This window comes from Bariatricus sp. HCP28S3_F11, from assembly GCF_052065395.1.
Taxonomy (GTDB): domain Bacteria; phylum Bacillota; class Clostridia; order Lachnospirales; family Lachnospiraceae; genus Allocoprococcus.
This window is the reverse complement of sequence record NZ_JBQHUC010000004.1, coordinates 1-56,896: the sequence shown is the minus strand read 5'-3', so window position 1 is coordinate 56,896 and position 56,896 is coordinate 1. Positions and strand designations below refer to the sequence as shown.

General features: G+C 43.4%; 58 protein-coding genes and 4 pseudogenes. 54 read left to right on the top strand and 8 right to left on the bottom strand.

Annotated features, from left to right (window positions below):
* The first annotated feature begins 94 nt into the window (after positions 1–94).
* From ACTNBR_RS03085 to ACTNBR_RS03015, 15 genes are all read left to right on the top strand, one after another.
* The gene (locus ACTNBR_RS03085) at positions 95–1,711 is read left to right on the top strand and encodes a recombinase family protein (protein ID WP_441016301.1); all 1,617 of its coding nucleotides are present in this window, start codon (positions 95–97) and stop codon (positions 1,709–1,711) included.
* 21 nt (positions 1,712–1,732) lie between these two features.
* Positions 1,733–1,891 carry a Maff2 family mobile element protein gene (locus ACTNBR_RS03080; RefSeq protein ID WP_441016298.1) on the top strand — a complete coding sequence of 53 codons (159 nt, stop codon included), beginning with the start codon at positions 1,733–1,735 and terminating at the stop codon, positions 1,889–1,891.
* A 58-nt stretch (positions 1,892–1,949) separates the two neighbouring features.
* Entirely contained in the window at positions 1,950–2,816 is an 867-nt protein-coding gene (locus ACTNBR_RS03075; RefSeq protein WP_127067690.1) for a VirB6/TrbL-like conjugal transfer protein, CD1112 family, read from the top strand.
* A gap of 11 nt (positions 2,817–2,827) precedes the next feature.
* Complete coding sequence (locus ACTNBR_RS03070) at positions 2,828–3,304, top strand: PrgI family protein (protein ID WP_441016295.1); 477 nt, start codon at positions 2,828–2,830, stop codon at positions 3,302–3,304.
* Positions 3,234–5,630, top strand: a complete 2,397-nt coding sequence (locus tag ACTNBR_RS03065) for a VirB4-like conjugal transfer ATPase, CD1110 family (protein WP_441016292.1) — start codon at positions 3,234–3,236, stop codon at positions 5,628–5,630. Before ACTNBR_RS03070 ends, ACTNBR_RS03065 begins: the two co-directional genes overlap by 71 nt.
* Positions 5,631–5,661: 31 nt before the next feature.
* Positions 5,662–7,470, top strand: a complete 1,809-nt coding sequence (locus tag ACTNBR_RS03060; protein ID WP_441016289.1) for a CD1108 family mobile element protein — start codon at positions 5,662–5,664, stop codon at positions 7,468–7,470.
* A gap of 49 nt (positions 7,471–7,519) precedes the next feature.
* Complete coding sequence (locus ACTNBR_RS03055; protein ID WP_058351253.1) at positions 7,520–7,852, top strand: DUF4315 family protein; 333 nt, start codon at positions 7,520–7,522, stop codon at positions 7,850–7,852.
* A complete protein-coding gene (locus ACTNBR_RS03050; RefSeq protein ID WP_441016286.1) occupies positions 7,839–8,630 on the top strand; it encodes a DUF4366 domain-containing protein in 792 nt (263 codons plus the stop codon). Before ACTNBR_RS03055 ends, ACTNBR_RS03050 begins: the two co-directional genes overlap by 14 nt.
* On the top strand, positions 8,614–8,784 hold the full coding sequence (locus ACTNBR_RS03045) for a hypothetical protein (RefSeq protein WP_178856496.1): 171 nt from the start codon (positions 8,614–8,616) through the stop codon (positions 8,782–8,784). Before ACTNBR_RS03050 ends, ACTNBR_RS03045 begins: the two co-directional genes overlap by 17 nt.
* The gene (locus ACTNBR_RS03040) at positions 8,774–10,849 is read left to right on the top strand and encodes a JAB domain-containing protein (protein ID WP_441016283.1); all 2,076 of its coding nucleotides are present in this window, start codon (positions 8,774–8,776) and stop codon (positions 10,847–10,849) included. The genes ACTNBR_RS03045 and ACTNBR_RS03040 overlap by 11 nt, the downstream gene beginning before the upstream one ends.
* A complete protein-coding gene (locus ACTNBR_RS03035; protein ID WP_441016280.1) occupies positions 10,846–12,993 on the top strand; it encodes a DNA topoisomerase 3 in 2,148 nt (715 codons plus the stop codon). The genes ACTNBR_RS03040 and ACTNBR_RS03035 overlap by 4 nt, the downstream gene beginning before the upstream one ends.
* Positions 12,965–13,333 carry a DUF4316 domain-containing protein gene (locus tag ACTNBR_RS03030; protein WP_441016277.1) on the top strand — a complete coding sequence of 123 codons (369 nt, stop codon included), beginning with the start codon at positions 12,965–12,967 and terminating at the stop codon, positions 13,331–13,333. Before ACTNBR_RS03035 ends, ACTNBR_RS03030 begins: the two co-directional genes overlap by 29 nt.
* Complete coding sequence (locus tag ACTNBR_RS03025; protein WP_441016274.1) at positions 13,327–13,659, top strand: plasmid mobilization protein; 333 nt, start codon at positions 13,327–13,329, stop codon at positions 13,657–13,659. The genes ACTNBR_RS03030 and ACTNBR_RS03025 overlap by 7 nt, the downstream gene beginning before the upstream one ends.
* Before the next feature lie 13 nt (positions 13,660–13,672).
* On the top strand, positions 13,673–15,097 hold the full coding sequence (locus tag ACTNBR_RS03020; protein WP_441016271.1) for a relaxase/mobilization nuclease domain-containing protein: 1,425 nt from the start codon (positions 13,673–13,675) through the stop codon (positions 15,095–15,097).
* Between the two features lie 136 nt (positions 15,098–15,233).
* Entirely contained in the window at positions 15,234–16,277 is a 1,044-nt protein-coding gene (locus tag ACTNBR_RS03015; protein ID WP_441042666.1) for a nucleotidyltransferase domain-containing protein, read from the top strand.
* Positions 16,278–16,567: 290 nt separating this feature from the next.
* On the opposite strand, the gene ACTNBR_RS03010 is transcribed toward ACTNBR_RS03015, so the two are convergent.
* Positions 16,568–16,669, bottom strand: a complete 102-nt coding sequence (locus ACTNBR_RS03010; RefSeq protein WP_441016468.1) for a hypothetical protein — start codon at positions 16,667–16,669, stop codon at positions 16,568–16,570.
* Positions 16,651–17,211, bottom strand: a complete 561-nt coding sequence (locus ACTNBR_RS03005) for an IS66 family transposase (RefSeq protein WP_441016265.1) — start codon at positions 17,209–17,211, stop codon at positions 16,651–16,653. Before ACTNBR_RS03005 ends, ACTNBR_RS03010 begins: the two co-directional genes overlap by 19 nt.
* A 524-nt stretch (positions 17,212–17,735) precedes the next feature.
* Here ACTNBR_RS03005 and ACTNBR_RS03000 point away from each other — a divergent pair.
* The 12 genes from ACTNBR_RS03000 (at position 17,736) to ACTNBR_RS02945 (ending at position 32,685) form a co-directional block, all read left to right on the top strand.
* Positions 17,736–17,954: a helix-turn-helix domain-containing protein gene (locus tag ACTNBR_RS03000; RefSeq protein ID WP_441016262.1), complete on the top strand. Its 219-nt coding sequence runs from the start codon at positions 17,736–17,738 to the stop codon at positions 17,952–17,954.
* Positions 17,955–17,989: 35 nt separating this feature from the next.
* A complete protein-coding gene (locus ACTNBR_RS02995) occupies positions 17,990–20,389 on the top strand; it encodes a phosphoadenosine phosphosulfate reductase domain-containing protein (RefSeq protein WP_441016259.1) in 2,400 nt (799 codons plus the stop codon).
* A gap of 5 nt (positions 20,390–20,394) precedes the next feature.
* Positions 20,395–20,586, top strand: a complete 192-nt coding sequence (locus ACTNBR_RS02990; RefSeq protein ID WP_441016256.1) for a hypothetical protein — start codon at positions 20,395–20,397, stop codon at positions 20,584–20,586.
* 10 nt (positions 20,587–20,596) lie between these two features.
* The gene (locus ACTNBR_RS02985) at positions 20,597–22,141 is read left to right on the top strand and encodes a DUF6079 family protein (RefSeq protein WP_441016253.1); all 1,545 of its coding nucleotides are present in this window, start codon (positions 20,597–20,599) and stop codon (positions 22,139–22,141) included.
* A 96-nt stretch (positions 22,142–22,237) separates the two neighbouring features.
* Entirely contained in the window at positions 22,238–24,178 is a 1,941-nt protein-coding gene (locus ACTNBR_RS02980) for a hypothetical protein (RefSeq protein WP_441016250.1), read from the top strand.
* Positions 24,179–24,184: 6 nt separating this feature from the next.
* Positions 24,185–26,680 carry a BREX-4 system phosphatase PglZ gene (gene pglZ / locus ACTNBR_RS02975; protein WP_441016247.1) on the top strand — a complete coding sequence of 832 codons (2,496 nt, stop codon included), beginning with the start codon at positions 24,185–24,187 and terminating at the stop codon, positions 26,678–26,680.
* Positions 26,673–28,100, top strand: coding sequence for a BREX system Lon protease-like protein BrxL (gene brxL / locus ACTNBR_RS02970; protein ID WP_441016244.1), 1,428 nt, complete (start codon positions 26,673–26,675; stop codon positions 28,098–28,100). Before pglZ ends, brxL begins: the two co-directional genes overlap by 8 nt.
* The gene (locus ACTNBR_RS02965) at positions 28,100–29,236 is read left to right on the top strand and encodes a cysteine desulfurase family protein (RefSeq protein WP_441016241.1); all 1,137 of its coding nucleotides are present in this window, start codon (positions 28,100–28,102) and stop codon (positions 29,234–29,236) included. The genes brxL and ACTNBR_RS02965 overlap by 1 nt, the downstream gene beginning before the upstream one ends.
* An 11-nt stretch (positions 29,237–29,247) precedes the next feature.
* A complete protein-coding gene (locus tag ACTNBR_RS02960; RefSeq protein ID WP_441016238.1) occupies positions 29,248–30,270 on the top strand; it encodes an HNH endonuclease domain-containing protein in 1,023 nt (340 codons plus the stop codon).
* 25 nt (positions 30,271–30,295) lie between these two features.
* Positions 30,296–30,766 (top strand): hypothetical protein, encoded by a 471-nt coding sequence (locus tag ACTNBR_RS02955; protein WP_441016235.1) that lies wholly within the window; start codon positions 30,296–30,298, stop codon positions 30,764–30,766.
* Positions 30,767–30,867: 101 nt separating this feature from the next.
* Positions 30,868–31,815 carry a DUF2971 domain-containing protein gene (locus ACTNBR_RS02950; protein WP_441016232.1) on the top strand — a complete coding sequence of 316 codons (948 nt, stop codon included), beginning with the start codon at positions 30,868–30,870 and terminating at the stop codon, positions 31,813–31,815.
* A 75-nt stretch (positions 31,816–31,890) separates the two neighbouring features.
* Positions 31,891–32,685: a hypothetical protein gene (locus ACTNBR_RS02945; protein ID WP_441016229.1), complete on the top strand. Its 795-nt coding sequence runs from the start codon at positions 31,891–31,893 to the stop codon at positions 32,683–32,685.
* Between the two features lie 95 nt (positions 32,686–32,780).
* Here ACTNBR_RS02945 and ACTNBR_RS02940 read toward each other — a convergent pair whose 3' ends face one another.
* The 3 genes from ACTNBR_RS02940 to ACTNBR_RS02930 form a co-directional block, all read right to left on the bottom strand.
* Positions 32,781–33,119, bottom strand: a complete 339-nt coding sequence (locus tag ACTNBR_RS02940; protein WP_441016226.1) for a hypothetical protein — start codon at positions 33,117–33,119, stop codon at positions 32,781–32,783.
* On the bottom strand, positions 33,112–33,360 hold the full coding sequence (locus ACTNBR_RS02935) for a helix-turn-helix transcriptional regulator (RefSeq protein WP_441016224.1): 249 nt from the start codon (positions 33,358–33,360) through the stop codon (positions 33,112–33,114). The genes ACTNBR_RS02940 and ACTNBR_RS02935 overlap by 8 nt, the downstream gene beginning before the upstream one ends.
* Before the next feature lie 109 nt (positions 33,361–33,469).
* Positions 33,470–34,165 (bottom strand): XRE family transcriptional regulator, encoded by a 696-nt coding sequence (locus tag ACTNBR_RS02930; RefSeq protein WP_441016221.1) that lies wholly within the window; start codon positions 34,163–34,165, stop codon positions 33,470–33,472.
* A 216-nt stretch (positions 34,166–34,381) separates the two neighbouring features.
* On the opposite strand from ACTNBR_RS02930, the gene dinB reads away from it, so the two are divergent.
* The 12 genes and pseudogenes from dinB to aph(3')-IIIa all read left to right on the top strand — a co-directional run bounded on the left by dinB (position 34,382) and on the right by aph(3')-IIIa (position 42,329).
* The gene (gene dinB / locus ACTNBR_RS02925; RefSeq protein ID WP_441016218.1) at positions 34,382–35,671 is read left to right on the top strand and encodes a DNA polymerase IV; all 1,290 of its coding nucleotides are present in this window, start codon (positions 34,382–34,384) and stop codon (positions 35,669–35,671) included.
* Between the two features lie 12 nt (positions 35,672–35,683).
* Entirely contained in the window at positions 35,684–35,926 is a 243-nt protein-coding gene (locus ACTNBR_RS02920; RefSeq protein ID WP_127067670.1) for a hypothetical protein, read from the top strand.
* 161 nt (positions 35,927–36,087) lie between these two features.
* Entirely contained in the window at positions 36,088–36,357 is a 270-nt protein-coding gene (locus ACTNBR_RS02915; protein ID WP_058351721.1) for a hypothetical protein, read from the top strand.
* Between the two features lie 230 nt (positions 36,358–36,587).
* Positions 36,588–36,902, top strand: coding sequence for a helix-turn-helix domain-containing protein (locus ACTNBR_RS02910; RefSeq protein ID WP_441016215.1), 315 nt, complete (start codon positions 36,588–36,590; stop codon positions 36,900–36,902).
* A 134-nt stretch (positions 36,903–37,036) separates the two neighbouring features.
* A complete protein-coding gene (locus tag ACTNBR_RS02905) occupies positions 37,037–37,603 on the top strand; it encodes a hypothetical protein (protein ID WP_441016212.1) in 567 nt (188 codons plus the stop codon).
* On the top strand, positions 37,603–37,782 hold the full coding sequence (locus tag ACTNBR_RS02900; protein WP_441016209.1) for a helix-turn-helix domain-containing protein: 180 nt from the start codon (positions 37,603–37,605) through the stop codon (positions 37,780–37,782). The genes ACTNBR_RS02905 and ACTNBR_RS02900 overlap by 1 nt, the downstream gene beginning before the upstream one ends.
* Positions 37,783–37,846: 64 nt before the next feature.
* Entirely contained in the window at positions 37,847–38,737 is an 891-nt protein-coding gene (locus ACTNBR_RS02895; protein ID WP_441016206.1) for a helix-turn-helix domain-containing protein, read from the top strand.
* 1 nt (position 38,738) lies between these two features.
* Positions 38,739–40,136 carry a site-specific integrase gene (locus ACTNBR_RS02890; RefSeq protein WP_441016203.1) on the top strand — a complete coding sequence of 466 codons (1,398 nt, stop codon included), beginning with the start codon at positions 38,739–38,741 and terminating at the stop codon, positions 40,134–40,136.
* Between the two features lie 146 nt (positions 40,137–40,282).
* Positions 40,283–40,411, top strand: a pseudogene (locus ACTNBR_RS02885) (AAA family ATPase); the annotation flags it as partial.
* Positions 40,412–40,903, top strand: a pseudogene (locus ACTNBR_RS02880) (aminoglycoside 6-adenylyltransferase); the annotation flags it as partial.
* Entirely contained in the window at positions 40,900–41,442 is a 543-nt protein-coding gene (gene sat4, locus ACTNBR_RS02875) for a streptothricin N-acetyltransferase Sat4 (RefSeq protein WP_000627290.1), read from the top strand. The pseudogene ACTNBR_RS02880 and the gene sat4, both read left to right, overlap by 4 nt.
* Before the next feature lie 92 nt (positions 41,443–41,534).
* Positions 41,535–42,329, top strand: a complete 795-nt coding sequence (gene aph(3')-IIIa / locus ACTNBR_RS02870) for an aminoglycoside O-phosphotransferase APH(3')-IIIa (protein ID WP_001096887.1) — start codon at positions 41,535–41,537, stop codon at positions 42,327–42,329.
* A gap of 659 nt (positions 42,330–42,988) precedes the next feature.
* On the opposite strand, the pseudogene ACTNBR_RS02865 reads toward aph(3')-IIIa, so the two are convergent.
* Positions 42,989–43,102 (bottom strand): annotated as a pseudogene (locus tag ACTNBR_RS02865) (zf-HC2 domain-containing protein); the annotation flags it as partial.
* A complete protein-coding gene (locus ACTNBR_RS02860; RefSeq protein ID WP_007841005.1) occupies positions 43,095–43,547 on the bottom strand; it encodes an RNA polymerase sigma factor in 453 nt (150 codons plus the stop codon). The gene ACTNBR_RS02860 and the pseudogene ACTNBR_RS02865, both read right to left, overlap by 8 nt.
* A gap of 69 nt (positions 43,548–43,616) precedes the next feature.
* Between ACTNBR_RS02860 and ACTNBR_RS02855 the strand changes: the two genes are divergently transcribed.
* The 7 genes from ACTNBR_RS02855 (at position 43,617) to ACTNBR_RS02825 (ending at position 48,343) form a co-directional block, all read left to right on the top strand.
* Positions 43,617–43,910 (top strand): pyroglutamyl-peptidase I family protein, encoded by a 294-nt coding sequence (locus tag ACTNBR_RS02855; protein WP_009145957.1) that lies wholly within the window; start codon positions 43,617–43,619, stop codon positions 43,908–43,910.
* A gap of 156 nt (positions 43,911–44,066) precedes the next feature.
* Positions 44,067–44,612: an AAA family ATPase gene (locus ACTNBR_RS02850; RefSeq protein WP_226313799.1), complete on the top strand. Its 546-nt coding sequence runs from the start codon at positions 44,067–44,069 to the stop codon at positions 44,610–44,612.
* A gap of 1,334 nt (positions 44,613–45,946) precedes the next feature.
* Positions 45,947–46,849, top strand: coding sequence for a DUF6017 domain-containing protein (locus tag ACTNBR_RS02845; protein ID WP_441016194.1), 903 nt, complete (start codon positions 45,947–45,949; stop codon positions 46,847–46,849).
* A 28-nt stretch (positions 46,850–46,877) separates the two neighbouring features.
* Complete coding sequence (locus tag ACTNBR_RS02840; RefSeq protein ID WP_349150163.1) at positions 46,878–47,036, top strand: Maff2 family mobile element protein; 159 nt, start codon at positions 46,878–46,880, stop codon at positions 47,034–47,036.
* A 154-nt stretch (positions 47,037–47,190) separates the two neighbouring features.
* Entirely contained in the window at positions 47,191–47,463 is a 273-nt protein-coding gene (locus tag ACTNBR_RS02835; RefSeq protein ID WP_002584334.1) for a helix-turn-helix domain-containing protein, read from the top strand.
* On the top strand, positions 47,423–47,800 hold the full coding sequence (locus ACTNBR_RS02830) for a TnpV protein (protein ID WP_002584333.1): 378 nt from the start codon (positions 47,423–47,425) through the stop codon (positions 47,798–47,800). Before ACTNBR_RS02835 ends, ACTNBR_RS02830 begins: the two co-directional genes overlap by 41 nt.
* 51 nt (positions 47,801–47,851) lie before the next feature.
* Positions 47,852–48,343, top strand: coding sequence for a nucleotidyltransferase domain-containing protein (locus ACTNBR_RS02825; RefSeq protein ID WP_002584332.1), 492 nt, complete (start codon positions 47,852–47,854; stop codon positions 48,341–48,343).
* A gap of 118 nt (positions 48,344–48,461) precedes the next feature.
* On the opposite strand, the gene ACTNBR_RS02820 is transcribed toward ACTNBR_RS02825, so the two are convergent.
* A complete protein-coding gene (locus tag ACTNBR_RS02820) occupies positions 48,462–49,268 on the bottom strand; it encodes a helix-turn-helix domain-containing protein (protein WP_441016191.1) in 807 nt (268 codons plus the stop codon).
* Between the two features lie 483 nt (positions 49,269–49,751).
* On the opposite strand from ACTNBR_RS02820, the gene ACTNBR_RS02815 reads away from it, so the two are divergent.
* The 8 genes and pseudogenes from ACTNBR_RS02815 to ACTNBR_RS02780 all read left to right on the top strand — a co-directional run.
* Positions 49,752–49,940, top strand: coding sequence for a hypothetical protein (locus tag ACTNBR_RS02815; protein WP_002584330.1), 189 nt, complete (start codon positions 49,752–49,754; stop codon positions 49,938–49,940).
* Positions 49,937–50,278, top strand: coding sequence for a DeoR family transcriptional regulator (locus ACTNBR_RS02810; RefSeq protein WP_002584329.1), 342 nt, complete (start codon positions 49,937–49,939; stop codon positions 50,276–50,278). Before ACTNBR_RS02815 ends, ACTNBR_RS02810 begins: the two co-directional genes overlap by 4 nt.
* Positions 50,271–50,567: a DUF3847 domain-containing protein gene (locus tag ACTNBR_RS02805; RefSeq protein ID WP_002584328.1), complete on the top strand. Its 297-nt coding sequence runs from the start codon at positions 50,271–50,273 to the stop codon at positions 50,565–50,567. The genes ACTNBR_RS02810 and ACTNBR_RS02805 overlap by 8 nt, the downstream gene beginning before the upstream one ends.
* Positions 50,568–51,311: 744 nt before the next feature.
* A complete protein-coding gene (locus ACTNBR_RS02800; protein WP_427787381.1) occupies positions 51,312–52,772 on the top strand; it encodes an Lsa family ABC-F type ribosomal protection protein in 1,461 nt (486 codons plus the stop codon).
* A gap of 214 nt (positions 52,773–52,986) precedes the next feature.
* Positions 52,987–53,532 carry an AAA family ATPase gene (locus tag ACTNBR_RS02795; protein ID WP_002584326.1) on the top strand — a complete coding sequence of 182 codons (546 nt, stop codon included), beginning with the start codon at positions 52,987–52,989 and terminating at the stop codon, positions 53,530–53,532.
* 196 nt (positions 53,533–53,728) lie between these two features.
* Positions 53,729–55,309 (top strand): MobQ family relaxase, encoded by a 1,581-nt coding sequence (gene mobQ, locus ACTNBR_RS02790; RefSeq protein WP_002584325.1) that lies wholly within the window; start codon positions 53,729–53,731, stop codon positions 55,307–55,309.
* A 65-nt stretch (positions 55,310–55,374) separates the two neighbouring features.
* Positions 55,375–56,019, top strand: a complete 645-nt coding sequence (locus ACTNBR_RS02785) for a CHC2 zinc finger domain-containing protein (RefSeq protein WP_002584324.1) — start codon at positions 55,375–55,377, stop codon at positions 56,017–56,019.
* Positions 55,988–56,785, top strand: a pseudogene (locus ACTNBR_RS02780) (VapE domain-containing protein); the annotation flags it as partial. The gene ACTNBR_RS02785 and the pseudogene ACTNBR_RS02780, both read left to right, overlap by 32 nt.
* Between the last annotated feature and the right edge of the window lie 111 nt (positions 56,786–56,896).

The window sequence follows — 56,896 nt, the reverse complement described above, 5'->3', positions numbered from 1 at the left end:
GTTTTGACGCTTTTACCGCTATACAGCCCCCGCTGTTCCGTGGTACAATAAAGCTACGGAATAGTGGGGCTGGCTGTCGGAAACGGAGGATTTTATGTTAAGACAAGCCACCCAAAACCTAATTACCGCCCTTTATCCGAGATTGTCCCATGAGGACGAATTGCAAGGCGAGAGCAATTCCATATCGAACCAGAAAAGGATACTCGAAGCCTACGCAAAACAGAACGGCTTTACCAATCTGCGCTGGTACACCGACGACGGTTATTCCGGGGCAAATTTCCAAAGGCCGGGCTTTCAGTCTATGCTTGCAGACATTGAAGCCGGGAAAGTGGGAACCGTTATCGTCAAGGATATGTCGAGGTTGGGGCGAAATTACCTGCAAGTGGGGTTTTACACGGAAATGCTGTTCCCTCAAAAGGGTGTGCGGTTTATCGCTGTCAACGACAATGTGGACAGCGCAAACGGCGGCATGGACAACGATTTTACCCCGCTGCGAAATCTGTTCAACGAATGGCTGGTGAGAGATACGAGCAAGAAAATCAAGGCAGTTAAAAAATCAAAAGGCATGAGCGGCAAGCCTGTTACCAGCAAGCCGGTTTATGGCTATCTCATGGACGAGGACGAAAACTTCATCATTGACGAGGAAGCCGCCCCGGTGGTACAGCAGATTTACAAGCTTTGCCTTGCCGGGAACGGCCCGACCAAGATTGCCCGTATGCTGACCGAGCAGCAAATCCCCACGCCGGGGACGCTGGAATATCAGCGGACAGGAAGCACCCGCCGTTATCACCCCGGCTATGAGTGCAAATGGGCGACCAACACCGTGGTGCATATCCTTGAAAACCGGGAATACACCGGCTGTCTGGTGAACTTCAAGACGGAAAAGCCCTCTTACAAGACCAAGCACAGCGTAGAGAACCCCATTGAGAAACAGGCGATTTTCGAGAACCACCATGAGCCGATTATTGACCGTGAAACATGGGAACGGGTGCAGGAACTCCGCAAGCAGCGCAAGCGCCCCAACCGCTACGATGAAGTGGGGCTGTTCTCCGGGATTTTGTTCTGCGCAGACTGCGGCCATGTGCTGTATCAGCAGCGGTATCAGAACAAAGACCGCAAGCAGGACTGTTACATTTGCGGCAGCTACAAGAAACGCACCCGGAACTGTACGGCGCACTTTATCCGCACCGACCTGTTGACCGCTGGTGTCCTGGCAAATCTCCGGCAAGTGACCGAATACGCAGCCAAGCATGAGAGCCGGTTTGTGAAGCTGCTTATCCAGCAGAACGAGATCGGCGGCAAGAGAAAGACCGCCGCAGCCACGAAGCAGCTTGAACAGGCGCAGGAGCGCATTGCCGAAGTGAGCCGCATTATCAAGCGGCTGTATGAGGACAATGTGAACGGCAAAATCAGCGACGAGCGTTTCATGGAACTGTCGGCAGACTATGAGCAGGAACAGCGGGAACTGAAAGACCGCGCCGCCGCTTTGCAGGAGGAACTGGACAAATCGCAGGCCGCCACCGTCAACGCGGAAAAGTTTATGGGTATCGTCCGAAAGTACCTTGCCTTTGAGGAACTTACCCCCACCCTCTTGCGAGAGATGATTGAGAAAATCGTCGTGCATGAGTGCAGCTATGACGAGAACGGCACCCGCAGACAGGACATTGAGATTTATTACAGCTTTGTCGGCAAGATTGACTTGCCGGAATAACCGCCCGACCTATCCGACACAATGCGCAAGTGCCGGATAGGAACGGCAAAATTTTTTACACTTCTATTACTTCTTTATCGCACATCAGTAAAGTCCCAGGGAATGAAGCAGCTCATGGCCGGTGGCGGTGTTGCCCTTATCGGTACCACTCTTGTACCTTTGCTTTCCGGTTTGTTCTAAATCAGATTCTGGTTTTGGGGCAGGGAGAAACCCTGTCCCGGAGGAAAGGAGGAAATAATTGAACAGCATAATTCAGCAGATTACTGACTGGCTGAAAGGACTGCTTGTATCAGGTATCATGAATAATCTCACCAACACATTTTCCTCTGTGAATGACCAGGTGGGGCAGATTGCAACAGAGGTAGGACAGACTCCCAGCAGTTTTCTGCCGGCGGTATTCAATATGGTCAGGAACCTGTCAGAAACGGTAATCATGCCGATCGCGGGTATTCTTTTGACCTTCATAGCCTGCTATGAGCTGATACAGCTGATAATCAGTTATAACAATCTGGCAAGCTTTGAGACATGGTTTATCTTTAAGTGGATCTTTAAGACTTTTGTGGCAGTAGAGCTGATCACACACACCTTTGATATCACGATGGCGGTATTTGATGTATCGCAGAGCGTGGTAAGCCGGGCCGGAGGCATTATTCAGGGAAGCACGGCAATTGATGCAAGCACCCTTGCGACAATGCAGACCACACTGGAAGCAATGGATTTGGGACCACTGCTTGGGATATTCTTACAGTCGTTTGTTGTGCAGTTCCTTATGTATATACTGGCAGCAATCATTTTCGTCATCATCAACGGACGAATGGTGGAGATTTATCTTATGGTCAGCCTTGCACCGATTCCGTTTGCGACCTTTGGAAACAGGGAGCAGAGCATGATGGGACAGAATTATGTAAGAAGCCTGTTTGCACTTGGATTCCAGGGATTTCTAATCATGGTATGTGTGGGAATCTACGCAGTCCTGATTCAGTCGGTAGCATTTAACGCAGATATCATTGGCTCGCTATGGAGGGTTATGGGCTTCACCGTTTTGTTAGCCTTTACCCTGTTTAAGACGGGAGCAGTAGCAAAGAGCATACTTCATGCTCATTAAGGAGGAAGATTATGGCAGCATCTTATATCAGTGTCCCGAGGGACCTGACAAAAGTAAAAAGCAAGGTGATGTTCAATCTGACAAAAAGACAGCTGATCTGTTTTGGTCTGGCGGCTCTCATTGGAGTACCGTCCTTCTTTTTGCTCAAAACAGTAGTGAAAGTCAATACGGCAGTTATGGGGATGATGGTGATTATGATGCCATTCTTTTTCCTTGCCATGTATGAGAAGAACGGTCAGCCGCTGGAGGTCATTTTGAGTCACATGATACAGGCAATCTTCAAGAGACCGAAGATACGTCCATATATGACGGACAACTATTATGCCGCACTAATGAGGCAGGCAAAAGCAGAGAAGGAGGTAGAAAACATTGTTCGACATTCGCAAAAAGAAGAATCAGGAAAAAAGAAAGTTCACCATGCCGGAGGGATTAACAAGGGACGAGCAGAGAGCTGTAAGGAAAATCGTAAGAAATGCCCAGAAAAATGATGGTATTCCAAGAACTGCCCAACAGAGTATCCCTTTTGACCGGATGTTTCCGGATGGCATTTGCAGAGTAGGGCTTGATTATTATACAAAGACAATACAGTTCCAGGATATCAACTATCAGCTGGCGCAGCAGGAAGATAAGACAGAGATCTTCGAGGAGTGGTGTTCCTTCCTAAACTTTTTTGACAGCTCCATCAATTTTCAATTATCGTTTATCAATACGACAACGGATGTTTCAGCTTTTGAGAAAAGTGTTGCCATTGAACATAAGAATGACGGCTTTGATGATGTGAGAGATGAGTATTCAGAAGTGCTCCTGCATCAGATGGAGGCAGGAAATAACGGTCTTACCAAGACAAAATATTTAACTTTCGGAATTCATGCAGAATCCATGAAAACAGCAAAGCCGAGGCTCATTCATATTGAGACGGATATTCTCAATAACTTCAAAAGACTGGGAGTAAGGGCAAAGACCTTAAACGGAAGTGAAAGACTGGAACTGATGCACAGACAGTTTCATATGGGAGATGACGCAAAATTCCATTTTGACTGGAAGTATCTGGCGGGATCCGGCCTTTCCGTAAAGGATTTCATTGCACCGAGCAGTTTTGCTTTTCCAACCGGAAGATACTTTCAGATGGGAGACATGTATGGATGCATGAGTTTCTTATCCATTGATGCATCGGATATCAGTGACAGGCTGCTTGCAGATTTCCTTTCCATGGAATCCAGCCAGATTGTGACCATGCATATCAAGTCGGTAGACCAGAATGAGGCAATCAAGACCATCAAGCATACCATCACGGAGCTTGACCGAAGCAAGATTGAGGAGCAGAAAAAGGCAGTCAGGGCCGGTTATGATATGGATATCATTCCATCCGACCTTGCAACTTATGGCAAGGATGCCAAGGCACTGTTAAAGGAGCTGCAGTCACAGAATGAGAGAATGTTTCTTCTAACATTTCTTGTGATGAATACGGGAAGGACAAAGCAGGAGCTTGAAAACAATGTATTTCAGGCAGTATCCATTGCACAGAAGCATAACTGCAATCTGGTCAGACTGGATTACCAGCAGGAGCAGGGGCTTATGAGTACGCTGCCGCTTGCCAATAATCTGATTGAGATCCAGAGGGGGATGACCACATCCAGTACAGCGATATTTGTTCCGTTTACCACCCAGGAGTTATTCCAGAATGGAAAAGAGGCTTTGTATTATGGTCTGAATGCACTTTCCAATAACATGATCATGGTAGACAGAAAGAAGCTTAAAAACCCCAATGCCCTGATTCTTGGTACACCGGGTTCCGGCAAGTCTTTCAGCGCAAAGAGGGAAATCGCCAATGCGTTCCTTGTTACGAATGATGACATCATCATATCCGATCCGGAGTCAGAGTATTCTCCTCTGGTGGCAAGATTTGGAGGACAGGTGATTAAGATCAGTCCGACTTCTGACCAGTATATCAATCCAATGGATATCAACATGAACTATTCGGATGATGATAACCCGATTGCCCTTAAGGCAGACTTCATTCTGTCCCTGTGTGAGCTGATCGTAGGAAATAAGGATGGACTTAAACCTGTTGAGAAAACGGTCATCGACAGATGCATCCGTCAGATTTACCAGAAGTATTTTGAGAATCCGGGACCGGAGAATATGCCGATTCTCGGGGATCTGTATCAGGCGCTCTTAAACCAGGATGAGCCGGAAGCAAAGCATGTGGCAACAGCCCTTGAAATCTATGTATCCGGTTCCTTAAATGTCTTTAACCACAGAACCAATGTGGAGCTTACAAACCGCCTTGTATGTTATGATATCAAGGATTTAGGTAAACAGCTTAAGAAGATTGGCATGCTTGTGGTACAGGATCAGGTATGGGGAAGGGTAACCGAGAACAGAAGCCAGGGCAGATCCACCAGATACTACATGGATGAGATGCACCTTCTGCTCCGTGAGGAACAGACGGCTGCCTATACCGTGGAAATCTGGAAGCGTTTCAGAAAGTGGGGAGGAATACCCACCGGTATTACCCAGAACGTCAAGGATTTGCTGGCATCCAAGGAAGTGGAGAACATTTTCGAGAACTCTGACTTTATCTATATGCTGAACCAGGCAGTAGGTGACAGACAGATTCTTGCCAGACAGCTTAATATCAGCCCTCACCAGCTTTCGTATGTAACACATTCGGGAGAAGGTGAAGGGCTTTTATTCTATGGCAATGTTATTCTGCCATTTGTGGACCGCTTCCCTGCAAATACGGAACTTTACCGTATCATGACAACCAGATTGTCAGAGGTAACAGAAGCAAAGAAGGAGCAGTCAGCGTAAGCGGCTGTTTCTTCGGAAAGGTTAGATATGCATGAATGAAGAAAAATATACCAGGGAGAAGGTGGAGAAGTCCGCCAAAAACAAGCGGGTGGAGCCGGAGAATAAGACGACACAGAAAAAGCATGCAGATAAGCTGAAAAATGAGACCTCAGCGGGTGAGAGCTATCGCAAGAAGCTCCGTTATGGGAAAAAGGATACCAGACTTACTCCGGAAGAGGAAAAGAAACTTCGCAAGATAAGAAAACAGGGGCGGAAGAGAATCTACAAGGAGACGGCTGCGGCAGAATCCATTCGGAAAGCCGGGATCCAAAACGAGGATGAAAACGTAGGAACAGAAGCCATGGATCAGGCAATTGGTCTGGCAATGGCCGGAAGTGCAGAGGCAAGGAGTTATGCCCGGGATATCAGGAAAAGCAATTATGGTAAGAAGCTTCATGCCAGAAATGAACATCTGGATGCGGTACAGGGTGCCAGGGGAGCAAAAGAAGCGGGTGAGGCAGGCGAAAGCACCATGTCTGCTACGGTCAAGGCAGCAAGAAAAAAGCTGATGCAGAGAGAATTTGCGGAAGCTGCCGCAAAGAAACAGGCTGCAGAGGCGGCAAACGGCATCGGAAGTATCGGCAAGAGATTCACAGACAAGGCAGAAGACCTGATGGGAAGGCTGGCAGAATGGATCAGGGAATTCTTTCAGGAACATCCTATGCTTCTTTTGATTGCGGTGGTGGTTCTGATTGTGGTTCTGGTAATCTCCGGAGCATTATCATCCTGTTCCATGATGGCAGGCGGAGTGAACATTACCACAATTGCAACTTCCTTTACGGCGGAGGATGCGGATATTCTGCAGGTGGAAGCAGATTATGTGGGGCTGGAAGCAGATTTGCAGGAAACCATAGACAATATCGAAACAGACCATCCGGGGTATGATGAGTACAATTATTCCCTTGCGGAGATCTCCCACAATCCGTTTGAACTGGCAGCATTGCTTACGGTGCTTTATGAGAATTACACCCCTTCCCAGGTGCAGTCCATGTTGCAGACCATTTTTGATTACCAGTATACGCTGACCATGACGGAAGTGGTGGAGACCAGAACGAGGACGGAAACCAGGTGGCATTATGTGACATACTACCGGGATGAAGAAAGAACCGGGTACCGGGTGGTAAACGGGAGATTAGAGTCTTATACCTATACGGTTTCGGTTCCTTATCAGGTTTATGAATCCTATCAGGTCGAGGTGGAATATGACTATTACATTCTCAATACCGTGCTGACCAATCATGGTATTTCCGCGGCAGTAAATGCCCTAAACCTTACGGAAGACCAGATGCAGCGGTATATGATCCTTCTTGAAACAAGAGGAAATAAGCCGGACATCTTTGGGGATAATGTGTATGCCAATCCGGGAGTATCTGAGGAGTATGAGAATTATGCGGTACCGGGAGAATATCTGACAGACCAGCAGTTTGGCAGGATGCTTAATGAAGCGGAAAAGTATCTCGGTTATCCCTATGTATGGGGAGGCTCTTCCCCAAGCACAAGCTTTGACTGTTCCGGATTTGTAAGCTACGTCATAAACAACTGCGGAAACGGATGGAATTATGGAAGACTTACGGCCAACGGATGGAAGAATGCGACAGCCAGGGTGGCTGCTTCCGATGTGAAGCCGGGTGACCTGGTATTCTTTCAGGGAACCTACAACACATCCGGTGCATCCCATGTGGGAATCGTGGTAGATCCGGTAAATAAGATTATGGTTCATTGTGGAAATCCTATTCAGTATGCATCTTATGACACGGCTTACTGGAGGGCTCACGCCTACTGCTATGGCAGGATTCAGTAACAATAATTACAGCGCTCCTTTGGGGCGCTTTTTGAATGGAGGAAAGGATATGTACGCAAGATTAGACAAGCTTCGCGAAGATCTGCAAAAAGCAATCGCAAAGAGAGATGAAGCGGAGAAAAAGGTGAAGCAACTGCAGGCAAAGCTCAAGGAAGAGGAGAACCAGCAGATTGTGAGTGATGTTGCATCCTACAATTTATCTCCTGAACAGCTGGCGCAGTTCTTACAGCTGGCAGGCAGCGGAAAATTGCAGGAATTGTTAAACGGTCAGGTAAAAATGCCTGAACCTGTAACCATGAATCATGCCGGGGATAAGCCGGCGGAGGATGAGGAAAATCTGTTTGATGAGAATGAGGAGGATGATCAGGATGAAGATAACTAAGATGATGAAGAAATTCGTATCAGGAGTGCTTGTTGGCATGACTGCATTAGTGGGATTTACACCACTTCCTGTATTTGCACAGGGAAAAGAAGCGGAGTGTATCTGTGAGGAAAAATGTACGGAGGACCGCATCAATGAGGACTGTGAAGTCTGTATCTATGATTACCATTACTGTGAAGGGAAGGAAGCAGAAAAGGAACCGGAAGAGGAAAACTATGGCCCGCTTACCCCTGATGGAAACATGAACCTGGTAGATGACTATGGTTCTTTTGAAGCCGGCGGCAAGCAGTTCATTACGGTGACTACGAAATCTGGCAACTTCTTCTACATCATCATTGATCGTGATGATAAGGGAACCGAGACTGTACACTTCTTAAATCTGGTGGATGAATCGGATCTTCTGGCCTTAATGGAAGATGAGGAAGTGGAAGCATATATGGCATCCCAGGGTATGACCGAGACTGAGGAACAGCCATCGGAACCGGAAACAACCGTAGAGGAAGTAAAGGAAGAGCCGAAGGAAGAGGAAACGGAACCGGAAACCCAAAAGAAAAGCCCAAATGTGACAGGAATTATGGGCGTAATCCTTATTCTGGCATTAGGCGGTATTGGAGGATTTATGTACTTTAAGTCCGGAAAGGCAAAGAAAAAGCAGGATATACCGGATCCGGATATGGATTATCTGGATGATGACGATGAGGACTATCTGGATGCTCTGGATGAGGAGCCGGAAGAGGAAGACCTTTCAGAGGAGGAAGACGATGGCGAGGAAGAGTAGATATCTTGGATATGCAAAAGGAGTCCTGAAGATTGGGAATAAGAAAAGAAGGACTTCCACAAAGGAATCCGTGCTGACAAGACTGAAAAAATTAAGGGATAAGGACTTTTCCATGACCATCCCTGTTGCAGAAGGAAACCCGGATGAACATTAGCGGGATCCGTCCAAGGCAGGGCTTTTATGATTCTGTCATAGCACAGGAACCTGAAAAAGAGAAGGTGTACAAACTGAATCAGGTGGCTATCCGTTTGGTGGATATGCCACCTCTTTTAAGTGATACTCCGATGGATGGACCGGAAGCAGCTGTTAAGGTCATGGCAGATATGCTGAAGGACTATGACAGAGAGGTTGTGGCAATCGTAAATCTACAGTCAGACGGGCGGCCAATCAACATGAACGTGGTAAGCATGGGAGCACTGGACCAGTCAGTCGCGCATCCGAGGGAAATCTTTAAGAGCACGATCCTGTCAAATGCAGCTTCCATAATGCTGGTTCATAACCATCCGTCAGGGAGACTGGTGCCGAGTTCTGAGGACATTGTTCTTACGGACAGGGTAAAGCAGTTAAGTGACCTGATCGGGGTCAGGTTTTTAGATCATGTCATTGTCGGACCGGGAAAGGATTACTATTCCTTTCACCAGAAGGAGCAAATGCCGCTGTCCTCGTTAAAACTGACGAAGGAATTGAATGATATTGAATTGGAGGGATTTAGAGTGGCGGAAAATACGGTACAAAAAGAAGCAAAGATGACTGCAACGCTTACTGTTGCGGAATGCAGCGAATTTCATTCCATGGGGGAAGAGCATATCGGAGTTAAGACAGTTAAGGAAGCTATGGAGATATTTGGAAGCATTCCTTCGGAGCGCATGAATGGCATACCGGCGATTGGAGTGCGTGTGGCAAATGAAGAGGCACCGGAGCTGTTTAGCGAGATTGATATTTTTAACGGCAAAAGGTTTGACATGGAGGCTTTATCCTATGTGCCTGAGATCAGAAACAACTGGGATGCACAGAAACTGATTGCGGAGCTGATCCATGCATATCCGGAAGCGGAAATTGTGGGAGAGATCCCAGAGGGAGTACAGAAGAAAATTCAGTTCATTGAGTCCAGGGAGAAACAGGCCGACCAGTTAAAGGCTGTAACTGACCAGCTGGAGAAAGGCGTTGTGGAGGTATTTCAAAGCGATAAATACAAACAGTTTCTGGACACAATGGCGAAATTTCCCCGATATTCCGTAAACAATTCCATTCTGATCATGATGCAGAGACCGGATGCAAGTCTCTGTCAGAGTTTTACCGGATGGAAAGAGATGGGAAGGTATGTAAAAAAGGGAGAGAAGGGTATCAGTATCCTTGCCCCTGCACCATACAAGATTGAGAGGGAACAGACCAGACTGGATGATAAGGGAAAGCCGGTGCTTGATGCAGACGGGGAGCCGGTAATGGAAAAGGTGGAAGTAACCATCCGTGCCTTTAAGGTGGTGAAGACGTTTGACGTATCACAGACAGACGGGAAGGAACTACCCTCCATAGGACCTGATGAACTGGTTGGAAGTATTGAAGGATATCCGAAGCTTTTGCAGGCTTTACAGGAAATCAGTCCGGTACCGGTTACTTTTGAGCAGATCGATGGGGAAGCGAAGGGTTTTTATCATCAGGAAGATAAGAGAATTGCCATTCAGGATGGAATGAGTGAGGTTCAGACAATCAAGACCCTGCTTCATGAAATGGCGCACCAGAAGCTTCATGATAAGGATGCAGTGGCAGCTGCAGATCATGTATCAAGGAATGGAAAAGAGGTAGAGGCCGAGAGTGTGGCATATGTTGTGTGCCAGCATTACGGTATCAACACTTCTGACTATTCCTTTTCTTATGTGGCGGGCTGGTCTGAGGGAAAGGAGACCCCGGAGCTAAAGAGCGCGCTCGACAAAATCCGACAGACCGCGGCAGATTTCATTTACCAGATTGACCAGAAGCTTCAAGTGTTACAGGCAGACAGGGAGCAGGGCTTTATTCCGGTGGTGCCGGATTCTCAGGAGAATGTGCCAAACCCTGATCTTAAGGTTGCGGTAGATAAGGCACTTGAAAACCTGGAAAAGAAGCGCACGCAGGCGAAAAAGAAAACTTCTGTAAAGTCCAAGATCAAGGAAAAAGCTGAAAAGTCAGAAACCACACCGAAGAAAACCAGGGCAACAAAAGCGAAGGAGGAAAGGGCTTGAAATTAGTGATTGCAGAGAAACCTTCCGTGGCACAGTCCATCGCGAAGGTAATCGGAGCAGAGAAAAGAGAGGATGGATATCTGGAGGGAAAGGGGTATCTGGTCAGCTGGTGTGTTGGCCATCTGGTGGAGCTTGCTTCCCCGGAGTCCTACGATGAAAGGTATGAGAAGTGGAGATATGAGGATCTTCCGATTCTGCCGAAGGACTGGAATTACCAGGTTGCGGATGCTACCAGAAAGCAGTTTGGGATTCTGAAAAAGTTAATGGAGCGTGATGATGTCACAGGGCTGGTGGAAGCAACTGATGCCGGCCGTGAGGGAGAATTAATTTTCCGTCTGGTATATCATCAGGCAAAATGCAAAAAGCCATTCGAGCGCCTATGGATTTCTTCTATGGAAGACCAGGCAATCTCGGATGGCTTTTCTAATCTGAAGGACGGGAAGGAATACGACGACCTCTATACTGCAGCGCTTTGCAGAGAGCGGGCAGACTGGATTGTAGGGATGAATGCTACCAGACTGTTTTCCACTTTGTACGGCCAGACCCTGAATGTGGGACGGGTGATGACACCGACCCTTGCCATGATTGTGGAGAGGGAGGCAGAGATTGAGGGATTTAAGCCGGAACCGATTTACAGGCTGTCAATTAAGAGCGCCGGAATTGTGGCAACATCTGACCGGTTTGACAACAGGCAGGATGCGGAGAATGTCCTGAATCGTCTCAAAGAAGAAAAGATGGCATTGGTAACGAAGCTGGAAACCACAGACAAACAGGAAAAGGCACCACAGCTTTACAGTCTGACTGCTTTGCAGAGAGATGCCAACCGGTTCCTGGGATTTACGGCACAGCAGACGCTGGATTACACCCAGAGCCTTTATGAAAAAAAGCTGGTGACATATCCCAGAACAGACAGCCGGTTTTTGACGGAAGACATGGAAGGAATGATTCCTGGTCTGATGGATAAGCTGGTATGGAAATTTGGATATACCAGGCATGTTCCTATCCATGCAAAACAGGTAATCGACAATAAGAAGGTCAGTGACCATCATGCAATCATTCCTACCGTGAATGTGGCGGATGCCGAATTTGGAGAACTTCCATCCGGGGAACAGAAAGTCTTAAGTCTGATTACAGCAAGATTCATTTCTGCCCTGGGAGATGCGGCAGTCCGGAGTGAGACGGAGCTGGAATTTACCTGCGCGGATACGGTGTTTAGGGCAAAGGCAAAAGTCTTAAAAGAGAAAGGCTGGAGAGATATCCAGGACTGGGTCATGGGCAGTAATGCAGAGCGTGCAGATTCCGAAAATGACGAAGAGGAACAAAGTGGGAATGCTGACATACTGGCATATATCAGTGCCCTGACAAAAGGCAGCTCTTATCTATTGCAAGATCCAAAACTGGAAGAGGGCAGGACGACACCAAAGAAGCATTTCACAGAAGACAGCCTGCTTTCAGCAATGGAGAGAGCCGGGGCGGAAGATATGCCGGAGGAAGTGGAGCGTAAGGGAATCGGAACATCTGCAACGAGAGCGGCAACCATTGAGAAGCTTGTGCGTATCGGCTTTGTGGAGAGAAAAGGAAATAAGAAGACCAAATATCTGATTCCGACACATAAGGGAGTAGCACTGATCACGGTGATGCCGGAGCAGATCCAGTCACCATCCATGACCGCGGAGTGGGAGCAGAAGCTGCTTGATGTGGAAAGGGGAATCTATGCAGACTCATCTTTTATGGATGAGATTGAGGAAATGATTACCGACCTTGTGAAGAATTACAAAATCATTGAGGATGCGGAAGTGCTCATGCATCCGGCATTGGAAGAAATCGGGACATGTCCCTGCTGTGGCAGACATGTGATAGAAAAGCAGAAAGGATATTTTTGTGAGGTTCGTGGCTGCAGTTTTGTTCTCTGGAAACAGAACCGTTTCTTTGAGGCTCTTGGAAAGAAAATGACAAAGCAGACAGCATCCAAACTTTTGCATGATGGAAAGGTGGAGCTGAAAGGATGCAAGTCACAGAAGACCGGAAAGACCTATGATACCACGGTTGTGATGTCGGTTGATGAGAACAAAAGAGCTGTGTTCCAGCTTAGTTTTGAGAAGGGAGAAGACAAGAATGGAAAAAGCAAAAACAAGAAAGATTAAGAAATGGGATGAAATCCATGGAGAGTACGAGGTGGAAGTATCAGAGAATTTGAGCGGCGACAGTCCGGAGGAAGCTGCCGGGGCAGGACCTTCTATCAGCAGAAATCCGATGAAGGGCGTTGAGGATATGGTGGAGCAGAATGACAACAACCTTGATGGCGTAATCAACAATGTGAAGGTGGAGCCGGCAGTCGGCACGCTTGAAATTGTCCCGGATGATAAGAAATCTGTTTTGGAAAAATTGAAGGAACAGAACAAACAGGTAACGCCTCCGATACCTGCGCCGGAGAGAAAACCGGTACCGGGATGCTGCTTTGAAAGGGAGATCACCGGATGGTAGAGAGATCCAAGTACATTCATATCCGTGTCACGCCGGAGGAAGTTGACCGGATTAAAGAGCGAATGGAGGAAGCCGGTATCAGGAGCATGACTGCATATCTGTTACGGATGGCCCTCAATGGTTTTGTGATTGTGATGGATCTTTCTGACCTGAAGGAAATTCTCAGACTGTTGCAGATAGCCGGGAACAATCTGAATCAGTACGCAAAGAGAGCGAATGAAACCGGAAGCATCTACCGGGAAGACATCGAGGAACTGAAAAACAACCAGAAAGAAATCTTGCAGGAAATGCGAAAGATGCTTGATAAGCTGACTGCAATTATGTAAGGCAGGTGAGAGGATGGCGGCGACAAAACTGATAGCAATGCACCAGAACAAAGGACGTTCCGTAATGCAGTGTCTGAAAGACAGAACCGATTATGCAAAGAATGGAGAGAAAACAGAAGACGGAAAATATATCTCTTCTTATAAGTGCCAACCGGATTTTGTCGATTGGGAATTTGCACAGTCAAAAATAGATTATCTGAAAAAAACGTGGAGGCAGCCCAAGGGAGATGTCATTGCTTATCAGATCCGCCAGTCCTTTAAGCCCGGAGAGATTACACCGGAGGAAGCAAATGAAGTTGGATATGAAACCGGCATGAGATTCACCAAGGGGAAGCATGCGTTTATTGTGGCAACGCATGTGGACCGGGCTCATATCCACAATCATATCATTTTCAATTCCACTAATCTGGATTGTGACCGGAAGTTTAGGGACTTTTGGTTTTCAGGAATTGCCCTGCAGAGACTCAGCGACATTATCTGCCTGGAGCATGGATTATCCATCATTCCAAAAGTAAAACCAAGTGAGAGGCAGAGACGTACCAAGTATCCGGATCGTGTAAGCCTGAGGGATATTATCCGGGAAGATATTCTGAAATGCCTGGATCAGAAGCCGGCTGATTTTGAAGAACTTCTCAAACTATTACAGGCAGAAGGATATGATATTAAGCGTGGGAAGCACACAGCAATCTGCGGAAAAGAGCAAAAGCGTTTTATCCGGTTCCGCTCTCTGGGAGAAGATTTTTCAGAGGAGCAACTGAAAAAAGTAATCGCCGGTGAAGCGGAGATGCCGGAGAATAAGACGGAAAGCCGGGAACCAGCACAGCCCCCGAAAGAAAAACGAAGGTTTGATCTTGTGGTCGATATTCAGGAGAAGATGGCTCAGGGAAAGAACGGCGGATATGTACGATGGGCGAAGAAATATAATGTGAAACAGTTTGCGGAATCCATTTTGTTTTTACAGCAACACGATATTCACGATAAAGAAACTCTGGATGCGTTGGTAGAAGGAAGTGCTTCCAGATATCATGAACTGATGAAAATCATCAAGGATGCAGAAACCAAAATGGCAGAGAACAAAGTTTTGAAAACGCACATCATCAACTATTCCAAGACCAGGGATATCTATATAGCCTATCGAAAATCCGGATACAGCAAGAAATTCTTTGAGGCACATCGAGAAGAGATTACTCTTCACAAAGCGGCAAAGGAAGCATTTTCTCATCTGCCGGATGGAAAGATTCCGAAAGTAAAGGATTTGAATGAAGAATTTGCCAGACTGCTTTCGGAGAAAAAAGCAGCCTACAGCGAATACAAGAAAATAAAAAAAGAGATGCGGGATTATCAGATTGCAAAGCAAAATGTGGAATCCTTCTATGCGGCTCAGAAGACCTGGGACCAGGAAGAAGATTTGAAAAAGAAAAGGCAGCAGCAGAGATAAGCATACGGGCAATCATCAAAGTGTAAATTGGTGGTTGCCCTCTTTTTTTGCAATTCCGGCGGAGCAGGAATGTATCAGCACTCACAAGGTGAGGGCGCAGCTTGACATCAGGGATGTCATTCTAAGGGGATTGGGGATGTGCCTCCAACAAGCAAACAGCGTTCGTGTGATCACGAAGGCACTGCTTGCTAACTTGCGAAGCAACAACGATTGCGGCCTTAATGCGCCGCCTATGAAAGGAAAAATGAAAGACATGAATAGAGAAAATAACAGTACAGAGAAAGAAATGATGGTAGCCGAGGATGTTACAGACATTCAGCTGACACAGGCAGGATATTACTGGGAAATGGGATTCAATGAATTCGATTTTACATGCAAGATTAAGGGAGAAGACGATGTTCTTCATATGAGAGAGCAGCGGCATGATGAGGGAAGTGGCTTTGTGATCCGCTCAGAAAAGGATGATATCTGGGAGAGAATTACAAGAAAAGAAGCATGTAAACTGGATGATAAGCTTCAGGAAGCTATTCAGTATGGAAATTACCATAAGAGGATTGCTGGGCTTACCACAGTGGAAGATTGCAAGGATCTGGAATTTGAACTGATGGAGAATAACAATGTGTACCTCAATAGGGTAATCAGGAAACTCTGGTCGGATCTTGCAGCCAAGCAGGAGGAAATTGCTGGTACTGAACCCGGAGTTGTTACAGATTTCAGAAGAAAGACTGATGAAATGTTTCACCGAATTGATGGGATGAGCGCTTCTGAGATTGAAGAGATTGTATCAGACTATGTTCAGTCGAAGATAGACGAAAACAATTTGGAGGCAGAGATTGTTGGTGTTGTAGTTTCAGGAAGCCGGTGCCGGGGAATTGAAAAAGCTGGTTCTGATCTGGATGTGGTTTTGGAATATAAAGGAAATGTCAGGGAAGATGCTTTCTATGATATTCTTCATGAAGATGGAATGGAAATTGGCGGGGTGAAGGTAGATATCAATCCGATCACAGAAGGAAAGACCGGAACACTGGAGGAATATCTGCTTGGTGTGGAGAAGTATTTGGAAGAGAAACGACAAAAGACATCGGTAAGGGGAAAACTGAAGGAGAAGAAATCAGACATCTATGCGCAGAGTGAAAGAACTGATAAGAGCAGTAAAAAGAAAACTGAAAATGTGAGATAAGAGCAATTAAGAAATGGATGAAGTTGTGGCGATTGATGGCTGTGGTGTTGCCCATTTTTTATTATCCGGAATGAGGCTTCACAAAGATTTTCTTGAATAGGGCTTCATATTTCGTGATTAGTAGATTTGGTGTTACTGTTCAGTGATTAGCCAAAGCCAATAAAATCAAAGGGTACAGAGAATGTGTTGTTAGATTGTAACAAACTTTTCTGTACCCTTTTATGATTATTTGATAAATGCAGCTTCAACAACATCGTATATTTTTTTATTTTACATTTTTGCAGTTTTAATTATGTAAGTGCATCACAAATATGCTGTCCACCAGAATTGCTTCGTAGTACAACAGCCTGCTTTTGTTTTCGTTTGAATTTTCTTAGTTCTCGTTCACTGATGTTGTTCGTATAGTCAACATCAGGATGTTTGAGAAAGTATAGATGGTGGTCTTGTTATTCTCGCAGCCTTTTTGAAGAGTAAATCCATCCAGGTAATCTTTGGTTGGTGGATTATTTTCGTATTCATTAGCAGCAAGTTCAAGAATTGAAACATATTTATTAGTCAGTTTGTTTACCTGTTCGTTAGGAATACCGGTTTTATTTTTCTTAGCTATATGAATCATCTTTTGAAGAAGGTCATGCATTTGTTTATGCCACTTAAGATTTGGTTCGTTTTCAATTGCACCAACAAGATATCTAAATTTATGAGCAATACATTCCTGATGGGAAGAACCGTAGGAATAATATGATTTGTCGTGGTCATGGACAATGGTTCCTTTAAAGTCTTTGACCGGTGTTGGGGAAAGTCCAACGTGCCCTTTATGATCAAGATGCTGATATAGAACTTGCTCCTTGTCAGTACAAAGGATAACGGCCTTTCGTTTGCCATTAATGTTACTTACTGTGGCATCCGAATGTAAAATATCTGAGTGGGTAAGCAAAAAAAAATCTAGGCACGTTCAGTCGCAGTATTTGCTGAAAATTCAGAAGAAAGGTTGCATATCGTACCAGTAGAAAGATTAACGATACCCTTTGTGATGTCAGATATACATTGCCTTGTTTTGGCTATGGAAACGTTGTAATAATCATTTAGTAAAAAGGCAAGAACCTTAACAGAGGCACCATAATTTACATGATTAATAATGCCGGTCGGAAATGGGGCATGAATTCTTGTGCCGGTCTTGCGGTTACGATATTCATCCGCAATATAATCAGTAACATTTACAGAAACCTGAATATGCTCAATTATTCTGCGCTACACTACAAAAAACAACAAAGAACAAATGTAAACAGATAAAAACACGAAAGATAGGTATTGTACCACGAAAAAAGAGTTAAATCAAGAAAAATCTTGTCAGATGCTGAACCCTATGATAAAATGTAATTCGGTACATTGTGGGCATCTACAGATCGCACAATTTTTGTTGTGTACTCTTTGAGATGATTCTGAAGAGAGGTTTTTAAAATGCAGGAGAACAAGTGGCTTTCAATGAAAGAGGTATGTGCGTACCTTCATATTAGTAGAGATACAGTTATGAACTGGATTAAGAAGGAAGGCATGCCGGCTCATCAAAAAGGGCGCTTGTGGCGTTTCGATATAAACGAAGTCGATGAGTGGATGAAGAATAATGAGACCGAAAAAATATCTGATGCCGATGACTGTTTAGAACCACAAGGCGAATAAGCAGATAGCAATGGCTATTAGAAACGGAGTGCATTATGTATAAAGTTAAATGGGACGCTCAGAACAACGGAATTATATTGAGCGATAATATATCAGACGAGGAAGCAATTCCGGCACCACGTCCGGTTTACCTGCAGGAGCTGCAGATTCTTGAAGTAGACAAGAATTATCGCCTCCCGAAAACCGATAAACCAATCTGCTGGAATATAGATGCAAGATATTATTACAAGGGCCAGCCTTTCTTTGAAAGAAGAGGTGCGGGAATATATTCAAAGCCTACAGTTGTTTACAACTCTGGCTTTACTTTTGCTACCCTTGAGGCTGTAGATGTAGATAAGCTCATTGAAATCAATAAAGAAGCTATTGAGACAATTGAGAATGAGGCCATGGACTTTATCCTTGGCTGTTATGATGCATACAAAGGAAAAGTTGACGATTTTGTGGTGGCTTTTTCGGGAGGTAAGGACTCGCAGGTTATTCTTGATCTGGTGACAAGAGTGCTTCCAGTGGAATCATTTAAGGCAGTATTTCAGGATACAGATATGGAATTGCCGTGCACATATGATATTGTGGCTTACACTGAAGAAGATTATAAGTACAGATTCCCGAACTTTAAGCTTTATCATGCGAAGAGTGATCGTCGAGCGCTGGATCTTTGGAAACAGTACGGTCCGCCGAGCCGTGTGAACAGATGGTGCTGTTCGGTAATGAAAACGACAGTATTCCGACGGACTATGAAGGAGATTCATAACACGGATGTACAGCCAAAGGTTGCTGTGTTTGAAGGTGTCAGAGCAGATGAAAGTGCAAGAAGAGAGGCCTACGACAGAATTGGTGTTAATGTAAAGCATCCTAATCTGATTAACTGCAGAGCCATATTCAGATGGAATAATTCAGAAATTTTCTTGTATCTGTTTTCGAGAGGAATCGAACTGAATCCAGCATACAGAATGGGTCTGACAAGAGTAGGCTGTGGTGTTTGCCCGTTTGCATCTGACTGGTCAGAGTATTTGATCAGAAGAGTATACCCTGATATTTCAAAAAAGTATGTGGCAGTTATTGAGGAGATGGCAAAGAACCTGGGCCTTAACTCAAAGGAAAAAATAAATAATTATATCAGCTCAAATAACTGGCAGAAAAATGCTGGTGGTAGAGGTTTGATACCGGATGGATCAAGAGTGGATCTAATCAGCAAGGAGCCGAACTTCGAATGTGTTGTAACTAAGCCGAAGTCTGATTGGAGAATATGGCTGTTTGCACTTTGCCAGTATGTTTCTGAGGAAGCAAACGGCGTTACCAAAGGCCAGATGAATTACAATGGCGAGATCTTCCGTTTCACTGTTGAAGAAAAAGGTGAAACGGTCCGATTTATAGCGGAAGGAACTGTAAACAAACCTGCGTTGCACGGAATGCTTTCCAGAGTTTTGACGAAGACCGCGGGCTGTGAACTTTGCGGGGTTTGTGAAGCAGAGTGTCCGACAGGAGCACTTACGGTTAGAAATAAGGTCGAGATTAATAAAAATATGTGCGTCCACTGCCATAAATGCCTGGAAGTCAGCTCACGTGGATGCATCATTGCTCATAGAAAGCAGATTAATGAAGGCGGCATGCTTGTTAAGTCGGTAAATATGAGAACTAGTGGTATTGATAGATATTCAACATTTGGTCTCAGAGATGAGTGGGTTGATGTCTTCTTTGATAGGGGGAATGAATGGTTTGGCACTTATCCAAATCTCGGAACAAAGATGATTCCTGCCGCAATCAACTGGTTGCGTGAAGCGGAACTCATTGATGATAAGGAAAAGAAGATCTCTGACAAGTTTGACGTTGTCAAAGGATTATACGATCGCAATAAGCTTGCAGCTTGGCAGATTATCTGGGTAGGACTTGCGTATAACTCAGCAATCGTAAATAGCTTTGTAAAGTCGATAAAACTTGAGGTTCAGTACAGCAGAGATGACATCGTGGCAATCATGAAAGAGGACTTCCCGACTCTGAATGATAACACGATTAAGAATCCAACAAATGCATTGATTACAATGCTTAGATATTCGCCTCTTGGATGCCTTTCAAATGAACAGGCTGAGGCTCAGAATATATATGTTGCAGAATTACAGATGTCCGGAAACTCTACGAGGGGTATCAGAAGAATCTCTCCGGGATATATTTCGATGCCGGCATTAGCATATCTGCTCTATAAAGAAGCAAAGGAAACTAATTGTTATGACATTACGGTAACGGATCTGCTCTTGCCAGAGGGTGTTAATCCGTATACGGTATTTGGTATGACGGCAGAGAATCTTATCCCAGCACTGAAAGCTTTGACGCAGATGGGAATTCTCACTGCAGATTTAACAGGCGGACTTGAGAATGTGCATCTGAATAACGATATTACTCCGGATGACGCACTCGCTGCTGTAATTAAGAGGGTGTGATAAAGATGGAAGAATGTTATTACTGTAAAACAGCCTTGTCGAAAGATGACAAGGCTCTGTGCAAAAAGCTATTAGGCAAGAAAATAAAACAGTTTTTCTGTAGAGAACATTTGGCAGAGGTCCTGGATACCGATGTCGAGACCTTGAATGAGAAGGTTGAGCAGTTCAAAGAAGAAGGCTGCACACTATTTTTGTAGGAGGATGAACATGCAATATTCAGAGATTATAGGAATTGAACCGTTTTTCGATTCTACCTTCAATATGACTGAGGAAAGGGAGAATTATTGGAAACAGTTCATTACAAATGAAAAATTTGAATCTAATCTCAAAGAGATCGTTAATGCATTCACCTCTTTGACAAGTGATCAGCATAAGTCTATTTGGGTTCAGGGAACATACGGAACCGGTAAGAGCCACTCAACTTCTGTAATCAAGCATCTGCTCAGTGATGACCTGGATGATATTAAGGATTATATTGATAAACTGGCCAATCCTCAGTTGAAGGCAATGCTTCTGAATTTCCGTAAAAAGGAAAGAGTATTTCCGGTCGTGTTGAAAGGTACATATTCGATTGTAGATACAGAGGAGCTTAAATATACCATTCAGAGAGCGGTTGTGTCTCAGCTTGCTGATGCGGGAATTCCTGTCACAGTTAAGTCGGATTTCCAGGCAGCAATTGAGATGCTGGAAGATAAGAAATTCGAGTCCTTCTGGCAGATTATGCTTAACAATGAGCTTGATCGTTATGCATCGACTGTTGAGGAGCTGAAAGAGCTGCTTGAGAGCGGTGATGTTGAAGTCCTTAAAGAGATCAACATTGCCCTTAAGAAGTCGAATATGATCAAAGCTACTCCAGATATCAAGCAGTGGCTTACTGAGGTGATGAACGAGCTGCGTAAGCAGAATGTGGCTGATTATCTGGTGATATTCTGGGATGAGTTTACATCTCTGCTTGAAATTTCAGAGAGGCGTAGCATCCTTAACTGCATGCAGGATCTTGCAGAGCTGAGCAAGGCTCCGAGAAAGGATGATCCGTCAAAGTATATCGGAGTTTATGTATTCCTTGTAACTCACAAGAGCATGGAGGCTACAGATAGCTATAAGGAACTAAAAGAAGATGAGAAGACTATGGCGAAGGCACGTTTTCTCGGTCTTCAGTATGATATGCAGGACATCACGACCTACCATATCCTCTCTAATGCATTAAAGGTTAAAGATACTGCAAAGTATGATGCGTTGATTGAGGAAAGAGTAACACTTCAATCTGAAGTTGCGGAGGCTTTAAAGGAAATCGTTGCACCAATGGATAAGTCTGCTCAGACGCAGGCCGTTATAAAGAGACTTTATCCGTTCCATCCATACACGGCTTATCTGGCAACATTTGTGTCCCGTGCAATTGGATCCGCAGAAAGAAGTATCTTTGAGTTTTTAAATGATGAAAATAGAGGCTTCAAGGATTTTATCAAGAATGACATAGACGAAGTTAAATACCTGACTGCCGAAAAGGTTTGGGATTTCTTTGTTGAAGCATTTTCAGAAGACCGTACCAATAACTTTGATGCTATTATCAACAAGTTTTCGATGTATTCAACAAAGCTTGAAGATACAGATATTCCTGAATTGTCCGTGTTTAAGGTAATTCTTCTTTTGAATCTGCTTAATAGAGTTACGCAGATGGATGGCGGAGACCAGGAGAAGAGTCTTGTTAATCCGAGCAAGAGGAATATTCTTTATGTGCTTAGCGGCGCATAGAGTAATGAGGCGATAAATAAGGCGCTTGTTGCAATTGACGAAAAGCAGATTGTATTAAAGGGACCGGATGATGTATATGAGGTTTCTTCATCAGCTATGCCGCTGGAAAAAATACAGGCTGCGAAGGATAAGCTTTATCTGAAATATGAAGATGTAAGTGCTCTGCTCGATGAATATGTTGGCTATAAGAACGATATTACAAAGAATATATCCAATACTGACAGTTTCAATCGTGCCACAGAGTTTGCATTAGTTTGGGGAAATCTGCAGGGGATTTCTTTGGAATCAAAGCTGCTGAAAGCTTTTACAAAGAGCTATGCTGCCAAGATTGCGATTGTGGTATTCAGAGGTGAGACACCGACCTACGATAAAAAGTCCAACCGTCCGGAAAGCGCCCTGGAAACACAGAAGAATGTGATACAGAAGCTTTCTGAAAAGGAAACAATGAAAGATGTTGTGTTTGTGATCACAGACGTGACATTTGGGCAACAGCGGTTTGAGGGTGTTATCGATGCAAAAGCTCGTGAATCCGTTGCAAGAGATACAAAGGTTGAAGATCCTACGCCATACGAAAAGAAAGCCAGCAAGTGGATGGAAAAATGGCGTAATGAAATTATTGACGGAGCAGCCACGGTTATCTTTAGAGGTGAGCGCGTGAATACTCCGACTTTCAAATCCGTATGCAATTCCGGTCTGGTGGCTGATGTGGCAAGAGTATTCCCTAATGGTGCGGAGAAATTGGCCCAGGTTGCAAGTGCAAGTACAGGCTGGAAGCAGATATACGCTAAGAAGACGGTTGAGAAAATTTGCTATGCAATAAATCGCAGTGAAGTGGAGGCTTTCAGTGGGGCTGAATCAGCGGTTTCACATTTGCTGAAGGATAAGCATGGTAACTGGTTGTTTGATGAGAAATTAAATTATATTGGTCAGTATGATGCGGCATGTCCGATGACAGTATTGATTAAGGCCATAGATGATAAGATTGCTGAGTTGAGAAATAAGACGGTTGTTGATATCGGGCAGGAGTTCAAGTTTCTTACGGAGCCTCCTTATGGTTATTACAACAATTATATATGTATGGCTTCAGTTGCGTTGGCGTTCAGACGTTATACCGAGAAGATGTACTTGTCTGATCAGGGCAGCCTGGTTTCGCCAACAATTATGCGTGATATTGTCAATGCAGCATTCTATAACTGGCTTGACGGTAAGCAGGATGCGAAACTTCGAGTAAGATTTTCAACAGCGGAAGAAAAGGATCTGATTGATCTTATTCAGAATATCTTTGGCGTCAAGGGAGATGGTATCTCTGAGACTAAGTGGGCTATGAGAGCCAGCTTTGAAAATAAATACAAATCCCCACTGTGGTCTCTAAAATATGTCGTTGATAAAGGTGCAGAGTTTAACTCTGTTATTGATTCCTTATTTACATTGGCAAACGCGACCGGAGACAGCATCACACAGGAGGATGTAAGTGATTTATTAGAAGGACTTAAAAAGCAGAAGACATCCATAGCTCTTACATTGGAGAAGGTTAAAGATTCGACATGTATTAATTCCTTTATACGGAAGTGCCTTGAGAAGGTACAGTTCCAGTTGGATGACTATACAAACCTTATGTCTTATCTGAAGCAGAACCTCTCAGATGCTATTGTTTTTTGGCGTGAAGACGATGTTGAAAAACAGATTCTTCAGTGGTGCATTTTACAGAGCAAACAGACTCCTGCGCCAGACGACAATCCGGATGATCAACCAGATACGGACGATGGATATGATGATACAGAGGCAGACAATGATAATCCGGTAGATGATGGCCAGGGCGATGACTATGATGATGGACTCTTTGATAGTCCGGATTTCGAACCGATAGAGATTACACCAATATCTATCGGAAAGACACATGCAACTATTGAAGCAGCAACTGCTTTGATTAATGAGAAGACTTTTGATGATGGAGAAGCTAAGCAGATACTTGTAAAACTTTGTAAAGAGTACCCGGTAGTTTGTTCAGCGGTTATGAAGTTACTGAGTGAGGAATAATGATATATGGATGTTGGGGCAATTAAGCAAAAGATAGCTGAAGATAAAGCCAAAAGCACCAGCTCTTATAGAAGATACCCTGTTCGATTCCTCTTTATGGAGATGAACAATAATACTCAGAATGAGATAGAGGATCTTGTAAAGAGCGCGGACGGGGAGCTTCTGGAATTAAGTGACTACATTATGAAGAAAGATGATGGATGGATGACAAAGAGTCGTTTTATCCAGATCATCAAGAAACATACGTCACAGACTAAAGACACTTATGTCGTTGGCTTTTCAGAGTTGATTCGCTTCTTTTCAAAAAAGGAAATCGAGTCAACGGTTCTGTCGTTATTTGATATCGAGAACAATAATATCATGGACCCTAAGTGTGCCCAGAGAAGAATTTACTTAATTTGTTTTTCGATGATCGATAATGTATGTAAAGTGCTTCAGAATAGCTTTGCCCGAAAGGATTTGCTTAATCCATTTATCAATGATGATTTCGAACTTAGCGGTGAATATAGAGAGGTGTGCTTTGTATCGAACGAGTATGCCTCAAATATCAAGAAAAATAAGATTACTACAAGCGTAGAGTGGATCGGTTTGTGGAGGCACGCTGAAATATTGGATTTCACTGTGCCGATTTGGTGTTGCTCAGAAAGCTTATACGAATGGCATCAGAAAGCTTCACCAGACAACGCGTTTCAAATTGATGTTGTCAAAAATACGAAGGATTACCTTCAGAAGGCGTATGACTTCACGGTAGACTTTCCATATTCAGAATCTGATGCTCCTTACTGGGATCAACTAAACCTAGAATATTCTGAACATGGCAGTGGTATGTCCATGCCAGAAATGGTGTCTTACACATTGAAAGTTGATGCCAAATCCACCAGTGCAATTGCCGGAAAACTATTTACGACAGATAGCCCATACGAGAAGTGGCTTATTAAGGGCTTTGTTAATGCTTACTATCAGGATTCTTTCTTAGGCAAGGTGCTGAAAGTCCTAAAGACCAATTCAAAAAAGGAATTTTTGATTTCCGTATGGCAGCAGGGATACTGGACCAGCAATTCCAGATATTTAGAAGAACGTATTGAGATCATAAAGGAACTGAACAAATACGCAGGATCAATTCCTCCTGAGAAGGAACTTCGCGACGTGATTTATGATGGTGTTTCTAAGGCTGTCAGCGTGGAAATATCGTTAGACGGTGGGCAGAATGATATTTGCGTCGTGGAATTGAGCGAGAAGGCGGGATGCGATAAATCTGAAATGATAAACCGTCTGCTGTCGTATTATTTGCAAATATTCAAACCAGCATTTACCGGCCTGAGCAGTACCGAGAAAGAGTTTGTTATCAATCTTTATTCGAATGGTGTTCTTGATAAGGCAGAGATAAAAGTAGTTTATCCAGCTCTGTACATGTATTTGTTTGGAAATGCTGAAAAGCGCATCGAAGGCTGCGATGAATGGAAGTTTTATCTTCAGGCATATAGGGAGAGCAAGGTTATCAACAAGGATAATGGTTACCTGGCACAGTATTATGCTAACGGCTGCGCAAATTCAACGACACTATATGGCATGTATTATGCCTTGCCACGCCAGGAAACGCTTGTGCAGCAATATGCTGACGATGCAGAAATCTATGTACTTGATGGCGTGGGTGCTGAGTATTTGCCATTACTTGTTGAGTTGTTTAAAAAGAATGGATATGATGTGGAGTTCTGCGATTATGCAGCTTGTCATCTGCCGTCTATAACAGATATAAACAAAGATTATTTGTCCGCAGTGTCTTATAAAGAATGGTTCCGTGATTTTGACAGTGATGTGATTCATGGTGAGTTCTACCGGACAACCACAAATCTTCGCAAGGCTTTTGATATTTTGGAAAGTAAAGTGAAGGATATGGTTCAAGAATCTTGCGGAAAGAAAATAGTAATTACGGCAGATCACGGAGCAACAGCCAGAGCTCGATGGACGGATACAAAGAAAAAATATGATTTTTCAGGAGCGGATCATGAGGGCCGATGCTGCAAGATAGCTGCAAAGACAGATTATGAGGATACTGAGGATTATATAGTGTACGAGGATGAAATAAAGCCAGGTACACCATATGTAATTTCCCTGAATGATCAATCGCTGTTTAACAAGCCAAGATATGAAGATCATGGCGGCGCAACAGTTGAAGAAATGCTGGTACCAGTAATTGTTGCTGTACCTCATGGCACAAAGAGCAGTATTCAGTATAAGGTAATCGATGACAAGCTTGAGGTTAGCGGATTGGATAAAATGATATCATTTGCAATCATTCCTGATCCGGAAGAAGAGGCGCATTTAATAGAAGCCGATGGAACACAGCATGTCCTGAAGAAGACCGGTGCGGTATATTCTGCAAAATTAAAATTAGGTAAAGAGCAGGATATTACAGTAGTAGTCGCAGAAAAGGAATACAAGTTCCACACCAAGAGCAGAGCTAAGAAGAATATGGAAGGAGACGACGGTTTCGATGACTGATTTAGATTATAAGATTAAAGATATATTTCCGGAAGAATCTATGCACAAAACTCCGGATCGTTATAGCTTCTTTTCAGGCGTTAATGTCCCTTCATTTATAAAGGACTGGCTTATAAAAAAGTTTTCCAATGATGATGAGGTAGATACGGAAGGCCTGTATGACTTTATTCAGAAGCATATTCCAACAAAGGACAGCAACATTAGAAGCAAGTTACTGAATGGAGACGTTATTCAGATTCTTGCCAGGATTATCTTTGAGTCAGATCTTAAGAGCGGAGAATATCGCTTTCAGATTCCAGATATTGGAATTAAGAGTGGAGAAGGTAAGGTATCCCCATATCTTGCACGACAGGAGGGTCTTCTTAAAGAAGGCGAGAACTGGGGCGTTGTAACGATGCAGTATGTTGAGCCGGACGGCAAAGAAAAAGGATATGCTGAGATGGTTAAATTCAAGCCGTTCCGTCCATATAAGCCGGATTTTGAATACTATTGTCAGGCAAGAGAGCAGTTTACTTTGGAAGAGTGGGTTGATTTCTTGATCTGTAGCATGGAGTACAATCCGAATTCTGCATCATTTGAATCCCTTGATCAGAAACTGCTGTTTTTAACGAGACTTCTTGTCTTTGTAGAACCAAACCTGAATATGATTGAGCTGGCACCGAAAGGAACCGGTAAATCATATATTTTCAATAACCTGTCGAAGTATGGATGGCAGATCAGTGGTGGAAAAATTACGAGAGCAAAGCTCTTTTATGATATGAGCAAAAATACTCCCGGAATCATTCCATCCTATGAGTTTGTATCTCTCGATGAAGTAAAGACCATCTCATTTGATAATCCGGAAGAGATTCAGGGCGCTCTTAAAAATTATATGGAGCAAGGATCATTTACTGTCGGCAAGTCTAAGTTGACTTCTCTGGCTGGCATAATTCTGCTTGGAAATATTGATCTGGATGCTAATAAACGTCCGCTGAATAACCATTATTTTGAAGAACTGCCGGAGGCATTTCAGGATCATGCACTGATTGACCGTTTCCATGGCTTTATTGAGGGATGGTATCTTCCAAGAATCAGTGAAGATCTGAAACTGAATGGTTATTCGCTTAATGTGGAATATTTTTCCGAGATTCTGTCATACACAAGAACTCAGTCCTTCTATAGCGCAATTGTAAAAGAACTGTTGGATATTCCGAAGAACGCTGATACAAGAGATACGAATGCAGTTATAAAGATGTGTTCCGGATATCTTAAACTTCTGTATCCGCATGTCAGAAGCGCATCAGATATTTCACCGCAGGAATTCAAGATGGTTTGCTTTGATCCTGCATTTGAAAAAAGAAAAATTATCAGACAACAGCTTGCTGCAATCGACCGTGAATTCACGGATCGCATGCCTGATATCAGAGTAAGAGGCTTATAATGATATATTTTGATAATGCCGCTACGACTGCAATGAGTAAGGCTGCTCTGGATGCATTGATGGATATTTCAGCAAATCAGTATGGAAATCCATCGGCTGTATATGGATTCGGACGCAAAGCCAAAAAGGTTCTTGATGAAGCTAGGGAGATTATTGCAGCCAGCATAGGTGCCGATCCAGAAGAAATCTTTTTTACTTCCTGTGGTACGGAAAGCGATAACTGGGTTGTAAATCAGATTGGCACAAAATTCAATAGAATAATCACATCTGCGATTGAGCATCATGCTGTGCTTTTCCCGGCAGAGAACTGTCATGAGAGCGGCATTGCGCTTGATATTCTGCCTGTGGATGACAATTGCCTGGTGTCCGAATCATCATTGCAAACAGTCCTGGGAGACAGACCGGCACTGGTGTCAGTTATGATGCAGAACAACGAGACTGGTGCGATTCAGAATATAAAGCAAATGGCAGATTTGGTTCATTCGTGCAATAAGGAATCTGTTTTTCATACGGATGCAGTCCAGGCAGTAGGCCATATTAATATCGATGTTCATGAAATGGGGATTGATATGCTCTCTGCGAGTGCTCATAAGTTTAACGGCCCTAAGGGTGTGGGATTCCTCTATATTAGTAAAAGCTGCAATATAGATCCGTTTGTTTTAGGTGGCGGCCAGGAAAAGGGAATGAGATCCGGCACGGAGAATGTAGCTGGAATTTACGCAATGGCAAAAGCTCTTGAGGATAATATCAAAAGCATGTCAGGGACACATGAACATATTTTGAGGCTGGAGTCATTGTTATTAAGTGAGCTGCGTAATGAGAATATAGGTTTTGAAATTAACGGAGACACTGAGCACAGAGCGACAGGAATACTGAACCTCGCGATTAAGGGCATGGATGGTGAAGGCCTCCTTAATATGCTGGACATGCACGGAATTTGTATTTCTATTGGATCAGCGTGCAACTCAAAATCGCAGGATAGATCCCATGTGCTTAAGGCAATGGGGTTAAGTGATGATAGGATTGATTCTTCAGTGAGGATATCCATCGGTCGTTATAACACGGAGGACGATGTTACTGAACTGGTAAAGTGTATTAAGAGATGTTGCAATGTGGCAGCGGTTGCAGAAGCTTAGGTGGTGATTCTATGCCGGGATGGAATTTGAAGGCGGGCATACTTGCGGAAGAAAAAGTTAGCGAGGATGAATACTGGTCCTTATTTAACTTTGTATTTTCTGATGCCTGCAGAAAGACTAATACATATAAGTTTGGCTTGATCAAATCCATCTGTGATCAGGTATATGATTTTTTTGAACAAGGAACTGGTTATTTTTTGTCATATAGAAAGCTATTTTCAAAGTTTGCTGAGAATTACTGGAACCTGGTTAATAAGTATCATCTGAAGCAAATGTCCTATAATGGCAAATCTGAGTATTCAAAAATCGAAAGAATACTGATGGAAGCTGTTGAAACATATGAGATCCCGGAGAACGTTATCTTTCAGTCCATAGAAGAGCGTGAGCGTAGTAAGATTACGAGTGTTGTAACAACGGAATGCAAGAAATGCGTGATTGGCGCTCTTTACAACGATTTTGATGGAAAACTATATGCGTTCGATTTAAAGGGTGATGGCATATATTTAAGCTATGAAGCCTATCATTTCATTTCCAAATATAAGATGGAGATCGAGAAGTTAAATTATTATTCCTGGGCAAGATTTCTTGAGAAAGTAAATGATGACGATGCGTTAGTGCGTGTGTTGGAAAAACTGGATCTTGCTACACCGAAGAGGAAAGATTTGTCCATGTATAGAGATATTCTTTATAAGGAGTTTCAGGAGGACAGATGTTTCTATTGTGGGAAGCGGCTTGATAAGAATATTCATGTTGATCACTTCATACCATGGACATTTGTAAAAAATGATAATCTGTGGAATTTTGTACTGGCATGCCCCAGATGCAATATCCGGAAGAGCAATAGGCTGCCGGCAACGGATTACCTGATTAAAATTGAGAGTAGAAACGATAAGATCGTGCAGTTATCATCGGTGCGTGCTGTAGATAATTTTGAAATCCTGGAGCGGGAATTCAGTGGCTATGATGACGGGCTCTTAAGACGAATGTGGGGCTACGCGAAGATGAGCGGAATAAAAGAAACTATCAGAATCTGATATATTTGCAGGAGAAAGGTTGACTATGAATAAGAAGGAAATATATGCGGGAAATAGCTCCGCTGAAGAAAAATTCATACAACTTTTCTGTGATACCTTTGGCCCTGAAAAGGGCCAGTATGTTTACCTGCAGTACCCATTTGTAGATATTTATGGAAAGCATAGGAGCATAGATTTTGCACTGAAAAGCCAGCTGGGGAAGGTGGCTTTTGAGATAGACGGGAACACCTGGCATAATCCTGCGAAGGTGTCGGAAGTTAAGTACACCGACGATCTTTTAAAACAAAACAGTATGGTGCATGAAGGCTGGAAAGTATTCCGCTGGACAGATCATCAGCTGGAGGAATCACCAGATTGCGTAAAGGATGAACTGGTCACATTTCTTGGACTATCACCAGCTCTGTTTTACATAGACGATAATATGCCTGATCAGAGTGGGCAGGTGTTTGTTTTGAGAGAACATCAAGAAGAAGCATTACAGAACCTAAAAAAATGAGATGAGCATGAGTGAAAGTGCCTGGCACCATAAACTAAGGCATAGGAAAATCAAATGGGTAGCAGTAATCCGGACTATTTATGTATGGGAAGGTGATTTCGATGGGTAATATATACCACTATTGTTCATTAGATACTTTTGCACAGATTATAAAAAATAAAACAATACGTTTGAGTGATTTGAATAAAACCAATGATTATATGGAAAAGAAATGGGGAATGAAATTGCTCTATCGCACATTATGTGATGAATTACAGGATAGAGGAATTGTTATGGATTTGAAAGAAGATTATTGGTACAGTGATAATGCACATAATCATCTTGAACAATTGGAAAATGATATAAAATCATATTTGAATCATCAGACGCTTATTACATGCTTTTCAACTAAAAAAGATATGTTGAGTCAGTGGCGTGCTTATGGAAACGATGGTGTAGGTATTGCAATTGGATTTGATTACAATTTATTTAAGAAAATATTGAAATCTGAAAAGAAGTTTTTTATAGATAATGTTATTTATAAAAAGGAAAAGCAGGAGAAAAAAATTAAAGAGGAATTATTTGCACCCGCATTTATGCATTTAGAGAATATGTTTGCACAAGATGCAGTACGATGCTCAGATGATTACAATGAATATTTCGTAGAAGAATTTGATTGTTTTTGTGAGTATATGGATGATGCTGAAAGGCTATTTCCTTTTTTGAAGAATCCAGCATTTGAAGAGGAAAAGGAAGTTAGGATTGTTTATAATACGGGAATATATGAAGAAATAGAGGATAAAGAATTTCTTTCATATACAAGCGAGGCAATTCCAATAGGAAGAAATGAAGAATTTTTACTTCAACCAATGCAATATGTTGTAAAAAAAGACAAGTTGGTTGCGTATGCAGATTTGAAATTTGAAAGCTGTATTAATGATGGCATTATTAAGGAAATAGTGATTGGTCCTAAAGCAAAGGTTTCAATTGATGATGTTTATAGATTTTTACTGTTGAATGGAATTTGCTCTGGTGTAAAGATAAGTATATCGGAATCATCCTATCAATAAAAAGATTTATTTGAAAAAGCAGAACATACATTGGTTCTCTTCGGTAAAAGGATAGATATAATATGAGGATGTATAATGGCACAAATAAAAATATTTCAGTCTGAAACGTATCCGACTGATATACATAAAGTTAGGAGTGAAATTTTAGACTTTTCATATGGCACGAAAAAGGAAATAATTGAAGAAAAATACATAAATGATTATGCATCATCTAAATTGTGGGATCCAAAATCAGAATTTGGAAGGATTCATGGTAAATTAATGAATTACTTGGAAGGAAATGATATAGTTGCATATCATAATACAAGATTGTTAAACCCTTTAAAAATTAAAAATAATGGATTGATTTTTTCTGATGAAAGATATATAGATTCACTAAGAGAGGACATGCAACATCAAGATATTCCCGAAGAATTAGTGGATGACATAATTTCTAAGGTAATTAAAGAACGTGATCGATGGGAAAATAATGGTGTAAATCGCAGAAAAAATGAAATATGTTTTATTTATGACTGGGATTATTATGAGGATTACGATAAATTTTTGGCAACATATGGTGGCGAATTTTTAGAATTTGCATTGGAAAGCATAAAGCATAATGGTAATTTGGAGAAATATAAGAAAATAATAAAGATGGGGAAACCCTATGTTATCGAGTTTGCAATTCCATTTTCAAAGATGAATCGATTTCAAAAGCAGGATGTTGCACGCTATATGTTAGAAGAATGGATTCATTTGGATATTAGGAGAGATAGAACTGCACATCAATATGATGGTCGGATTGAATTCGAGATTCCCGCACAAAAAATTATATGCATACATGAGGTGGAAGATAACTTCCCGGATATTGATAGGTGGTTATTTGATTAGTGGTTCAGTATTATTGTGCGAATGGCAATATATACAGAGGTTGTTGGAGGAGATTACTGAGCAAAAATACAAGGCATAGAGCCAACTATTAGGTCCTATGCCTTAACTGCTTCCGGAAGTAACATCCGGTCATCAATATAGTAGTCGCAGGTAATCTTGCGGCTATTGTTTCCGTAGAGTTCAATAATTTCCGGGAGATTGTCATTGACGGCATCGAACTCAAGGTTCTGTTCCCGACACCAGTCAACTGCTTTTGTGAGTGCCTCTCCGGCGCGGCAGGTCCAGAGTATCAGCTTATTGCCATTTCGTCTCCATTCCTGAAGGTAAGTGATAAGCGCCTGATTGGGCTGACCGCAGTCCGGCCATTTGCTGTAACAGAGAGTTCCGTCGAAATCCACGGCAATGGTTTGGAAATTGATTGCTGTATTATTCATGGTCAAGGTCTCCTTTGCTTATCGACGGACTGGTTTTCTTATATTCAAACAGCTGATCTACCGTAAGAGAGAAGTAATTTGCGATTCTCATGGCAGACAGTAATGATGGAAGCTGGCGTCCCTTTTCAATGCTAATGATGGTTCTAACACTGATACCGGTAGCATCAGCCAGCTGCTGTTGCGTAATTCCATAGTCAGCTCTTGCTTCACACACCTTACAGGTCAAAGTCTCTGTATCCATATCTTCAATCCCCCTTGCTATTATTTCTTATAATGTAAACAGAGGATAAAGCGGCTGCTTCCCCTCCCACTATGTACATGCTACCAGAGCAGGAGTACAATAAAACGGACTAAGACAGTACGCGGCCAAAAATCTTGAAGGAACTGTTTTCTGTGATGGGAATCGGATCGTATTTCTTATTGAGAGAAATAAGATAGGTTCCTTTTCTGTTATTCTGGAATTTTTTAATATAGGCATTGCCGTCCAGGTAGAAGATGCCAATTTCTCCATCGTTAAGTTGTTCGGTCTGTTCGATCCAGACAAGATCATCATTGTGGTAGCGGGGTTCCATACTGTCACCACTAATATGCACTCCAAAGGTTGCTTCCTCTGGGATGTCGGGAGAGGAGTACATTTCATAATCTTCTCCATCCAGGAAGGAACCGGTACCGGCGGAAACTGTCGTGTAGAATACTTTGCGTTCCCGGACAACATGAATCGGGATAATCTCTGCCAGTTTATAATCGCCGGATTTTTCCAACAGGCGGATATAGTCCATGACTTTGTTGATTCCTTCTTCATTCAGGTTGCGGAAGGGATTGATAGGATTTTGTCCTATAAATTCCGTATAAACATCATAAATATCAAGTAGCTCACAGATGGCCAGTAGCTGTCTGGCACTTGGCTGTGTAATGCCGGATTCCCATGCACTGATTGTGTTCTGCTTTACAAAAATATCATAGCTTTCCAGTTTCTTTGCAAGTTCGCCCTGCTTCATTTTGTTTTCTTTTCTGTTCTTTGCGATGATCTTTCCTAACTCTTTCATAATAAATAGCCTTTCTAATTGCTGTGGTAAGTATCCTGTCATCGTATGAATGTATATCCACTATACCATTAAAAAAGTGAAAAATCAATAGAAATATCATTCAGACAGATAACATGAAGAAAACTTCACTTGATTATCATTGAGAATGGTATTATATTAGCCCTTGTAGACAAAAGACATACAGAAAGAAATGAGTGGATGAAAGAGGGTGAATGAATGAGCAGGACAATTTTACATAGTGACTGTAACTGCTTTTATGCATCAGTAGAACTTCTGCATCATCCGGAGCTTCGGGGTAAGCCGGTTGCGGTGGGCGGCGACCCGGAAGCACGGCATGGAATTGTACTGACTGCCGATTATATAGCAAAGCGTCATGGCGTAAAAACCGGGATGGCGCTGTGGCAAGCGAGACAGGTTTGTCCGGATATCACTTTTCTTCCTCCAAGGATGGATCTGTACCTGAGATTTTCCAAGATGACACATGAGATTTATGGAGAGTACACTGACAGGCAGGAACCATATGGAATTGATGAGTGCTGGCTGGATGTGACAGACAGCGCGGGAATCAAAGGAGATGGATATAAGGTCGCCCAGGAAATCAGCAGCCGGATCAAGTCAGAGCTTGGCATTACCGTGAGTATCGGTGTTTCGTTTAACAAAATCTTTGCAAAGCTCGGATCGGATTACAAAAAGCCGGATGCCATTACTACCATGAATAAGGATGAGTACCAAACAAAAGCGTGGCCGCTGCCGGTGTCAGATTTATTATATGTAGGAAGTGCTACGACGAAAAAACTTTATAGCATGGGAATTACCACTATCGGCGGATTGGCACAGACGGATGAAAAAATCCTGATCGGGAGACTTGGCAAAATGGGAAGCATCCTCTGGTCATTTGCCAATGGCTATGATGATTCATCGGTAAAGATTGAGAATACAAGCGCTCCGGTCAAGTCCGTAGGTAACAGTACAACGACTCCAAAGGATATGGAGACAGATGAGGATGTGAAGATTGTTCTTTATATCCTGGCGGAAAGCGTTGCGGCGAGACTGAGGGAGAATGGATTCCGGTGCCGGACAGTAGAAATCAGTATAAGGGACAAAGACCTTTATCATTTTTCCAAGCAGGTAAAGCTTAAGAATGCCAGCAACATAACAAAAGAAATCGCAGAAGCAGGGTACCGGCTTTATAAGGAAAGCTACAGGCTGCCTGCAGATGAGTATGAGAAACAACAGCTTTCGCCGGAGCTTTTTCAGAAGCCACTCAGAAGTATCGGAATCCGGGGAACCGATCTTGTGACAGATTCTTTCTGGGAGCAGCTGGATCTTTTCACGGATCCGGGTTTCCGGGAGAAGCAGATGAAGATGGATGATGCAGTAGATGTCATCCGAAGAAGATTTGGATTTTATAGTATTCAGAGAGGACTCATGTACCGTGACAGAATTTTGTCAGCCTGTGATGCGAAAGCAGATCATACGGTGCATCCTCATGGGTACTTCGGATAGGAGGTGTCAGGAATGGAAAGCAGTAAGGTATATGTGAATGTCATGGCTGAGTTTACCAAGGATGGTCGGCTCCTTCCAAGGAGCTTTATCTGGAAAGACGGCCAGGTATACGAAATACAGAGAGTAACAGATGTGCGCAGAGCGGCCAGTCTAAAAGCCGGAGGTGTGGGAATACGCTATACATGTATTGTGAATGGAAGAGAGAGCCATCTTTTCTATGAAGATAACAATATGTGGTTTGTTGAGGAGCGGTAAATTCAAAGAATGGAGTCAGTTACAAAGAAAGATCAGCGAGAAGTACAAAGGACGGATGGTGCGGACTTCGGCACATCGGAATTCATCCGTTATTTCACAATCATCAATGGTTTTCCTTTCCCTTATCCGTTGAATGGTAACAATCAACCAGGAGGATTTTGATGATGATAGATAGAAAAGACAAGAGATACGTCAGCTGCCCGGTATGTGGCAGAATTCTGATGAAGTGCCAGGGACAATGTAATATAGACATTACCTGTGGGAAGTGTAACAGGGAAATTGTGGTTCTTGTGGACGAAGAGAGGGTCATGGTTCTGGAGAACAGAAGAGGTTCTGAGAAGGATGGAAGAGCCGGGCAGGTCCGTGTGAGTGTTCAGAAAAGCAAGGAACCGGGGAAAATGAAACCCATGAAAAGAGCTGCAAATTATTAAAATCAAATAAGTGAGATAGCAGTTGAACCGTCAGATTTGGCAGGAACCATCAGAGCCGGCACTGCGTATCAAGAGTTTGTAACGAGCTGGAATTAGCATAGAACTATTAGGAGCCGACAAAACGGAAATAGAGCCAGGTGGCATATTAGCTACCGGTCTTATTGGTATTCGTTTTGTCGACTCCTTTATTGCGTCTGTTTCCGTTTTTTGCTCTAGAAATGGAGAGAAAGATGGAAATGACATTAGGAAAGAGAATTAAGGAATGCAGATTAAAGAAAGGCATGACACAGGAGGCTTTGGCAGAGATTTTGTTTACCAAGAAGTCTACTATCTCAGAATATGAGAATGACAAGATTGATCTGAAATACAGCGTTTTGAAGGAGATTGCAAAAGCACTTGATACTTCTGTCAGATATCTGTCAGGGGAACAGGATGAGGATATTGATGATGAAGTGATGCAGATGGCTATTGCTTTGCAGCAGATTAAAAGCAAGGAATTAAGGAGAGCTGCCATTGCGCAAGTGAAGGTTCTTGCAGGATTGTAAATGTTCGCTCCCGCCGAACTTTGTTCAGTGTTTGGGGAACGATTTCTGTTCCGTGTTAATCTACAATCTTTCTTGTAAGGAAGAGTAAAGATAAGAAAATCCTTACCAAATCTAGTTAGGAAAAGGAGACTGACATGGCAGAGATGAACCTGATCAAGATATATGTGGATGCCAGCTCGGCAAAGAGAGTGGATATCATCATCAAGCACTATACAGATTTTTTGGGAATTGTAGACGGATACACAGAAGGACTCCGATACATGATCGAATGTGAGAAAGAAAGTAACAGTCACAGGGCGTTGGGAGATCTTGGAGTAAGGGTACAGACAGGTGGGACCACCAGCGATCCTACTGCAAAAAAGGCTATCAGAAATGTAATGACAAGGGAGGCACTAATCAACTGCGATTTCTCCGGGGACGTGATGGAAGGAGTGGATCGGGCAGAGGAATTTATCAGAGATGCCTATTTACTCCGGGACATGAGAAAGGACTATGAGCTGTTCAATCGTCAGCTGTCCATCTTAGGAACGGAAAAGGAGACATTTGAAAAATATCTCCGCAGGGAGAAGACTTTGATTGATATTGCGGAAGAGCAGGGAATTACCTATGAATCGGCACAGCAGAAGATCCACAGAATCAGACGGAAAGTAAAAAAACAGGTAGTCGGCTTCATGGATGGGAAGATGGGAGGTATTGCGTAATGGAAGAAAAGCGATGCTATACCGTCAAGGAACTGCAGGAGATTCTGGGAATCAGCAGACCGACTGTGTATGAATTACTGAAAAGAAATGAATTCCGGTGGATACAGATTGGAACGAAGTATCGTATTTCCAAGAAGAGCTTCGATGAATGGCTGGATAGGAAAATGGAAAATCCGTAGATTTACCTTCTAAAGTGTTTGAGTGTCTGCGTGGTATATTGAGCAAAAGGAGGTATCTATCAGAATGGAAATAATCAGTGACGCACAGGAAATCAGGACAAGACTGGAGCAGTTTCAGGCAAATAAAGATCCCAAATTAAAAAACACAATGTCAGTGCCGGAGATGCGCCGGCTCCTTGGATTAAAAAAGACAGAGAGCTACTGGCTTGTCCACAGAAATTTTTTTGAGACAAGAATCATTGACGGCAGGATGCGGGTGGATCTGGAGAGCTTTGAGAAATGGTATGCAAACCAGGTGAAGCATAAAAAGGTCAATGGAGAGGAACCGGGGGCAGAACTGCTGAAAACATCATACTCTTTTATGGATGCCGCAAATCTTCTTGGTATTCATAATTCAAATCTGTATGAAATATGGCGCAGGGAGAATCTGGAAACCATTACGGTTGATTCAGTCAAGCGTATTCCGGTAGATGTTTTTGAGCGGTGGTATGAGAATCAGATCATGTACCAGAAGGCGGACAGGATGCCGACCCTTACGGATCTGGAAGCAGATTATATTCCTTTACAGGAAGCGGCAGGCCTTCTGGGAATTACCAAAGAAAAACTGTCGGTCATTACGAGAGCAAGCCGGTATAAAGATATTTTTGAGATCCGGGTATATGATAACAAGAAGTGGATTTCAAAGAAAAGCTTTCAGCAATTTCTGAATGCACAGAATGTATATCAGGTGATAAAGGAACCGGAGAAGGAGATGCCTACAAGTGAGGAATCTATGGAAACAAAGGAATTTATATCGAGACAGGAGGCGGCGGCTCTTGCCGGGGTAACATCTGCAACCATCACGAAATGGGTACAGCTGGAGCGATTCCCATGTGTGGGAGCGGGCAGAGTGCTTCGGATTTATCGTAAGGAATTTTTGAAGTGGCTTAAGAAATATCGGGAAGGAGGAGTATGATATGGCTTTCATAAGAAAGCGCGGAAATAAGTTTTGCGTGGTATACAAAGTGAAGGACGAAGATGGGGTGGAACATCAGAAGTCTGAAACATATGGCAGCCAGAAAGAAGCAGACAGGCGGAAGAAAGAAATTGAGTACAAAATGTCTCTCGGAAAATTTGAGGCTCCAACGTGTGTCAGACTCCACGAACTTATTGAGGAATATGTGAAGATTTATGGTCATGATAAGTGGGCTGTATCTACTTATGACGGGAACATGAGGGTAATCAATAATTACATCCTTCCTACAATCGGGGATACAAAGCTTTCCAGCATCAATAACCACTTTCTGGAGAAGTATTATAAAGAACTGCTGGAAATGCCGGCAGTAAAAAGCACTCATAATAAAGAAGGAGAAGAAAAAATATCAGCTGCAACAGTCAATGAGATTCATAAGATTCTCAGAAGCTGCTTCCGGCAGGCAGTAAAATGGGGACTGATGGAGAAAAATCCGGCAACGGACGCAACGGTTCCGAGGTATAAAAAGCAGGAGAGAGAAATCTGGACAGCAGAGATGCTGATGCAGGCTCTGGATGCCTGTGATAACAAACTTTTGAAGGTGGCATTTCATCTCAGCTTTACAGCAACACTTCGTCTGGGGGAATTGCTTGGACTGACCTGGGACTGCATGGATATATCCGAGGAAGCGATTGCAGAGAACCGTGCTTACATTATTATCAATAAGGAAGTGGAGCGGGTATCGAAAAAGGCAGTTGATGATTTGAATTCAAAGGATATCATTTTAACCTTCCCTTCCATGAGAAATAATAATAAAACAGTCCGGGTGCTGAAAACACCAAAGACAGAGAGCAGTATACGCAGGGTCTATATCCCAAAATCTGTCGCCTTATGCCTGGTTGATCTGAAGAAAGAGCAGGATGAACTCATAGAGGCGCTTGGCAGTGAGTATCAGAATTATAATCTGGTTATGTCCACAACCTTCGGTCTTCCAATCGGGGAAAGTTACCTGAGAGATAAAATGCAGAAGATTATTGATAAGCTTGGGTTGCCGGATGTGGTTTTTCACAGCATCAGACATACCAGTGTTACCTACAAGTTAAAACTCAGCGGCGGAGACATCAAGGCGGTGCAGGGAGATTCCGGTCATGCGCAGGCAGATATGGTAACGGAAGTGTATGGGCATATCATTGACGAGGACCGGAGAAAAAATGCAGAACTGATGGAAAATGCCTTTTATAATAAGGAAAATCTCAATCCCCAGATGCGCAGTCAGGCAAATAACAGTAATACAGCAGTGGCTGTGCCGGAGGGAGTAGATGCGGAATTGTTAATGAAGGTGCTGGCGAACCCGGAAATGGCGGCATTGCTTACATCATTGGCAAAGACAATGAAAGTATAGAGACCACTGAGGAAATGGCGATATTGTATAGATGAAAGTATCTATATGATATCGCTTTTTTGTGTTAAAATAAGGTAAACTGTGAGTTTTGCAAATCGTAAATTTGTAAGGAACAGAAACTTTGAAGTTGTGGAGGTAAAATATAGATGAATCAAGGTAGAATTATTGTAATCACAGGTGCGCCGGGGACAGGAAAAACTACAACGGCATCTGCTGTTGCAAAAGAATCAGATTTGGAAAAGTCTGTGCATATGCACACAGATGACTTTTATCATTATCATGTAAGAAAGCCAAGCGCAAGGGAGTATGATGATTGCTGCAATGAATTTTGGAATGTAACACCTTATGTTATTAAAGGATTGTGCCGTAAGGAAATTTTATTTGCTATTGATCATTTTAATCAGATTGTTCGCCATGAGCTGCTGAGAATGATATCATGGAAGGTCGGCATCGAAACAGGCTTTAAATTAAGTGTAGGCAAGAACTATAAGTTTATTGAAAGGTATATATCCGAGGATTTGTGGGAGAAACTTTTGTCCACCTACCGGATGGATTCCTATGAAAACATATGGGAAGCATTATTTCTATGCCATCAATTGTTCAGGGCGGTATCCGGTGAGGTGGCGGAAAGGCTTCATTATGCCTATCCGGAGTATGATAGGAATATAACAAAATATACCAGGGACATGTATAAAAAATACACTGGTAAAACCGGCTGCCTGGATAGCACATATGCCGCTGATATAGAAGAGAGGCGGGAACAGTGATTACAGAAATGAAAGCAGGGCACCTGAAAGATATCGATAAACCCAGCGAACCATTTGAGGTGATAGGTAAGATTATACCGAGGTATGAAAACGAGAATTGGACCTTTACAGAATTACTCTATGAAGCGCCATATTTAAAAAGCTACCAAGACGAAGAGGATGAAGAGGATGAGGAGGCAGATTGCCTTGAATATATTGACAATACTGATAAGATAATATATCTTTACTACCAAGACGATAAATGCGTCGGAAAAGTTAAACTGCGAAAAAATTGGAACCGGTACGCTTATATAGAAGATATCGCCGTATGTAAGGATTTCAGGGGGCAAGGCATAGGCAGCGCGCTTATCAATATATCTATAGAATGGGCAAAGCATAAAAACTTGCATGGACTAATGCTTGAAACCCAGGACAATAACCTTATAGCTTGTAAATTCTATCATAATTGTGGTTTCAAAATCGGCTCCGTCGATACTATGTTATACGCCAACTTTGAAAACAACTTTGAAAAAGCTGTTTTCTGGTATTTAAGGTTTTAGAATGCAAGGAACAGTGAATTGGAGTTCGTCTTGTTATAATTAGCTTCTTGGGGTATCTTTAAATACTGTAGAAAAGAGGAAGGAAATAATAAATGGCTAAAATGAGAATATCACCGGAATTGAAAAAACTGATCGAAAAATACCGCTGCGTAAAAGATACGGAAGGAATGTCTCCTGCTAAGGTATATAAGCTGGTGGGAGAAAATGAAAACCTATATTTAAAAATGACGGACAGCCGGTATAAAGGGACCACCTATGATGTGGAACGGGAAAAGGACATGATGCTATGGCTGGAAGGAAAGCTGCCTGTTCCAAAGGTCCTGCACTTTGAACGGCATGATGGCTGGAGCAATCTGCTCATGAGTGAGGCCGATGGCGTCCTTTGCTCGGAAGAGTATGAAGATGAACAAAGCCCTGAAAAGATTATCGAGCTGTATGCGGAGTGCATCAGGCTCTTTCACTCCATCGACATATCGGATTGTCCCTATACGAATAGCTTAGACAGCCGCTTAGCCGAATTGGATTACTTACTGAATAACGATCTGGCCGATGTGGATTGCGAAAACTGGGAAGAAGACACTCCATTTAAAGATCCGCGCGAGCTGTATGATTTTTTAAAGACGGAAAAGCCCGAAGAGGAACTTGTCTTTTCCCACGGCGACCTGGGAGACAGCAACATCTTTGTGAAAGATGGCAAAGTAAGTGGCTTTATTGATCTTGGGAGAAGCGGCAGGGCGGACAAGTGGTATGACATTGCCTTCTGCGTCCGGTCGATCAGGGAGGATATCGGGGAAGAACAGTATGTCGAGCTATTTTTTGACTTACTGGGGATCAAGCCTGATTGGGAGAAAATAAAATATTATATTTTACTGGATGAATTGTTTTAGTACCTAGATTTAGATGTCTAAAAAGCTTTAACTACAAGCTTTTTAGACATCTAATCTTTTCTGAAGTACATCCGCAACTGTCCATACTCTGATGTTTTATATCTTTTCTAAAAGTTCGCTAGATAGAGTTCTATATTAGAGATGTAAAGAGTTTTGGTGAAGAGGTTTGTGAGTATGGCTTTTATAACCAGGGTGCAATGAGAAGCACTAACAGCAGCTAGCTTAAGAACGCATAGGATATACTTTTTATGGAAGTCACAGAGGAGGAATAAAATTTGAACAGGATTAACAGAGTAAAGATGCATAACACCATGAACATTTTCCTCGTTATCAGCTGCGAAAAAGATCAGCAGGTGATTGTCTATTGTTTGCCACGAGACTGCACGAACCGGAGTTCCTGCTTCCACACCGGAAATAGTGTTGCCTTCCGGTGAAGGAATATAGTCACATACCGCTTCCAGCCTACCGGCTTCTGTATTGGCATAATGAAACTCCAAATCATAGAGCCACCCTATACAAAACAGGGCAACAAGTGCGGAAAGAATTGCCGCTATTAAGCGAGTGCGTTTAACACGCTTTAAAAATCTAAGTGCACGCTGTGGCGCTTTTTCAATAGGAACCTGCCTGCGCATATCCTCTTCAAGCTGGCGGCAGGCCGCACAATGCTCAATGTGTTCTCTGACCATAGCAGAGGTCTCTGTCTCGGTCAATTCTTCAAGATAGGATGGGAGTAAATCCCTGACTACGCAGCAGTCAAGATTGGTTTCACGCATTGTTATCACCTCCGATAATCTTTACAAGTTTTTCCTTACCACGATAAAAGCGCACTCGAGCCCATACTTCGCTGTGCCCAAGAATGTCACCGATGTCACGGAAAGAGAAATCACCGGCTAATCGCAGATGGATTACTTCACGAGTTTCGGCATCTAACTGTTGCATTGCTCGATATAGTGCAAAACGCTCTTGCCGGTTCTCAAACTCTTTCGTGGGATTATCAGGAGCCGCAACATGAGTAAGTTCGCTTTCTTCCACAAGAGTGGTGCGCTTACTTGCGATTTTTTCTTGTACTGCGGAAACAGTATCTTTGATTGAATGCGTAGTTGTATCTATAACATTTAATTCATAGATTCCCAAATTGGAAAATTGCTTCCACATTGTTTCAACTAATTCAATATTTGTTTCTCTGTCTAACTTTGAGCGTTCGATAGCTCGCTTCATAGTTTCTTCTTTACTTGCCCTTAAAACGATATACAAGGCGCGGAAATTTTAAAGCTCGAAGTGCCGACGGTGTTTGGAAAGGCAGGAGAGGTTCTTAAAAAAGCGGTGGAGCAATACAGACCCGACGCGGTGGTGTGCGTAGGTCAAGCCGGAGGGAGAGCCGCCATTACTCCCGAGATGATAGCCGTGAACATAATGGACGCGCGCATTCCCGACAACGCCGGAAACAAGCCGTGCCACGAGCTTATAATAAAAGAGGGAAGAGAAGCGTATTTTTCCTCACTTCCGGTGAAGGATATCGAGAAAAATCTAAATGATAACGGAATTCCGTCGTCGGTATCGTATGGAGCGGACAACGAGTAAAAGAGTGACCGCCGAGATAACCCATTGCTCGGCGGTGTTCCTTTCCAAGTTAATTGCGTGATATAGATTGAAAAGTGGATAGATTTATGATACAGTGAATAGATTTATGATATAATGAGTTATCAACAAATCGGAATTTGTGGAGGTAAAATATAGATAAATCAAGGTAGAATTATTGTAATCACAGGTGCGCCGGGGACAGGAAAAACTACAACGGCATCTGCTGTTGCAAAAGAATCAGATTTGGAAAAGTCTGTGCATATGCACACAGATGACTTTTATCATTATTTGAGTAAAGGGGCAATACCACCGCATTTACCAGAATCAAATGAGCAAAATTTGATTGTCATTGAAGCGTTTTTAGAAGCTGCGAAGCGATATGCTCGTGGTGGATATGATGTAATTGTTGACGGTATTATCGGACCGTGGTTTTTAAAGCCGTGGCAAAGTCTTGTTCGGGAACATTATGAGGTGCATTATATTATTTTAAGGGCAAGTAAGGAAGAAACCTTGAAGCGAGCTGTTGAACGCTCAAAGTTAGACCGAAAGACAAATATCGAATTGGTAGAAACCATGTGGGAGCAATTTTCCAATTTGGGAATCTATGAATTAAATGTTATAGATACAACTACGCATTCAATCAAAGATACTGTTTCAGCAGTAAAAGAAAAAATAGTAAGCGGTACGGCTTTACTATTTTAGACAACTTCCAGTTTGCAGAATAGATGGAGTGAAGGAATGTAAAGATGGGAACAGATGCTTCCATCTTTTTAAGAACAAGAAAGTTTGAGTAAATTAGTGCAAATAATGGTCAAAAAACCATCGACATCCGACCTCACACACGCTATAATATAGGTAATCTAATAAGAAAATGATGTTATCATTGCTGCAGGCTATGTGGGAATGGTAGCCATAGTTATGAACTCCATGGAACGCAATGGTTGAACCCTCAGGGTGGCAATGCCACCGGTTTGCCACCGAAAGGCGTTTTACTCGGATGATTTTACGTTTTCTTATTTTGACACAGAATTACAGGAAAGTTAGAAAAATCAATGCTTTCCTTAACTTAGAATATCATTCCTTGACTGGAATTTACACTACGGACTAGAACTCCTAAGCGTGGGGTCGGGGGTTCAAGTCCCTTTTGCGACGCCAGCTAACAACGCCGAAAGCCTTTGTTTTCAAGGGTTTTCGGCTTTTCTTGTTCCAAAAAGTTTTTCCTATCGGAAGCACCCTTAGTTTTTTATGGTTCTGAATTCTACTCCAAATTCGTTTTTTTGACAAGCCCTAAAAAATTGAACTGCTGTCATAAGACAAAAATTTCTGCTAATCATTAGCAGAAAACGGGCTGTTTTTGCTAATGAAAATGCCCCTCCTGCTAATCAGGCCGAAAATCGTGCAAAAAAACCTGCTAATAAAAAAAGGCGGTTGTTTTGAGTGCTATGCCGTTACAGGCAATAAAACTGAATATTACCGTGTTTACATAGAGCGTTTATTCGCCCCTTTCAAGGGATGGGTAAACGCTCTTTTTTCATTTCCGGGCATCCCGGAAAAATATCGAGGATTGGAGGTTAGGATGTGCAAGAGGAAATGTATGCCCCAGATAAGCCAAGCGAATGCAGCAAGTGCTATTTCTGGAAAGGAACACGGTCGGGCTGTAGTCTGGGCAAAGGTAATTGCTATTACCTGATTCGTGAAGCACCAAAGGTTCAGTCAGAATGCGATGGCTGTCCCTACGGACGGGATCACCCTTGTATTGGGTGGTGTACGAAGAAAATTCTGCGAGAGCTTGGCATCCGATAATATGAGTGAGGACAAAAAATTTCTGTCCATGGAAAGGACAATGAAAAAAGCTCCTGGCTCTCGGATCTCCAAGCGAACGACTCCACGAAGCTGCAAAGAATGTGAGTTCCATCAGCCAAAGTGGAAATATCGAAGCTGTTACTATGTGCGTTGTCCTTATGCAATCAAGGGCTGCACACTGAGGGAATCTCCTCTGGTCAGCGACCCCTTCCATCCGAGGGAGGTGAGCAAAAATGGAATTTGATTATTTCTATGGTCAGCAGGCAGAACAGTTCTCCTTTTACAGAATACCGAAGATGCTGTTCACTGATGATCGTTTCTGGAATGTGTCTACCGACGCAAAGTTGCTCTATGGTATATTGCTTGACCGCATGAATCTATCAGCCCGGAACGGCTGGATGGATGCTGCCGGTCGTGTCTATATCATATTCACATTGGAAGAAACGATGGCGGCACTGAACTGTGGTGATAACAAGGCCACGAAGCTCTATAACGAATTGGAAAAGAAATGCGGTCTGATTGAACGCAAAAGACAGGGACTTGGAAAACCCAACCTGATCTATGTGAAGAACTTTGTCAGTGGTGTGGATAGTATTGTGGAATCACGATTCAAGAGTCGGGAAAATCACGATTCTGGAGTCGGACAAACCCCGATTGTGGAGTCGGGAAAACCACGAGGAAATAATACTGATACTAATTATACTGATTATAGTGATACTGATCCTTTCCTATCTTCCGGTTTTTGTGGAAAAGGAACCGAAGGGAATGGAGAATGGAAACAATATTACGATTATTTCAGAGAACAGCTTGAATTTGATATTCTGCTGTCCAGGTATCCATACGACCACAATCTGCTTAATTCCATTTTGGACTTGATCGTTGAAACAGTATGTACCAGACGCAAGCTGATTCGTATCGCCAGTGATGATAAGCCAGCTGAAATTGTAAAAAGCAGATTTATGAAGTTGGAATCAGACCATATCTGTTTCGTTATTGACTGCTTCAAAGAAAACAAAACTGATGTTCGCAACGTCAAGCAGTATCTGCTTGCTGCGATATATAATGCCCCTCTTACTATCGACCCTTTCTACACAGCAAAGGTAAGTCACGATATGTCAGAGGGCTTTTTTCGTTGAAAGGAGTGATACAAGGAGGAAATTTATTATGGCATTTTTCAATAGCGCAGTAGGCGTTCTTCAGACTCTGGTGGTGGCTCTGGGCGCAGGTCTCGGTATCTGGGGAGCAATCAATCTTCTGGAAGGTTACGGTAACGACAACCCTGGTGCCAAGTCCCAGGGCATGAAGCAGTTCATGGCTAATTAAAGGGAACAAAAAGAAAGGAAAAGCCAATCCAGACGGTATCAGCGGCAGGCTACAAGAATAAATTGTGATTTCACAAGATTGGTGCTATAATAAGAGAAAAGTTCCTGCCGGGGCAGCCGCTCCGGTGGTATGGATAGAAAGGCAGGAAAACAATATGCACATCAGCTATAAACCACTCTGGCACACACTGTTAGAGCGTGATATGAGAAAAGAGGATTTAAGGCTTGCCGCTGGTATGACAACAAATATGATTGCCAACATGAGCAAAGAGGGAAAGCACATCAGCATGGATACATTAGCCCGTATCTGCGAAACGCTGAATTGTGAGATTACCGATGTGATTGAGTTAGTACCAGACGAGCCTGCTTCCACAGGAGGTAAGGAACATGAGCGAATTGAAACCAAGAATAAAAGAAAACGGAATTGATTATATCCTTGTTGGAGATTACTACATCCCGGACTTGAAGTTGCCGGAGGAACACCGCCCCATCGGAAAGTACGGACGGATGCACCGGGAATATTTAAGAGAAGTCTGCCCAGCCAGATTACACACATTGACCCTGACCGGGGAATTGTGGACATATCTTGCAGACCTGAACGAACAGGCACAGAAACGGTTAGACACCATCATGGAGCAGATGAAAGCTGCCGAGGGCGTGACCGAGGAATTGAAGCGTACCCGTCAAATGGAATGGGTGCAGCGTTGCAATAACATTCACAACCGGGCAGAAGAAATTGTTTTACATGAGATGATTTATTCATAACGGTATGGTAGAATGATTATTACAAATTAGAAGTTGTAAAGGAGACTTTGTATGGGTAGAAAAGAAATAACAACAAAAGAAGATTTAATGAAAGTAATAGAATTATTCGAAAATACTGGAATTACATACTGGTTGGATGGCGGATGGGGTGTAGATATTTTAGCTGGTAAACAAACAAGAATTCATAGAGATATAGATATAAATTTTGATGCTCAACATACGGAAAAATTGTTAAATGTGCTTTTGAATCTGGGCTATAAAATTGATACAGACTGGAAACCGGTTAGAATAGAGTTATATAGTGATGAACTTGGTTACTTAGACATTCACCCGTTCGTTTTAAGTGAGGACGGAACTTCAAAACAAGCTGATTTAGAGGGTGGCTGGTATGAGTTTGAAAAAGATTACTTTGGTAGTGCTTTTTTTGAAGGAAAAACAATTCCTTGTATATCCTTAAAAGGCCAAAGAGTTTTCCATTCAGGTTATGAATTAAGAGATAAAGATAAGCATGATATTTCAATTCTTGAAAGTTTATCAAAATAACATTGCTGTAATTTCTAAGATAAATTCCACTTTATCGCTTTGAAATTTTAACTGAATAAGTATAGCACCAACCGCTGCTACATGGAAGCAAACACAACCATGCAACAGCGGTTTTTCTTTACCGTTTTTTCCTTTGACTGATAGGAGTTCCTGTTTTCTTTGATTTTTGTAGAATCCGAATGAGCCAGCGAAATTCTTCGTCTGACAGATTTTTATAGTTGATGCCGAGCTGCTTGCAGTAAAGGACAACCAGCTTTTCATCCCGATTGCCCTTGAAATTTTCAACCGCTTCCAAATTTTCTTTCAATTCATCGGCAACGGTGGTCTGGGGCGCACTCTCGCTGTCCTTTTTGTGGGCTTCCCGAATATCCCGGATAATGAGATTGAGGTCATCAAGAACCATGTGGCTGAAATATTCATCATCGCTGATATGGGCGGCTTGCAGCACTTTCAAATGCGGGTCGTCTTCGCCGGGGCGATACCGTTCAATGATTTCATGCCGGACAGTATCGACAAGGGCGTTGAGGTTTTGAATCTGCATGGTGGCAATCCCATCTACATAAATCTCAATGTCCGCAAGAAACTTGATAAAGTCCTTATGAGTGGCAAGCTCACAGAGCAGACGGTTGTTAATCCGACCGCCTTTCAGAAGTGCCACCATCTCATCATTCAAATGCAGCTCTGTTAGTGGCGTGTTGATCTGCTCCCGGTTCTCTGTCCGGCACAGCAGATAATCAACGGAAACCCCATAGAAGTCTGCCAGCGTGATAAGGTTGCCATGATTGATTTCCTTATAATCCTCTTTTTCATAACTGCCAAGAGCTGATTTGGAAATGCCCGTCAGCTCTGATAATTCTTCCAGATTTAAGCCTTTGTCCTTGCGGAGTTCCCAAAGGCGTTCCTGTATGCTTGTCGCTCCTTTCATGGGCGCACGCTCCTTTCCGGCGGTTTCATTACTGCCGCTTAACTGGATTATATCATACTTTCCGCAATCGTGGAAATTTCTGATTTTTACCCTTAATTCCTACTTTGTGGACATACGGCACAGGGCACAAAAATGTTCTATGATACAGGTAGTTCATCGATGGATTATTCCAATCGAATGACCAGCCTGTGTGGGATATGCTTCCCCGGCGATGTAGCGCCATGACTTTTGGCAGGGATATGGAGGAACCCTGACCGAAACGAGCGTACCAAAGGGAGCAATACGCCGCTGTGAGATTCAGGGGAGGAACGACACCGGGGAGAACTGGCGAACTGATACCGAAATGATACCGAAACACGACAATCTGATAGGGGGATAGTCTACCCTATTGCTGATACTTCTGGAGATTTTAGACGGCTCTATGACCGTAATTTTGCCGAAAATCGCCCCGAAACTATACACTAAAACGGGAGGAAACGCAATATGCCGAGAATGAGCAAAAAGAGGAAGCATGAGCTTTCTTTTTACCTCAATGACCGGGGGCGTGTCACTTACAACGAATTATGCCGGAAATGCAAGCATGGGTGCAAGCAGAGCTTCCGGGCGGTTGTGGTTGACTGCCCCCGTTATTTATCCAAAAGAGCAAAGAAAAAGGAGGAACACACCGAATGAATTTTGAATTTATGACGATAGGCACACCGTTGCCGCCCTGTATGCCCTTTCCCAGAGCGTTGACAGGATTTCCAGTCAGCAGCACCGCAAAGGTCATGTACTGCCGGATGTTGGACGCTATGCTATCCAACGGACAGGAGGACGAGAACGGAATCCTGTTTATCTGCTTCCCTGTCACAGCCATTGCCGCAGTCCTGTCCCGCAGCCCCATGACGGTCAAGCGTTCTCTGAATGAACTGGAAACCGCCGGACTGATCATGCGAGTGCGTCAGGGCGTTGGAGAACCAAACAGGATTTATGTGCTGATACCGGGAAAGGAGGACGCTGCCCTTGCCTGATACCTCAAAGCTGGAAAAGCTCAACCGAGAGTTGGAAAAGAGTGAAAAGAAACTGCGGAAAGCCATCAATGATGAAAAGGCATTGCAGCACCAGCTAAAGCAGCTTACCCGAAAAGAACGGACACACCGGCTCTGTACTCGTGGCGGTATGCTGGAAAGTTTTCTGCAAGAGCCGGAACGCCTGACAGATGATGATGTCATGCTGTTGTTGACACTCATTTTTCACAGGCAGGACACGCAGGAACTATTGAAGAAACTGCTGGAACGTGAGAAGCCGGAAACCCCTTAGTTTACTAAGGGCGCAATTATACACCACCCAAAGGTTGGTGCATTGCGTTCTCCGAAGGCTCCTTGCCGGAGGGCTGTGATTTTTCGCAGTCATGGTCTGCTCCAAATCATACAGGGGACGCTACGCTTCCCCTGCGCTGGCTACCGCCAGCTACCCTTTTGTGGACTTGTCATCTGGGGACACCTTGCGTTGCAAGCTGTTCCCAGCCGACAAGTTTCATAAAATATGCTATCTTTTCGATAGGCAATAAAGTATAATAAAGTCAGCAATAAATCGGAATTTTACGGTCAGTAAGGAATGCGTAAAGTTATATGATTGTATTATAAGCGATTTGTTAAATTTTTATAACCACTTGTATTTGCCTGCGATTTATGGTATAATATTTTGAAATTTAGAAAGAGGTGGGAAGATGATTAACTTTTCTTGCAAATAAAATCAAAATATGCGGTAGTGCTATACTTTGGCATTATTGTGTCTATTGCAAGAAAGTTATATGTCTATCTTACTCAATATAGTGCTGTTGCCACTTTTGCTTAGTGGTGTTATTATGCTATGACGAGCTGCAAGGATAAACTTTCTTGCGGCTCTTATTTTGTTTTGGAGGTGCTTTATGAATAGTGCAGATCAGATAGTTACACATGATTCACTCCGTATAGTGTCGGTTCCTTTTGGTGAAATCTATACGGAGTAAACATTCACCGAACCGACTTTATATCGTATGACAGGCAAAGGAGGATAATATTTATGTCAATGATTAAAATTGAAAACCTTACGTTTTCATATCCGACAAGTTATGATAATGTTTTTGAAAATGTCAGTTTCCAGGTTGATACCGATTGGAAGCTTGGTTTTGTGGGCAGAAACGGACGAGGTAAAACAACCTTTCTGAATCTTCTGCTTGGGAAATATGAGTATAGCGGAAAAATCCTATCATCCGTACAGTTTGATTATTTTCCTTATCCCGTTTCAGATAAGAATCGTATTACAGAGGATATATTGCAGGAGGTTTGCCCACTTGCGGAAGAATGGGAACTTATGCGAGAACTTTCTTATCTTGATGTTGATGTCGATGTGCTTTGGCGACCTTTTGAAACACTTTCCAACGGAGAGCAGACAAAGGTTTTGCTTGCCGCTCTTTTTCTTAATGAAGGGCATTTCCTACTGATTGATGAACCTACCAACCATTTGGATGCCAAAGCGAGAAAAAGTGTGGCGACATATCTGAAAAAGAAAAAGGGATTCATCTTAGTTTCTCACGATCGTCGCTTTCTTGACGATTGTGTTGACCATATTCTATCGATTAACCGAGCGAATATCGAAGTGCAAAGAGGAAACTTTTCATCATGGATGTCAAATTTTGAGCGACAGCAAGAATTTGAACTGGCTCAGAACGAACGTTTGCAAAAGGACATCAGACGATTACAGCAGTCGGCAAAACGCTCTGCAGTATGGTCTGAACGTGTAGAAGCTTCCAAAATTGGGGCAGGAGATAAAGGTTATGTCGGTCATAAAGCCGCCAAAATGATGAAGCGTTCAAAATCTATAGAAGCGAGACAACAACAGACAATCGAACAAAAATCAGCATTGCTGAAAAATGTGGAAACCGCAGAAGCACTCAAGATACAACCGCTTAATTACCATACAGATTTGATTGCATCATTATCGAATGTAGTAGTTTGTTATGATGGCATTTCAGTTTGTGAACCTGTTTCGTTTGAAATAAGACAGGGAGAACGCATTGTGCTTGACGGGAAGAACGGCAGTGGCAAAAGTAGCCTGTTAAAGTTGGTAGTCGGGCAGTCCATAGATTATACGGGTACAGTAACACTTGGCTCTGGGCTTGTAATTTCTTATGTGCCACAGGATACATCGTATTTATGTGGAACCCTTTCCGAGTTTGCAGAAGAAAACAACCTTGATGAAAGTTTGTTCAAGGCAATTCTTAGGAAAATGGACTTTGAGCGTGTACAGTTTGAAAAGGATATTAAAGACTTTTCTGGCGGGCAAAAGAAGAAAGTCCTAATTGCGAAAAGCCTTTGTGAAAAGGCACACTTGTATGTATGGGATGAACCGCTCAACTTTATTGATGTGTACTCACGTATGCAGATTGAACAACTCATAACGGAGTTTGCCCCGACCATGCTCCTGGTAGAACATGACAGTGTTTTTCGAGATACTGTGGCAAGTAAAATTGTGAATATCTAAATTGGTTCTTCCGCAATTTTACGTTTTTCGCTTTAATAAAAATGGAGAATGCTGATTTACACTGGCATTCCAGTATTGAAAAATTACAAAATACGGATAATTGCGTAAGAACCTCTAAATTAAAATAATTGTATGGGTTAATTCCAGCTTTACAGAGACTCAAATTCCAGTTTGTAGAATTAAGAAAATCGTAATTTGTGGAGGTAAAATATAGATGAATCAAGGTAGAATTATTGTAATCACAGGTGCGCCGGGGACAGGAAAAACTACAACGGCATCTGCTGTTGCAAAAGAATCAGATTTGGAAAAGTCTGTGCATATGCACACAGATGACTTTTATCATTATTTGAGTAAAGGGGCAATACCACCGCATTTGCCAGAATCAAATGAGCAAAATTTGATTGTCATTGAAGCGTTTTTAGAAGCTGCGAAGCGATATGCTCGTGGTGGATATGATGTAATTGTTGACGGTATTATCGGACCGTGGTTTTTAAAGCCGTGGCAAAGTCTTGTTCGGGAACATTATGAGGTGCATTATATTATTTTAAGGGCAAGTAAGGAAGAAACCTTGAAGCGAGCTGTTGAACGCTCAAAGTTAGACCGAAAGACAAATATCGAATTGGTAGAAACCATGTGGGAGCAATTTTGCAATCTGGGAATATATGAATCGAATGTTATAGATACGACCACTTATTCCATTCAAGAAACTGTTTCCGCAGTACAAGAAAAAATCGCAAGTAGGGCAGCGTTGTTGTCTTAGATTGTTTTGGTGCAATTCCAGTTTGTTAGCTTTACATCGGGTCAACTTGTCCCGAACTTTTACAACTAAATACCCGCCGCTCACACAGTGGCACACCGAGCAGGAAATCTGAAAAAGGTCTCCTGCTTTTTTTCTGCCCAAAATGAGGTGGTAAAACGCCACCCCATCCACCAATTAGCGAAAGGAGGGACACGAAATGCCTTGTCCACACAACGAAATCACGATTGTTCAGCGCAGCCAGCGGCAGTCTGCGGTTGCCGCCGCTGCTTACCAAAGCGGCGAAAAGCTGTTCTGTGAATACGACCAGCAAGTAAAGCACTACCCGGAAAAGCGTGGTATCGTCCACAATGAAATCCTGCTCCCGGCAAATGCTCCACAGGAATATGCAGACCGCAATACTTTATGGAATGCCGCCGAAGCGGTGGAAAAGCAATGGAACTCCCAGCTTGCAAGGCGGTGGGTGCTTACCATTCCCAGAGAGATACCGCCCGACCAGTACGCTGTCCTTGTACGGGAGTTTTGTGAACAGCAGTTTGTTTCCAAAGGCATGATTGCTGATTTTGCCATCCATGACCCCCATCCGCCGGGACACAATCCCCACGCCCATGTCCTGCTGACCATGCGGGCAATGGATGAACATGGAAAATGGCTTCCCAAGAGCCGCAAGGTTTATGACCTTGACGAGAATGGGGAACGGATAAAGCTGCCGTCCGGCAGGTGGAAAAGCCACAAGGAGGATACGGTGGACTGGAACGACCAGAAGTATTGTGAAATCTGGCGGCATGAATGGGAGGTTATCCAGAACCGCTATCTGGACGCCAATGACCGCCCGGAGCGTGTGGACTTGCGTTCCTATGCCAGACAGGGGCTTGATATAGTCCCCACTGTCCATGAGGGGACTGCTGTCCGGCAGATGGAAAAGCGAGGTATCCAGACGAATATCGGCAACCTGAACCGGGAAATCAGAGCCGCCAACCGCCTGATGAAGTCCATCCGGCAGCTTATCCAAAACCTCAAAGGCTGGATTACCGAGCTGGGAGAAAAACGGAAGGAGCTGCTTGCACAAAAGGCGGCGGAGGAAGCGACACTTCTTCCCAATCTGCTGATGAAGTATATGGAGATACGAAAGGAAGAACGGAAGGACTGGACAAGGGCTGGACAGAACCGGGGAACTTCACAGGACTTAAAGGCAGTCAGCGAAGCCCTGTCCTATCTCCGGCAAAAGGGGCTTTCCACTGTGGAGGACTTAGAAGCGTTTCTGGAATCTTCCGGGAAATCAGCCGCAGATTACCGCAATCAGATGAAGCCAAAGGAAGCCCGGAGCAAAGTGATTGACGGGATTCTTGCCAGCCGGACAGACTGCAAGGAATGTAAGGCTGTCTATGAGAAGTACCAGAAGATATTTTTTAAGAAAATAAAGGGGAAATTCAAACAGGAACACCCGGAGGTTGCCCGGTATGAGAAAGCCGCTGACTACCTTGCCAAGCACCCGGACGATAAGGATAAAACGAAAAATGAGTTGCAACAGGAGCAGGAAACGCTTCTCAGCGAAATCGCAGAGCTGAAAGTACCACTGACCGAGGTACAGGAGGATTTGAAGAAGCTGCGGGACATCCGCTACTGGGTACGGAAAGCCACACCCGGCACAGAGGAAAGCAAAGAGCCGCCCAAGAAGCAGCCCATCAAAGAAGTCTTGCAGGATAAGACTGACGAGAAAAAAGCACAAAGAACCGCCCCGGCACAGGAGAAACACAGACAACAGGATATGGAACTTTAACAGGCACTTGCCATTTTCAATTAGAGAATGTCAGGTGCTTTTCTTATTTTCAAGGAGGGATAGATTTGAATGTATTCGAAGCTGTGAAGCAGTCCGTCACAACAAGACAGGCTGCGGAGTATTATGGAATCCATGTAGGTCGGAACGGGATGGCTTGCTGCCCGTTCCATAACGATAAAACCCCAAGCATGAAGCTGGATCGGCGTTACCATTGCTTCGGCTGCGGTGCGGATGGGGATGTGATTGATTTTGCCGCCGCCCTGTATGGGCTGGGAAAGAAAGAAGCCGCCGTACAGCTGGCACAGGACTTCGGGCTTTCCTATGAGGACTGGAAACCGCCGGGAAAGGTAAAAAAGCCCAAGACCCGGCAGAAATCCCCGGAGGAACAGTTTCAGGAAGCAAAGAATCGCTGCTTCCGTATTCTTGCCGATTATCTCCATCTGCTGATGGCATGGAGAACGGACTACGCCCCGCACTCCCCGGAGGAAGCCTTTCATCCCCGGTTTGTGGAAGCCTTACAGAAGCAAGCCCAAGTGGAATATCTGCTGGATGTGCTGCTGTTCGGGGAAACAGAGGAAAAAGCGGATTTGATTACGGACTACGGAAAGGATGTGATACAGCTTGAACAGCGAATGGCAGAACTTGCAGCCGCAGACGCAGCAAGAACTAAAAAACACTATGAACGCCATGCAGCCGCCCCAGAGCGTTGAGGAAATCAAGGCGGGGCTGGAAACCACCGAGAAAGGCGGTGTCCGTCAGAGCATACGGAACTGCCTGACCGTATTCCAACGTGACCCTCTGCTTTCAGGGGCTATCGCATACAACATCCTGACTGACCGCAAGGACATCATAAAGCCCATCGGTTTTCACAGAGAAAGCACCGCCCTGAACGATACGGACATGAAGTATCTGCTTCTTTATCTGGAAGAAACCTACGGGCTTACCAATGAGAAAAAGATTGATAACGCCATCGGGATTGTGGCGAATGAAAACAAGTACCATCCCATCCGGGACTATCTCAATACCCTTGTGTGGGACGGGACAGAGCGAATCCGCTTCTGCCTGCGGCACTTTCTGGGGGCTGACGCAGACGATTACACCTATGAAGCGTTGAAGCTGTTCCTGCTGGGTGCAATCTCACGAGCCTTTCAGCCGGGGTGCAAGTTTGAAATCATGCTCTGTCTGGTAGGCGGTCAGGGGGCTGGAAAGTCCACCTTCTTCCGGCTGCTGGCAGTCCGGGACGAGTGGTTCTCCGATGATTTGCGGAAGCTGGACGATGACAATGTGTACCGCAAGCTGCAAGGTCACTGGATTATTGAAATGTCGGAAATGATGGCAACCGCCAACGCCAAGAGCATTGAGGAAATCAAGTCATTTTTAAGCCGGCAGAAAGAGGTCTACAAGATACCTTATGAAACCCACCCGGCAGACCGCCCCCGTCAGTGCGTGTTTGGCGGCACTTCCAATGCCCTTGACTGTTGGACAGCGAATTGAGGGAGACGCAAACGACAAATTATTTTTCCGTCCTTTAAAGAATCGACCGCGCAGTCTGGGAGCTAATGGCAGATTGACAGCGATAATACGGCA

What these genes read in the sequence shown, in the direction of transcription:
- ACTNBR_RS02915 (WP_058351721.1), top strand. Translation starts at nt 36,088, where the DNA reads ATGATGATAGATAGAAAAGACAAGAGATACGTCAGCTGCCCGGTATGT.
- ACTNBR_RS03020 (WP_441016271.1), top strand. Translation starts at nt 13,673, where the DNA reads ATGGCGGCGACAAAACTGATAGCAATGCACCAGAACAAAGGACGTTCC.
- ACTNBR_RS02860 (WP_007841005.1), bottom strand. Translation starts at nt 43,547, where the DNA reads ATGAAGCGAGCTATCGAACGCTCAAAGTTAGACAGAGAAACAAATATT.
- ACTNBR_RS02995 (WP_441016259.1), top strand. Translation starts at nt 17,990, where the DNA reads ATGTATAAAGTTAAATGGGACGCTCAGAACAACGGAATTATATTGAGC.
- ACTNBR_RS02895 (WP_441016206.1), top strand. Translation starts at nt 37,847, where the DNA reads ATGGAAATAATCAGTGACGCACAGGAAATCAGGACAAGACTGGAGCAG.
- ACTNBR_RS02890 (WP_441016203.1), top strand. Translation starts at nt 38,739, where the DNA reads ATGGCTTTCATAAGAAAGCGCGGAAATAAGTTTTGCGTGGTATACAAA.
- ACTNBR_RS02980 (WP_441016250.1), top strand. Translation starts at nt 22,238, where the DNA reads ATGCCGCTGGAAAAAATACAGGCTGCGAAGGATAAGCTTTATCTGAAA.
- ACTNBR_RS03025 (WP_441016274.1), top strand. Translation starts at nt 13,327, where the DNA reads ATGGTAGAGAGATCCAAGTACATTCATATCCGTGTCACGCCGGAGGAA.
- ACTNBR_RS02920 (WP_127067670.1), top strand. Translation starts at nt 35,684, where the DNA reads ATGGAAAGCAGTAAGGTATATGTGAATGTCATGGCTGAGTTTACCAAG.
- ACTNBR_RS02940 (WP_441016226.1), bottom strand. Translation starts at nt 33,119, where the DNA reads ATGAATAATACAGCAATCAATTTCCAAACCATTGCCGTGGATTTCGAC.
- ACTNBR_RS03085 (WP_441016301.1), top strand. Translation starts at nt 95, where the DNA reads ATGTTAAGACAAGCCACCCAAAACCTAATTACCGCCCTTTATCCGAGA.
- ACTNBR_RS03030 (WP_441016277.1), top strand. Translation starts at nt 12,965, where the DNA reads ATGGAAAAAGCAAAAACAAGAAAGATTAAGAAATGGGATGAAATCCAT.
- ACTNBR_RS03060 (WP_441016289.1), top strand. Translation starts at nt 5,662, where the DNA reads ATGAATGAAGAAAAATATACCAGGGAGAAGGTGGAGAAGTCCGCCAAA.
- ACTNBR_RS02950 (WP_441016232.1), top strand. Translation starts at nt 30,868, where the DNA reads ATGGGTAATATATACCACTATTGTTCATTAGATACTTTTGCACAGATT.
- ACTNBR_RS02935 (WP_441016224.1), bottom strand. Translation starts at nt 33,360, where the DNA reads ATGGATACAGAGACTTTGACCTGTAAGGTGTGTGAAGCAAGAGCTGAC.
- ACTNBR_RS03080 (WP_441016298.1), top strand. Translation starts at nt 1,733, where the DNA reads ATGCGCAAGTGCCGGATAGGAACGGCAAAATTTTTTACACTTCTATTA.
- ACTNBR_RS03070 (WP_441016295.1), top strand. Translation starts at nt 2,828, where the DNA reads ATGGCAGCATCTTATATCAGTGTCCCGAGGGACCTGACAAAAGTAAAA.
- ACTNBR_RS02845 (WP_441016194.1), top strand. Translation starts at nt 45,947, where the DNA reads ATGGAATTTGATTATTTCTATGGTCAGCAGGCAGAACAGTTCTCCTTT.
- ACTNBR_RS02930 (WP_441016221.1), bottom strand. Translation starts at nt 34,165, where the DNA reads ATGAAAGAGTTAGGAAAGATCATCGCAAAGAACAGAAAAGAAAACAAA.
- ACTNBR_RS02910 (WP_441016215.1), top strand. Translation starts at nt 36,588, where the DNA reads ATGGAAATGACATTAGGAAAGAGAATTAAGGAATGCAGATTAAAGAAA.
- ACTNBR_RS02905 (WP_441016212.1), top strand. Translation starts at nt 37,037, where the DNA reads ATGGCAGAGATGAACCTGATCAAGATATATGTGGATGCCAGCTCGGCA.
- mobQ (WP_002584325.1), top strand. Translation starts at nt 53,729, where the DNA reads ATGCCTTGTCCACACAACGAAATCACGATTGTTCAGCGCAGCCAGCGG.
- ACTNBR_RS02825 (WP_002584332.1), top strand. Translation starts at nt 47,852, where the DNA reads ATGGGTAGAAAAGAAATAACAACAAAAGAAGATTTAATGAAAGTAATA.
- ACTNBR_RS03055 (WP_058351253.1), top strand. Translation starts at nt 7,520, where the DNA reads ATGTACGCAAGATTAGACAAGCTTCGCGAAGATCTGCAAAAAGCAATC.
- ACTNBR_RS02820 (WP_441016191.1), bottom strand. Translation starts at nt 49,268, where the DNA reads ATGAAAGGAGCGACAAGCATACAGGAACGCCTTTGGGAACTCCGCAAG.
- ACTNBR_RS03065 (WP_441016292.1), top strand. Translation starts at nt 3,234, where the DNA reads ATGCCGGAGGGATTAACAAGGGACGAGCAGAGAGCTGTAAGGAAAATC.
- ACTNBR_RS03000 (WP_441016262.1), top strand. Translation starts at nt 17,736, where the DNA reads ATGCAGGAGAACAAGTGGCTTTCAATGAAAGAGGTATGTGCGTACCTT.
- ACTNBR_RS02800 (WP_427787381.1), top strand. Translation starts at nt 51,312, where the DNA reads ATGTCAATGATTAAAATTGAAAACCTTACGTTTTCATATCCGACAAGT.
- ACTNBR_RS02830 (WP_002584333.1), top strand. Translation starts at nt 47,423, where the DNA reads ATGAGCGAATTGAAACCAAGAATAAAAGAAAACGGAATTGATTATATC.
- ACTNBR_RS03040 (WP_441016283.1), top strand. Translation starts at nt 8,774, where the DNA reads ATGAACATTAGCGGGATCCGTCCAAGGCAGGGCTTTTATGATTCTGTC.
- ACTNBR_RS02960 (WP_441016238.1), top strand. Translation starts at nt 29,248, where the DNA reads ATGCCGGGATGGAATTTGAAGGCGGGCATACTTGCGGAAGAAAAAGTT.
- pglZ (WP_441016247.1), top strand. Translation starts at nt 24,185, where the DNA reads ATGGATGTTGGGGCAATTAAGCAAAAGATAGCTGAAGATAAAGCCAAA.
- ACTNBR_RS02815 (WP_002584330.1), top strand. Translation starts at nt 49,752, where the DNA reads ATGCCGAGAATGAGCAAAAAGAGGAAGCATGAGCTTTCTTTTTACCTC.
- ACTNBR_RS02985 (WP_441016253.1), top strand. Translation starts at nt 20,597, where the DNA reads ATGCAATATTCAGAGATTATAGGAATTGAACCGTTTTTCGATTCTACC.
- ACTNBR_RS02840 (WP_349150163.1), top strand. Translation starts at nt 46,878, where the DNA reads ATGGCATTTTTCAATAGCGCAGTAGGCGTTCTTCAGACTCTGGTGGTG.
- brxL (WP_441016244.1), top strand. Translation starts at nt 26,673, where the DNA reads ATGACTGATTTAGATTATAAGATTAAAGATATATTTCCGGAAGAATCT.
- ACTNBR_RS02810 (WP_002584329.1), top strand. Translation starts at nt 49,937, where the DNA reads ATGAATTTTGAATTTATGACGATAGGCACACCGTTGCCGCCCTGTATG.
- ACTNBR_RS02945 (WP_441016229.1), top strand. Translation starts at nt 31,891, where the DNA reads ATGGCACAAATAAAAATATTTCAGTCTGAAACGTATCCGACTGATATA.
- dinB (WP_441016218.1), top strand. Translation starts at nt 34,382, where the DNA reads ATGAGCAGGACAATTTTACATAGTGACTGTAACTGCTTTTATGCATCA.
- ACTNBR_RS02835 (WP_002584334.1), top strand. Translation starts at nt 47,191, where the DNA reads ATGCACATCAGCTATAAACCACTCTGGCACACACTGTTAGAGCGTGAT.
- ACTNBR_RS02955 (WP_441016235.1), top strand. Translation starts at nt 30,296, where the DNA reads ATGAATAAGAAGGAAATATATGCGGGAAATAGCTCCGCTGAAGAAAAA.
- ACTNBR_RS02900 (WP_441016209.1), top strand. Translation starts at nt 37,603, where the DNA reads ATGGAAGAAAAGCGATGCTATACCGTCAAGGAACTGCAGGAGATTCTG.
- ACTNBR_RS02965 (WP_441016241.1), top strand. Translation starts at nt 28,100, where the DNA reads ATGATATATTTTGATAATGCCGCTACGACTGCAATGAGTAAGGCTGCT.
- ACTNBR_RS03015 (WP_441042666.1), top strand. Translation starts at nt 15,234, where the DNA reads ATGTGCCTCCAACAAGCAAACAGCGTTCGTGTGATCACGAAGGCACTG.
- ACTNBR_RS02795 (WP_002584326.1), top strand. Translation starts at nt 52,987, where the DNA reads ATGAATCAAGGTAGAATTATTGTAATCACAGGTGCGCCGGGGACAGGA.
- ACTNBR_RS03045 (WP_178856496.1), top strand. Translation starts at nt 8,614, where the DNA reads ATGGCGAGGAAGAGTAGATATCTTGGATATGCAAAAGGAGTCCTGAAG.
- ACTNBR_RS03050 (WP_441016286.1), top strand. Translation starts at nt 7,839, where the DNA reads ATGAAGATAACTAAGATGATGAAGAAATTCGTATCAGGAGTGCTTGTT.
- ACTNBR_RS02990 (WP_441016256.1), top strand. Translation starts at nt 20,395, where the DNA reads ATGGAAGAATGTTATTACTGTAAAACAGCCTTGTCGAAAGATGACAAG.